We start from the raw sequence: 57142 nt of genomic DNA on the forward strand, positions 1-57142 counted from the left end.
CGACGAGTCCAAGGGCCCCCAGGGTCAATCCGCCTATCGGCGCCTACTTGGCGATATCAAATCGGGTCAGCTTGTGCCGGGCGCACGCTTGCGGGAGGCCGAACTGGCATCGCGATTTGGGATCTCGCGCACCCCCGTGCGCGAGGCGATCCGGCAGCTGGAGGCAGATGGACTGGTGACCCACCAGGCCCGGCAAGGCGCAACGATCCGCAACCTGGACTATGCTGAAGTCATTGAGCTTTACGAAATGCGATCCGTGCTGGAGGGTACGGCAGCAAGATTGGCAGCACGCATGGCGCAGCGCGTCGAGGTAAAAGAGTTGACCGAACTCAACGACGCGTTAGCCGCCAGCGCGCCCGGTGGCGCAGCGCAGGAACTTAACCGCCAGTTTCACCGCACCCTGCTGGACGCTGCACGCAACCGCTTCCTCGTCAAAACCATGAGCGCTTTACAGAAAACCTTGCTGATCCTGGGCCCTACCACGCTGGCGGACCCGACCCGGCCAGAAGCTGCTGCCACTGAGCATGCCGCCGTAATTCGTGCAATTGCGGACCATGATGCCGATTCAGCCGAGACGGCGATGCGCACCCATGTCGAAGCCGCCCTGAACGCCCGAATCCGAGCCATGCGCGGCCGCGAAATTCCAATGGAAGACGAATGACCAAGGTAGCAAAGCATCCGAACTGAGGATTGCCGCTAGCGCCTGTCTTTGTTGCAGCAGCAGCTTCGTCACGTTTAGGCGCCGCCCTTGTTCGTTGCATCTGCATGTCTCAGCCACCGTGCCACAAGGGTACAATATTTCGGTGGCGTGATGCTGTTCGGAAAACGACCGGCTTGTATGACTATCTGTACGGCGGGAAGATGACTGCCCCGCAACTGGTTCGAGATTCCTTCGCTCGTCTACGAAACTTGATCATTACCGGAGACATGGAAGGAGGAAGCGGAACCTAAACGGCAGACATGGCGACGGCTACATATTCGAGAATGGCCATCGCGTGACCCTGAAACGCCGCATTGCCGGAGTTTTTAAGTGTGCCAAGCGGCACCGCGATGGCCAAAGGCACGATCGAGCTGGCGGTACTGAGGTTGCGAGCCGCCCCGACCTGGGGGCGCTGGCTCGGGGTCGGAGAGATGGCGTTCATCCTGCTGCTGAGCGCGCTCGCGAAGACAGGTCCAGCGCTGCTAGCCGCAAGCACCGGCACCGTTACTGTCAGGCCACGGCTGGTGAGTCATTTGGCGGCAATGATATCGCTGTTCTTGCTGAGGCCGTCTTCCAGGATGATCCACAGCTTCTTCCGCTTCAGAGTGCTGGTGGCCGAGATGGGAAGGCTGGAAAGGACCCGCTGATCCGAACCCTGCACGCAAAAGGCCCCAGCAACGAGGCCGGGGCCTTTCCCATTTCGGTGGCCCTATCCCCCGGTCAGTGCGGCGGCGGGGACGAAGACCTCTCCGGTGACCAGCTTGCGCGCAGTGCGGATCGCACCCGCGCTGACGACCTGCAGGTCGTGGGCTTGGCCTTTGGTGCGCAGTGCCACGTCGATCATGCCGCTTGGATGTTCGATCAGGATCTCCCGGTCCTCGCCCGCCGGGCGTTGTGCTAAACCATCTGAAACCGATCCCTCCAGTACCGACACCGTCGCCACGCACAGCGCGCCCGTCACCGCGAATGCAGCATGCGCTTTATGCGGCACAAAATAGCGCGCGGCGATATGGCCGCCATTTTGCGGCGCGGCTAGGATGGCAACCTTAGGGATCACCTTGCCCGTCACGTCGCCCAAGCCCATGCGGCGCCCGGCCTCTAGCCGCATCATCTCTAGCCTGGCAAAGAAATCACGGTCCGCGTCCAGTTCGGCCGCCGTTTCATAGCCTGACTTGTTCAGATCGGCGGCGCGCAGGATCATCATCGGCACGGCCACGTCGATCAGCGTCACCGCAATGCCGTCAATTTGTTCTTGCAGATGGCCCGAGGGCAGCAGCCCGCTAGTCTTGGAGCCGACGATGTCCATGAAGTTCAGCCTCACCGCAGCTGCCGTTCCCGGCACCCCCGCAATGGCTTGATCTCCGTCGTAGTCGACCGCGCCGCCATCGGTGCTGACGACTGCCTCAATTCGGCTGGCGGTGTTCTCGTTATAGATCACCACCCGCGTCTGGTTTTCAGTCGCGGCGACCATGCCGCGTTCGATGGCAAAGGGGCCAACACCGGCCAAGATGTTGCCGCAGGATGGGCCTGTGTCGACCACGGCCTCGGTCACCGACACCTGCGCAAACAGGTAGTCTACGTCCACGCCCTCGCGCACGGATGGCCGCACCATCGCGACCTTGGAGGTCAGCGTATCCGCACCCCCGATGCCGTCGATTTGGCGCACATCTGGCGAACCCATTGCGGCCAACAGGACGCGGTCGCGGGTGGCCTCATCGGCGGGAAGGTCATCAGTGTGGAAATACGGCCCCTTCGAAGTACCGCCGCGCATAATGATGACGGGAATGCAGTGCTGTTTCGCCATAATGTTTCTCCGTTCGTTCAACAGGAATGGACCGCGCCTTTCGGTGCGGTCCATGCTTTTGTCAGGACACTAACGGCCAGGGCAGCCGGTCATAGAAATGGTTCTGCAGCAGGCCTTCGGGCAGGATCAGGTTTAGTGCCGATGTCAGGATCAGCAGGATGATCGCCCCCATCAGCGTCAGCAGCAGGGTCTGCACCCAGCCTGACTTGGCAACGATGCGCAGAAAGGCCAGGAAAAACAAGATGACGGCCAGGAAATAGCCAACCAGCGCGATGGTGGCGACAAAGCCCACTAACCAGCCGATATATTTCAGCGGTGTCATTGGACCCAACTGGTCCGAGACCTCCTTTGACTCCGCGTCGAACACTGCGCCGCTGGTCCGGTTGCCGCGGATCTGCGGCCACAGCACCATGGCAGCGGCACCCATGCCCACGACTGCGATGCTGACCGGGAAGATGCGGCCCAACTGCGATAGATTAATCGTCTCGACGAATGTGAAGACGAACAGCGCCATGATGCCTATCGTGAACGCGACCTGCGGCCACATGGACTGGGTCAGGGTCACGGCCGACTTGCCCTCGACCTCAATCTTGCTGCCGCTTTTTTTCTGCGAATACATGCTGAAGCCAACAGATAGCACGATAATCGCTCCAATGATCAGCACGATAGGACGCTGGAAGGCGTTCCACCCTGAGAACTGCAGCGCCTGGTACAGATAGCGTTCGGCCTGCGTGGCCAGCACGAACCCGATCAGGAAGGCCGGGCGCGGCCAGCCGAACCGGCGCAGCATCATGCCCACAATCCCCAGGACCACCAGCGCCACCAGATCGTACAACGAGCGGTTGGGCTGGAAGGCCGCAAAGGTGATCACCAAAATCATGAACGGCGCGACCAAAGGATAGCGGACGACCGTGACTTTGGCGATGGCAGGCGCGAGCAGGATGCATAGTGCTGTGCCCAAGACGTTGGCGATCGCCAGCGACCAGACGATCGTATAGGTCACGTCCAGGTTGGTGGTGACCATCGACGGCCCCGGCTGCAGGCCGATCAGGATCATGCCGGCCAAAAAGATCGCCATCGATCCCGAACCGGGAATGCCGAACAGCAGAGTCGGCACCAGACCGCCGCCGTCCTTGGACGCGGTGGTCGCCTCCACCGCGATGACGCCGCGGATGTCGCCCTTGCCAAACTGGCTTTTGTCACGCGACGTCTGCACGACATGGCCATAGGCAATCCAGTCGACGACCGATCCGCCCAGACCCGGGATCATTCCCAGCAACGCGCCAAGTGCCGCGAGGCGCAGCGTCAGCCAGCGGTACATCCAAGTGTCCTTCAACCCTTGGGACCACCCGGCGCCAAGGGCTGAACCTTCCTGGGCGATGGAGCTGTTGCGGCGCAGCAGGTCGCCGATTTCCGGGATGGCAAACAGCGCCAGGCCCACAATGACCAGCGGCACGCCATTCATCAGGTAAAGCGACCCGAACTCCATCCGGTATTCGCCCGTGGCGGGTGCCGCACCGACAGCGCCAAGTGCAAGCCCCGCGGCGCAGGCGGCGACGCCCTTGGCCAGGCTGGAGCCAGACAGCGCGCCGACCATCGACAGGCCGAACATGGTCAGCATGAACAGTTCTGCCGCGCCAAAGGACAGGATCAGCGGACGTGCAATTAGCACGCAGACCGTCAGGACCAGGGCCCCGAACAGGCCGCCGATGAACGAAGCCGAGAACGCCGCGCTGAGCGCGCGAGCGGCTTGGCCCTTCTTGGCCAGCGGAAATCCGTCCAAGATCGTCGCTTGAGAGGCCGACGACCCCGGGATCCCCATTAGGATCGAGGCAAAGGTGTCCGAGGTGGACAGGACCGGCAGGATGCCGATCAGCATCGCCAGCGCCAGCGTCGGTTCCATGCCATAAACAAAGGGTAGCAGCAGCGACATCCCGACGATGCCGCCCAGGCCGGGCAGCACCCCCACAACCAGGCCGGTCAGGACGCCGATCATCAAGTACTGGATGTGTTGGAACGTCAGCACAGTACCGAGTGCAGAGAGAATTGCGTCAGTAACCATGGTAAGACCTTGGACCTTCTGAAGGGGTGATGGCGCCGTGCAGCACGCGCGTTACGAAACTGGGGGTATGCCGCCGGGGGCAATCACCTGGATTGCGGGGGTCCGGCCGCGTCCGGGCCTCAACTGCGCATTGCAGAGACATCGTGGCGCGGTCGGAACAGGGCCGGGCGGCGCGCCTGTCGCGTGCCGCCCGCGGGTTAGGTCAGTCCAACATCACGCTGTGGTTCTCGCTCAGATAGGTGCGAACCCATTCGCGGGCTTCGGGGTCGATGGTGGTTGCGACCTTGTATAGGTCGACGACTTGGTCACCCACCGCTTGGTCGTAATCGCCGAGGACTTCCCCTGAACTGGCAATCAATTCGGGATCTTCGGCTGCGGCGCTGAACGCATCGCGATAGGCCTGCACGATGTTTTCGGGTGTGTTGCCAGGCAGCATCGCAGGCTTTTGTGCGGCGAAACCCGATCCGAAGAACGCCTTGTACGCCTCGAAGGCCACGCCCGAGGGAGGCTCACCATGCATCATCTCGTAGGCTTCGACGAAATGCGGGATCTCGGGGAAGGACGGGTCGCGCTGCACGTTGCCTTCCGCATCCAGCACTCCGTACGAGAACAGCGGCACGGCAGAGCCTTCCTCGACCAACGGGGCGACGTTTGTCAGGTAGGCGGACGAAGTCTGATAGTCGATCGTCGCCTCTCCACGTTCGAAGGCCAGGCGGCCGTCACCGCGGCCGGTCATGCCGAAGACGTGGCGCACGTTCAGGCCCATCACTTCGAAGGCCAGCATTGGCACCAGGTCCAACGAGGTCGCGCCTTGGCTGGCATAGACTAGTTCGGTGTCAACCAGCTCGCCCAGTTCGGACGCGTCGGCAACGCCGGCGCTGGCGGGAACATAGACCACGCCGCCCGTGGGCGAGACCAGCACCGGTTCGAAATCGGCATAGTCATAACGCACGCGCGTGTCGCCGAGCAGGAAAGGGAACTGCGTCGATCCCGACGTACCCAGCAGCTGCAGCCCGTTCGGGCGAGCGCGAGCGGCGAATTCGTTGGTCCCAGTGATCGAGCCGCCGCCGGGGACGTTGCGGATGATCACGTTTGGATTGCCCGGTAGGTGCCGTGACAGATAGGGGGCGAAGAACCGTGCCCAGACATCCGAACCGCCGCCTTCCGAGAAGGGCACCCACCATTCAACGGTCTGCCCCGAGAAATCGACCTCTTGTGCGGCGACGGGGGCTGCGGCGGTGATGCTGGCGACCACGAATGCGACGGCGACGGCGCCTTTCAGGCGACCCAGTGTTGCTTGCATGTTTGTATTCCTCCCATTGGTCCGGCACCTGGGGCACCGGGCGAACGAGACAGTCATCGCACATGAAGCTGTCCAAAGGCTGTCAGGATGCAGCTGCGTTAATTTTTTTTGCCTGTTTCTGCATCAACCTCTGCCAAAGGAAGCGCCAGCAGGACGACGCAGCCCTGATCCGACGGCTCAACCCGCGCATCGCCGCCCGCACGCCGGGCGATGACACGCACGATGGGCAGGCCGAGCCCCGACCCACCGTCATCGGCCGTGCTGACGCGAAAGAACCGCTCGAACACCGCGTCGTGCAATTGGCCGGGGATGCCGTCGCCCTGATCGCGCACGCGGAGTTCAGCCATTTTGCCGTCGCGCGACAGTTCCAGCCTCAGGTCGCTGCCCCGGGGCGTGCCGTATTTCAGCGCGTTGTCGATCAGGTTGTCGACCGCCTCCTCTAGCAGGACGGGGTTCGCGGCGACGGGCAGCGGGCCCTCGACCCCGTCCAGGGACAGGTCCACCTCGCGGCGCAGGGCCGTGGGCACGTGGCGGCGCGCGACCTCGGCCACGATCTGCGCCAGGTCGGCAGGGGCGCCTCCCTGGGCGTCCAGCGCGTCGCTGGCCGCGTCCAGCCGCAGCATCTGCTGGGTCAGGCGCGACAGGCGGCGGGACAGTTCGTGCAGGTCAGTCAACCGCTGCTGGCGGTCGGCATCCGATTGTGCGTTCAGCGCCGATTCTGCCTGCGCCTGAATCGCGGCCACCGGGTTGCGCAGCTGGTGCGCGGCATTCGAGATGAAGGCCCGTCGTCGGTCCAGTTCCGCCGCAAGTCGCTGGAACAGTCCGTTGATAGTGGCGACCAATGGCACCACCTCGCGCGGGACGCGGCGGCGGATCGGGTGCAGCTCCTGTGAGTTGCGCAGGGCGACCGCGTCGCGTAGGTCGGTCAGCGGCGACAGGCCGCGGTTGATGCCGAACCAGACCAGCGCCGCCCCCGATGCCACCATCAGTGCCACCACCGCCGCCGCCTGTCCCAGCATCTGCAGGGTCAGCGCCTCGCGCCGGGTCACGGTCTGCCAGACGCGCACGGTCGTCCAACCGTCCAAATCGGGGTCAGTAATATACTCGCGCAGCACCACCGCACGGACCGGCTGATCGTTGAAGACGGCGTTGTAGAAGACGGGCACGGCCTCGGGGTATTCACGGCCCGCGGGCATGGGCGGCGCGTCAGTGCGGCCAACGATGAAACGTCCCCCCGCTGCGTGGACCTGATAGAACAGCGGATCGCCGATCGCATTTTCCAATGAGGTCAGCAAAGATTCCGCGATCAGGTCGCCCTTGGTCATCATCACCTCGCGCGCGACGGCATGGGCCACCACCTTCAACGTGTCGTCGTACAGGTTGCGCGACATGTCCCGCGCCATCCAGTGCAGCACCACGCTGGCCAGCACCGCCAAGACGAACTGTGGCACCACGATCAGCACGAACAGCCGCGTTCTAAGACTGACCGCGCGACCGTCCGGCGCGCTCATATGGAACTGTCTTGTTGCAGGATGTAGCCGAGACCACGGATAGACCGGATCTGCACCCCGCCGCCATCGATCTTCCGACGCAGACGCGAGACCAATAGCTCGACCGCGTTCACGTCAACATCGGCGCCGGTACCATATATGCTGTCGCACAGGGCCGATTTGCCCACCACGCGTTCAGCATTGTCGAACAGTGCCTCCCACAGGGCCAGCTCGCGACGCGATAGTTCGATCACTCCGTCCGGACCGCTGACGCGGCGCCCTGCGCGGTCGAAGAATAGCCCACCTACCGTCTCTACCAAATGGCCGCGTTTGCCCCGCCGCCGACCAAGCGCACGCACCCGCGCGCACAATTCGGCCATCTCGAACGGTTTCGTCATGTAGTCATCGGCCCCGGCATCCAGCCCCGCTACGCGGTCTTCCAGTCCGTCGCGCGCGGTCAGAACCAGCACCGGGATGTCCATCTCCATTGCGATGGTCCGGCGGATCACGTCCAGTCCGCTAAGCCGGGGCAGGTTCATGTCGACGATGGCTAGATCTGCACCGTCATGGGTTAGGAAATCCAGCCCGTCCTGCCCGTCGGCTAGCCAGTCGACGGAATGGCCCTGCTCGCGCAGTGCTTGCTCGACCGCGCGGGCCAACATCTGGTTGTCTTCGATCAGGACGATCCGCATGGCCTTCGCCTCGGGTCGGGGGACTTTTTCCTCTTAGGGGGTGGATCGGCGAAGATACAGCCCCTAAACATGAGCCTGCAGGGACAGGAGACCGCAAGGTCGCCACGCCAGGGAGGCACGCCATGCAATATCCCTCGACCGCCCCCGGTATCGCCGCGGCGCTAATTACATTCTGCATTGTAGCGACGGCGATCCTGACGCCGCGCGCGGCCCATGCACAGGACGTGGATTTCAGCGGGCGGTCTGTTGATTTGATCATCCCCTTCTCCCAGGGTGGAGGATCGGATGTCTGGGCGCGGTTTCACGCACCACTGCTCGCTCGTCACATGCCGGGCCAGCCATTGATTGTCGTACGGAACGAACCGGGCGGTGGCGGCACACGCGGATCGAACGCTTTCGCCGACAAGGCGCCGCGCGACGGCCTGAGCCTGCTAGGCATTTCAGGATCGTCGTTGTTCGCCTATCTGCTAGGCGATTTTCGCGTTCGCTACGATTTCAATGACTGGACGGTACTAATGGCTTCTCCCACCGGCGGGGTGGTCTATGTCGCAGGTGACCTAGGGCTTAATTCCTGGCAGGATATTGCGACGCTGCGCGATCGGCAACTGGTCTTCGCCAGCCAAGGGATTACCTCTCTGGACTTGGTACCAATGCTGGCCTTCCGCGTTCTGGGTTTGGATGCGCACTACGTCTTCGGATATACCGGCCGGCATGACGGGTGGGAAGCAATGCGCCTTCATGAAGTCAACATCGACTATCAGACCACCTCGGCCTATCTGCAGAACGTTGTGCCCATGGTCGCCGCGGGCGATGCGGTGCCGCTGTTCAGCTGGGGGATCGTCGCTGCCGACGGAAGCGTGCAGCGCGATCCGACCTTCCCGGACCTACCCACGCTGGAGGAGCTGTACGAACACCTGCACGGCGCGCACCCCTCGGGACAGGAATACGACGCCTACCGTGTCTTCGCCTCTGCCGGGTTCGCGGCGCAGAAGATGCTGGTTCTACCCCGAGATACTCCGCCCGCGATCCGGGACACTTGGCTGCAGGCGATCCGCGCGGCGCGCAGCGATCCGGACTATGTCGACCGCGCTCCCGCGATCCTGGGCGCCTATCAGTCGCTGGTCGGCGAGGATGCGCAGAACCTAGCCGCCAGCGTGACCCGGATCGACCCCGATACCCGCCGCTTCGTGCTGGAATGGCTGGCCGACGAATATTCGATCAGGTTGACGGAGTAGCCTGCCGCCCCCCGCCGATGACCCGGATCGGCCGACCGGCCTTCCACGCCTCGATGGCCTCAACGGTCTGGCGGTGGAACATGCGGAACGTCTGTTCGCTGACATAGCCCAGATGCGGCGTGACCAGCAGCCGCCCGCTGTCGATCAGGTCGCGGTCCAGGATCGGGTCGCCGTCCGGCAGTGGTTCGATATCGTGCACGTCCAGCGCCGCCCCGCCCAAGCGCTCGTCGCGCAGGGCATTCAGCAGCGGTCCCACCTGCACGATCGGTCCGCGAGAGGTGTTCAGCAGCAACGCGTCGGAACGCATCAGCCCGATTTCTCGCGCGCCAAATAGGCCGCGCGTCGCCTCGGACAGGACCAGGTTGATCGACACGATGTCAGATCCGCGCAGCAACACATCCAAATCGGCCGCGTGGCGCACCCCTTCGGCCGAGGCCTGTTCGGGCGTCAGGCTACGCGACCAAGCCAGGACCTCTACTCCGAAGGGTCGGGCAAGCGCCGCGACTTTGCGACCGATGCGGCCATAACCCGCGATGCCAAGTGTCAGCCCAGCCAAATCGCGGCCCATGCCCATTTGCCAGCACCCGGCGGCGGCGGAATTTGCCTCGGGGACGATGCGCCGGGTCAGGGCCAACATCAGGGCCATCACGAATTCGGCCGTGGTGGTCCCGCGAGATTCCGTTCCGCAGACGACGATTCCGCGCTCCTGCGCTGCGGCCACGTCGATGGATAGGTTGCGCGCCCCGGTGGTCACGATCAGCTTCAGGTGGGGCAGCGCTTTGATCAACTCGGCGCCAAGCGGTGTCCGTTCGCGCATCACGCACAGCACGTCAAATGGAGCCAAGGTGGCGGCCAACTCCCCCTGATCGGTCATCGTCCGGTGGAAAACGGTGACATCGTCATCCTGCGGCCATTCGGCATACAAGCGCGCCACGTCGGCGTAATCGTCGAGAATAGCAATTTTCAGTGCCATGAGTTGCCTTTGCTAGTATACGCCGCTTTCACCCGTCTATAGCCCTTGGCGAGACGGTATGCAGATCCGAACATTCGACAACCAGGCCAGTACCGTCAAGTCATGCATCCCCAAGCCTCCCGTTTCCATCGCTGACGTCCAGAATGAGTATTGGCCATCCGGTAACCTCCCCCTTCCGAGGATGGCGGTCGCTGCCAAAAACGCGGCACGCGTGATTGCCCCCGTCCATCAAACGCGGAAACCGTCTGGACCGACTTTCTTCGCAGCCTCGCGACCCCGGGTTGAGCATCGTAAAGCGGGCCATCGCGGACAGTCACAAGAGTCTGTGCGCGGCCGCCTGCTGGGTCTTCAACGCGTCTTAGCAAACATGTCGCGTGCACTGGATGCGGAACGCGCTGGCCCAGGGCACGATGCGCACTTCCGAATGCGTCAGCCTCCTTTGTAAACACCATCAAGCGTCGTGTGCTGATCTTGGTCGGGGTGCACCAACAGCATCCTCGAAGTTTCTGGCGCCTTTGCGGTGCACGTCACACACCGGGCAGAGACGAGTGCGTGGTCGCGGATCGATTTGCCGCGGCGATGCACATAGACGTCTCGGGATGAAGACCACCATCGCCTACTCCGCGCTTCTGGGATCTGTCACGGCACAGGCACAGCAAGCCTTTCTCGCCCGGCTCGCTGCATGCCGAACTGCCGGGCGCGTCATTCGTGCCCGCACCCGACGGCGCCGCGCCGCATTATAACCTGTCGGGTCGCTTCACCGGCCCGGATTGCCACGCAACGGACCTCTATTCGGAGGTGCAGGCGGCCAACGGTCTGGCCTTGCCCTTCCCGGGTCAGCGGCCTGAACGCAGAGTAACAAGCCCCGGGAACTTCGAAGGACCGAGGCGGTGACAGTCGCCCTGGTCTAGCAGGCTGCTGAAATAGTCGCCGAGGTGGAACTGTTTTCTCAGGACGGGCGTGTCTGCCTGAAGTTTCCGGCCCGTCGGGATGGACCGTATGCATGGCTGATGCCGCTTGTTTGCCTCAGGCCGCGAGCAACCAGGGCAGCCGCGCGAGATTGTTGGCCGCCATTGTCAGAACGAAGCGGGAGCGCACTCGTTCGATGCCACGATAAACGGTCTGGGCCATTCTGCCGACGGTCTTCGCCCACCCGAACGCCTCCTCAATCCGCTTCCGGTGCTTCAGGGACAGACCATAGCCGTCGTGCCAGGTGGTCCGCCCGTCGATCGCTGAATAACGCGATCTTTGCGCGACATGCGGTGTCATGCAGGCCTGACGCAGGTCAGCAACGAACCCGGCGGCGTCATATCCTCTGTCTGCCCCAAGGGTCAGCCTGCGGGTCGATCCGGGGGAGTGACGGTGAATCATGCCAAGCGCGGCGCGCCGTTCGGCACGGCCGTCGGCTTCAGTCAGATCTCCTTGAACGATCAGGCCGCTGCGGTTCTCCATCAGCGCATGGCCAATGAAGCACAGCATTGCGCCGGTGCCGGGCGACTTTTTGTAGAGCCGAGCGTCCGGGTCGGTGGTCGAGGCATGAGTGGCGTTCGAACGCCGCTCGCCGCGGAAATCGACTTCGACATTGCGGTGTTGGCGGGTGGGGCGGAGCATCGGGTCTGTCTCTGTTTGGGTCGGTTCGGGCTGGTCCGCGGTGGTCATGTCTGGTGAAGGCGGGTCGCCCGGGCCCTCGTCATCAGGGGGTGTGATGTCAGGCTTCGGCTGAAAGCTCTTCATGGAGGCCCAAGCCTTGACCAGCGTTCCGTCGCCCGAGAAATGCTCGTCAGACAAAAGCGGGGCGACTTCGCGATGCGCCAGGATTGCCCCCATCACCTTGCGCGACATGTCCGTGGTCAGCAGTCTGTCGCGGTTCTTAGTAAACACCGTCGGGACCCAGACCTGGTCATCGATGCCCAGCCCCACGAACCAACGGAACATCAGGTTATATTGCATCTGCTCCATCAGTTGCCGCTCTGAGCGGACCGAGAACAGGATCTGCAGCAGGCTGGCCCGGATCAGCCGTTCCGGCGCAATCGAGGGGCGACCGAAATCGGTGTAGAGCGCTTCGAACTCGGCATCCAAGCTAGCAAGCGCGTCGTTCACCACCTGCCGGATCTTGCGCAGCGGATGCCGCGCAGGGACACGAGCTTCCAGATCAACATAACTGAACAGCGACCCGCTCGCTTTGTCCGTGCCGCGCATCATCACTCCCGCCGCTGTCCTGCAGAGAATGAATCATGTTCTACAAATCGCGTCGAGGACCGACTATTTCAGCGGCCTGCTAGGCTCCAGACCTTCTGCGTTCTTGCCAAAACAGCATGGTCGCGAGGACTTTACCCGCGACCATGACCACCTCTCACTGCCCTTTAGTCATAGCAGCTTTCCAAAGACGCCTAACTGCCTTTTCTAGAGTTTTAGCTTGTATCCGATATGGCTCGGCTCAAAGCCGAGACGGTCATAAAAGCGATGAGCATCAGATCGGACCTTGTCGGTGGTAAGTTGAACCAGCGAGCACCCCCGCGATCGGCATTCACTGATTGCCCAAGCAAACATCGCTTCACCCAGACTTTCGCCCCGGCGGTCGCTCACAATCCGTACTGCCTCGATCTGTCCGCGCTTGGTGCCATTGCGAGAAAGCCCCGGAATAAAGGTTAATTGAAGGGTTCCGACAATCCGCTGTTCGTCCTCGGCCACACAAAGGAACTGATTTGTATCGCCCTCAATCTCATTGAAAGCATCCAGATAGCATTTCGCTACAACTGGCGAAACGCCTTCCCGCAACGAACCTAACTCGTCATCGGCAAGCATTGTGACAATCGCTTCAACGTCTGCCCTTGTTGCTCGACGTAACCGAATTTTAATCATAAGATAACTTTTCCTTTCTCATTTATAGGTTATTACGCTTCCGGTTGAAGTTGTAGGGCTTTGGCGACCCATGCGGCCATTTCCTGTCGGCGATGGTGAGGGACACTCGCCAGCGATCGCTACGAGGCAGGATGTAGACATGTTCCCACTCTGCAACGAGTTCGTCGCCTTCGCCAAACATTCGATATGCCATGCAGGCTTGCGCGACGTTCGGAAAGAGTTCTGTTGCAGAAATCAGCTTTCCCTCGGGCCGGACGATATTCTCGCGGCGGTAAAAATCCATGGGTGTCACACAGTGATCGCGAACCGCCTGACGCTCTATGGAAAAGTTGCCGATCGGCGTCTGGAGCAGGCTAACTTGATCGCAAAGTCTGCTAAAAACTTCGGCGTCGTCGCAAGTCGACGCCTCATCGTACTCATCGAAAAGCCCTGAAATATCCTCACGAAAAGCCATACTTATCCTGATTAGTTCGGCCTGAACAACTCTGAACCATCTGAATTTTATTGATGAAAGTGCCAAAGCGGTAGCGGGGAATTGCAAGGTTTCGTATGCTGATACTCGAAACCTTGCGAATTTTCGGAGCTGTGATGAAGCCTCGTCCGCGCACTGAAGAGCAGGATGATCTCCTGCGTCCCCGTCTGACCGAGATGATCGATCTGCGCCATGAACTGGCGAAACTCGCCGCGCTGATTGACTGGGAGTTCTTCGAGACCGAATGGGCGGGTTTCTTTCCCTCCCCGACAGGGCGGCCGGCAACCTCGCCGCGGCTGGTGGCGGGCCTGCTGTATCTTCAGCATGCCTATCGGCTGTCTGACGAAGCTGTTGTCGCCCGTTGGGTCGAAAACCCCTACTATCAGCACTTCACCGGCGAGGTGTTCTTCCAGCACCGCCCACCGATCGATCCGTCCTCTCTGACCCGCTGGCGCAAGCGGATCGGAGAGGAAGGGGCCGAGTGGCTGCTGACCAAGACGATAGAGGCAGGGCGCAGGTCAGGGGCGGTGAAGGATCGCAGCCTGTCGCGCGTCGCCGTGGATACGACGGTGATGGAAAAGAACATCGCCCACCCGACCGATGCGCGCTTGTATGAGACCGCACGCGGCAAGCTTGTCGCCCTTGCCGACGAAGGCGGGATCACGCTGCGGCAGAACTACAATCGTCTCGCACCGCGCCTGGCCGTGCAGATCGGGCGTTACGCCCATGCCCGGCAGTTCAAACGCATGGGCAAGGCTCTGAAACAGCTGAAGGGATACGCCGGTCGTGTCCTGAGGGATATCCGCCGGCAGTTGGATGGTGTCGCGGAGGGGTCCTTCCGCGAACGGGTTCTGGACACTCTCGTGCTCGTCGGTCGTCTGCTCCATCAGACCCCAAAAAGCCGCGGCAAGATCTACGCCCTGCATGAGCCCGAGGTCGATTGCATCTCCAAGGGCAAGGCCCGCAAACGCTACGAGTTCGGCACCAAGGTCAGCCTGGCCACCACCATCGACGAGGGCTTCGTCTTGGGCATGCGCGCCTTGCCGGGAAATCCCTACGATGGCCACACACTGCCCGAAGCCCTGGAGCAGGTCGCGACCCTGACCGGTCAGATCCCGGATCTGGCGGTCGTGGACCGCGGGTATCGCGGCCATGGGGTGTTGGAAACGAAGGTGCTGATCAGCGGCACCCGCCGCGGCCTGACGCAAAAGCTGAAAGCGCTGCTGAGGCGACGCAGCGCCATCGAGCCCGAGATCGGACACATGAAGACAGACGGACGCTTATCCCGCTGCCCGCTGAAGGGCACGTCCGGGGACGCCATCTTCGCCGTGCTCTGCGGCTGCGGCCATAACATCCGCAAGATCCTGGCCCACCTCAGGGCTTTGCTGGCCTTCATTCTCGCCGCGATCTTGCAAGTGATCAGGACAGAAAACGGCTATCTCGCTCATGGGCAGCGTTGTTCAGCCTGAACTGATTAATAACTGACTCATTTTCGCTGCTTATATCCCGCCTTGGATAGGCTGTAGCCCGAGAATATAATACAATCATATTTCGGTGGTCCACAGCCTGAACCTGCGATTTCCGGTCACTTCGCGGGTCAGACCGAGATCGTTCAGGCGCTTCAGCATGCGCTCGGCCGTAGGGCGGCTGATGCCAGCGCGCGTCTCCATCTCCATGGCCGAGATAAAGGGGCGTGCTGCCAGCACGGCGATGACCCAGGCGGCGTTGTCGCCCTTGATGCCGGCAGTGGCGGGTCGGGCCTGCTCGGACCAGGCACCGATGCGCAGGATCAGGGCCCGCGCCTCCTGCACACCAGCGCGCAGAGCGGCGAGATGCGTGGCGCGTCGATCCTTGGGCGGACCATAGCCGGTCCAGACTCGTTGCCCATGCCGGCCAAAGGGGACGAAGCGCAGCCCCTCGGCCCCTGCCGCCAGGTGGCTCGCTGACCAGACAGCCGGCTCGGCCACCTGCCCTGGTGGAGACAACTCGGCCATGCGCCACAGGGCCAGAACCTCAGGGCCGCGCGCCAGCGGGTGCAACGCTGTTAAGGCATCGACTGCCACCAGAAAACTCAACCGCCGCGCCATCGAACTCCCTGCCCTGCAGGCGCAGGTCCATGCTGGTGGAAGATGGCTCATCGGATGCGGCGCGGCGATGCAGTCCCAGAAAGGCCGGCAGGTCCGCCAGGGCCCCCTGCCCTTCCAGCCGGCGGACAGCCCACCGCGCCAGACGCAACGGCTCCGGGTCGGATGCCGCGCGTGCCTCCATTAGTTCGCGGCCGATCTCGTCTCGACCCAGCATCAGCCCCTGCGCCCGCAGCATCGCCTCGACCTCAATATGGACCAAGCGTTCGCGGGCCCCTGCGGCATCCGCCGCGGGCAGCGTCAGCAACGTGGCCTCCAGCCGCCCGAGATCGCGGGCCGCATCTGCCAGTGCAGAGGCTTGAGCCGCCTGTGCGACAAGCCAGGGCTGGGGATCAGATAAAGACGGCATCTGATCGATGGGCAAAGCCCTTTTTTTCAGTTTAATCGCAGTGTCTAGATACTCTTTGACGTCAACTTAGCACCTTTATGAAGTGCACTGATGTACTTTCTGAGGGTCGGTTGCAGGATCTTCCTGCTTTGCTACGCGCCCCTCGACCCCCGCAAGCGGCGCTTCATTCGCTAGAGAAACACGGCATAAGAACAACGCGGATCTACTTGCGCACGTTTACAAATGGTCGTTGACGCAACATCCTCAAATGTGTTGCACAAACCGTGCCAGAGCCGACATCTGCAATATGTTGCAAGACGAGATGGGTTTTGCAATGCTCGGCACCACGCAGCAACTGTCAACCACGCCCGAACAACGAGGCGCTCGGATCGCTTGCATATTCTGCCTTTCATATTTGGGTTTCGGACTTCGGTAGTCTGCCCTGCGGCCTAGCCAAAAGAACAAGCTGCCCTTCGGGTCAACCCAAGGTAGAGAGCACTTGCAACCATGGGCAAAGTGATTGTTTTACGAGTTCCGCCCTCGGTTGCCATTTTCCTGCGAGAGATTGAGCCAGCGACGGTGGACCCGCTCCGTATGCCGATATTCGGCAAAAGCCACATCCAGCAGGAACATCGCCATGGACCTCAGCCGCGACGAGCGGGCTGCGTGAATGCGGGCGCACAGCGGAGTATGGGCTGATCCACACAGCAGGCGGTTCAGCCCCACACTCGTGCGCCAAGGCATACCTAGCGGGACCTGTTCTTTCATGATGCCCTCAATGCTCGTCGTCGTGCGGGTCTGGAAAAACTCAAGTTCATGCAGAACAAGCTAGACGAGTCGCAAAATAAACCCTAGGTTGAATTATAAGCCAGAAAGACTTTGCGGTCATCGAGTGTAAAACTCGCAAATCCGACAAAGCGAGGCGAGCAGTGACGACAGGTTCGATACGACGTTCCGGGCATTCGCCCTGCACACCGCGTGTGTTCCCCCTCCCGCGGATCGACCTCTGGTGGCCCCCGACATTCCCTCCGGGGGCCACCAGAAACTGACCAGACCCCAACCTATCGATATTTGCCTTTCTTCCCGGAGGGGAAAGCCCCGTACGAAGGCGGAGTCGCGTATCAAACTGCAAGGTTGTTGAGTAAATCAGCGCCCCGAGGTCGCGCATCTGCATCTGGACATCTGCCAAGTCGTCCCGCAGTAACCCCCTGCACCGGCATCATGCTTTTGCGGCCCGGCGCAGGGGCCAGGATTTTTGCTTGTTCCTCCTGGCCCCGTTACCTCTCCGCCATGGCGCTTCTTGCTGGGCGAAATGCAGCGACGGGTGACTAGCGGCTAATCGCGCCATGGAGCCCTGGTACGAACGCGCCGGAATACCGCCTCCAGAACCCCCGAACGGCGACGCCCTGGTCGCTTCCGTCTGAATTTGCGGGAGCCTTTCCGCAAGTTCAGATGATGTTGGTGGCTTGTGAAACGGAGGGTCGGGTGTGGACCTTCAGGGGCACTTCAGATGCCGTAGCGCTGCTGCTTTCCTTTATCCCCCTGCCCCGGTCACGGTCCGTGTTTGAATGCGAGGCAAAAAAGGTGCAGCGTGGGTCAAGTGAACCAGGTGCGAGAGCACCCTCCTAGCCAGGAGATTTAGATTTGACGCCCGCGGCATTGTCCCGCACGGCTTTTTTGTTGGCAACCGCCCGATTTGAGAAGCTCCACGCCCCCTCAGGACTCATCCCGAGGTCGAGGCATGCCTGAACAATGGACTTGCGGCGGACGTCATCCGTCATGCTTTCTGACATCTGCCGGTCACGACTCGCCAGGAGAGCGACCCTCCCGTCGGGTTTCCCCTTGTTCACATTCTTGGCCATGATGTGGGTCCTCGATCACCGTAAAGACTGACGGATCTGGCACCCTACGCGTTGGCTGCTGAATAGATAGACAAATCGCTGGCAGTGATGACGCATGGGAAGGAGGTCGGTGTTGCTCAGATTGGATCGTCGCTGAGTTTCAATGCCCCATCCGGGAGGGGGCGCTGCAACTCACCGGCAGATATCCCACCAAGCCAGGCGTCCCATTCCTCCGGCTTCGTCAGGATGACCGGCATGGCTTTGGGATGGATGGCGCCCACCTCCGCGTTTGGTGGACTGGTCAGGAAAGCGAAGAGATCGTCCGTGGTCTCTCCGTCGTTCACCTTTCGCACCGACGTCCAACCGCGGGTCTCGATCCCCGCAAAGAAGATTGGCCCGTCCTCTACAGGCACAAACCACTGGAAGCCTTTGCCCTTGCCCCTCGGCTCCGAAAAGCTGGTCAGCGGCACCAGGCAGCGATGCCCTTGGCCAAGCCACCTGCGCCAATGCGGCGATGCCAAGTTGCGGATATTGGTGACACCCGGATCGCGTTCGGTCTTCAGAACACTTCGCGGCGACGGCATGCCCCATCGCGCTTTCACCAGTTCGGGGCCACCCTCGCCATTGCGGATGATTGGCGCCCACTGGTCAGGATAGACCCTGCCTGGTTCGAGATTGCCTGCATTGTCCGTCAGGCCCTTGAACAGGCGGCGCATGGCCTCTTGAGGCATGGTGGCACTGTAAAGATTACACACGGCCTGATCTCCTTCTCCGTCAGCCTAGCATAGCCGAACTCGCCTCGACCACACTCCCCGGATGACGATGAACTCCCCCCCGGTTGACACATTGCCGCAATAAGAACAAAACAGGAACTATGATTCCGCAACTTTGAGATGAAAGGCCCCCTGCCCTACCATGCCCGATGCCGTTCCCCGCCCCACCGTCGCCGCCCTGCGCGCGCGCATCGCCCATCTCGAGGGCGCGGAGATGCATGCGCGCGAGGTGCTGCCCTTCGGCGTCGACAGGCTCGACCGGCGGATGCCGCAGGGCGGGCTGGCGAGGGGGTGTCTGCACGAGGTGGCGGGCGGTGGCGGCGGGGCGGTAGATGGGGCCGCAGCGGCATGCTTCGCCGCCGGTATTGCCGCCCGGCTGCCCGGGCCGGTGCTGTGGTGCGTGACCCAAGCCGATCTCTTCGCCCCGGGGCTGGAGCAGGCGGGCCTTTCGCCCGACCGAGTGATCTATGTCGAGGCGGGTAACGACACCGCGGTGCTGGCCTGCATGGAGGAAGGGCTGCGGCATGGCGGCCTGGGCGCGGTGGTGGCGGATGTAGCACGGCTGTCGATGACCGCCTCGCGCCGGCTGCATCTGGCGGCCAAGGCCTCGGGCACCACCGGCATCGCGCTCCGGCGCTGGCGGCGGCAGGCGGATGCCAGCGATTTCGGGCAGCCCACGGCGGCGATGACCCGCTGGCGGGTCTCGGTGCTGCCCTCGGCCCCCCTGCCCGTCCCGGGCGTCGGCCGGCCGCGCTGGCTGATCGAGCTGATCCGGGCGCGGGCCGGCGAGTCCTTCGATCTCGAACTGGAGGGTTGTGATGGCACGGGTCATCTCGGTCTGCCTGCCGATGTGGCCGATCGACCGGCGGCAGCGGCAGGCAGACAGCACGCCCTCGGCTGAGGCCCCGCTGATCCTGGTGGGCCGGCTCAGTAACCGCCGGGTGGTCACCGCCGCTTGCGAGGCGGCCATGGGTCTCGGCCTGCGCATCGGCATGCCGGTGAGCAAGGCGCAGGCGCTGGCGCTGGCGCTGGAGCGGCTTGGCCTGTGGCTTTTGCAGCGCATCGCGCCCATCGTGGCGGTCGATCCACCCGACAATGGCTATGCCGCATCCATTGCAGAGCTTCTTATACCGGAGCAAAGCCTGCTGTTGCTTGCTGGTTTCGCGGGCATTGCTCTTGGCGGCCTGCTGCTTTCGGCAGGCTATTTATATATGATTCTAGTGCTGAACGAGTGCACAAGGTTGCTTGGCGCTCTGGTTGAAGTAGGACAGAACTCACTGGTGGTCTATGTTTTGCAGGGCTTTGTTGCAAGCTTTGTATTCGGAGGCCGTAGGTGAGGGCTGTTTAAACGGTTCGGGTTTGTCAAGCTTTTGGCAATCGGTCTTCTGATAGCCGGGCTGCCTGTTTGTGCGATTGAAGTTGTGGCGGTACGCGCCGGCCGCGGTCCGGTGGAGGAGTTGCTGCGGTCGATGACCTTTGGTCGGTGCTGCAAAATGGTCGGTGCTGCAAAAGGAGCAGTTAGATTTGAGTTATTCCGCCTTCGACCATAGCCTGCTATTCCAATCGGTCAGTAGCACTTGATCGACCTTAACAGGTGTTAATTCGGCAGCCACTCTCCGGGCATCCGTATCCTCGCTTAACACCTGTTAAGCCACATTTCGCTTTCCAATCAGCGCCATCACCATCGGCCCGCAAGAAAACTCGCCTGACGCGGCCTTCGCTGTGAGTGCACGCAGATACCCACCCGGCGACCTGATCTCTGCAAAACGCTCTAGCATTGCCACCATGACAATCGATGCCTGTTCCGGTCCCATGCAACGCTGAGCCTCTTCCCAAGCTGACAGGCTGATGCCCATCGCAGGTCGCATATGACAGGCAGCATTGAAAAGCTGATGCCAGTGCCTGACCTCGCCTTGGTAAAACACACCAAGCGAGGGGCAGGCGGCAGTGACCAGATGAAGCGGGATATTCGGCATCTGCTGCATCTCTCGCTGGTCAATTCTGTCATCAAGCACGATAACCTGCTCATTTCGTGCATCGTTGCATTGCGCGGGATCTTCTAAGCTATGTTCAGAATCAATAGATTCTTTATTTGAACTATGATGGTGCTGCTCAATTTGGGCAGCATTGCTGTTCAGATCCTCTGTTCCAGGGCCGTCAATGATGCTCCTTGCGTGGTCGAGCAATGCCTCAAGCTTAGTGCGGAACTCGCCCAAAACCTCAGCTGAGAGTTTGCGGCGGAGGGCTTTGGCCACCACCACGGCCGTGTCATGCAGTTGCCGCCACAGATCAAGATCAGGCCTCACCTCTTGGCCGAACTCTGCCAGGGCCGCCAGATCGCGGCGCATGAGGCTTACAATCACCCGCAAGCGTTTGACGCCGCTTTCAGCATTGCGTACCGCGTCAGCCGCGCGCGCAATTTCTTCAGCGCGACGAAAGAGCGGGGAGAGGTCGAAGCCGAAGGCACAGCGCTCGTCACCATGCTTACGGGCGTAACGTTTCCCGTTCGGGCTGTCGCGCCTTGCCACCATGCCAGATTCGATCAGCCGGGAAAGATGGCGGCGCATCGTCGAGCAGGGCATGCCGTTCAGCCGTTCACAGATGGTCTTATTGGCCGGAAAAACGATCATCTCCGCGTTTCCGCCAAGCGCATCATGCGGAAAGAAGCTGAGAAGCCCCTGCAGAACTGTCAAATCGCGTTCCGTGAGGCCAAAGGCGGTCTGAGCTTTGGACAGCTCGCGCAGAAGCTCCCATTTGTTTATCGGCCTGTCCGGGACGGTGGCTTCCGTCCTTTCGACCACGCGCAGGTTGGCATGCGAAATTGGCCGCATAAACGGTGAAAGTGGCGTGTAATCCATAAGTTCATTCACGAAGGCAAAGATTCCACGTACCGCGAATCGCTTTGCGCTTGCGGGGTAGGGGCCAAATCGCTACATTCAGAGGTGCGAAAACTGAGTTTGTAGCGGGCTTCGCCCGGTGCAGAATCCAAAAAGGGTCTCGTGGGGCTTGCTTCACGGGGCCTTTTTCTCTTTTGCCTGTATCGTGCCTCCTTTTTTGTTGGTTGCTCGTCCTCAGTCTTCTGAACGTTTCCAACGCTCATGAAGCTCGGCGATCAACTGCGGGGCATTGCCCTCCAACCAGCTGACGAAATTTGAATCCTCGGCCCTAAGGTCGAGTGTGAACTGCTTGCCACGGCGCCCGGTGGCGACCATTGCTGCGCCAATACCGGGGATCAGTACGGCGGGCGGGCGATTGTGGAGCGGTGGGCCAGATCGTTGTGCTGACGACAGAACGGCAAGGAACGCTTTGTCGGATTTCTCATCAGCATCACCTGAATGCGTTGTCTTGATATTATTGGCCAATGATACCAGCGGGTCGCGGTCTGCATCGGCAGCCGCCAGCAATTTCTTGAGCTCTTCCCATCGAGGCCTGCCGATACCGGGCGCCGCACCGATGGCGAGGACAAGATCCTCTCCGACTGCTCTGACGACACTCAACAACTGAGAAACACCGGCCTCGGTTAGGTTCAGCACCTCTGCGACGCCTTTGTTCGTCCGTTCGGCCTCATTCAGATGATCGCCATCCAGCAGGGCGGCGGCGACAAGCGCCCGCTCGATAAAGCTGAGGTCGCGGCGTTCCTGATTTTCCAGAAGCTGATCGCGAAGCGCCTGATCGCCTTCAATCTCTGTGACGATGGCGCGAACCTTTATGCCAAGTTCGCGGCAGGCCTCAAGACGCCTCCGGCCATAGATCAGGCTGTAGCGATCACCGTCCAGGGGCCGCACGAGGATGGGGACGCGCTGGCCGTTTCTGGCAATCGACGCCTTCAAGCCCTCGACCCCGATTTGCAGTCGATCATCAAGCCGGCCCGTGGTCTCGATTTGGTCTGAGTCGATCTCGAACACGCCGCCGCGAAGACGGCGGCCCTCCATGGCGTCGGGGGCGTTGCGGAGGGTCTGCAGCGGCAGACCGAGTTTAGGCTTTCTTGCCATTGCGTCCCCATGTGCTTTGGACAAGTGCTGCGATCTCGTCATTGACGGCATTCATGGAATCGATGGCGCGATCAAAGGTTTGTCTTGTGAAATCTCTTCGGTCCGCTTCGTACAGCGTCTGCTTTGTAAGCCCGGCGTCAGAGATGGCGGTGGATTCCACCATATGGTTTGTGAGGACGGAACGACCGAAAAGACCGCGGATAAAAGCGATGACCTCGGTCTGGGGGGCGTCGCCGACCTTGTAGCGTGTCGGCAGGAAGCGCAGCCAATCAAAGCGCAGATTTGCGCCTGCGTCCCGGATAACCCCAAGCAGATCGGCCGTCATCCGCAGAAACTGCGACATGGACATGAGGTCAAGCATCTGGGGGTGAACGGTTACAAGAACACCCGAAGAGGCAGACAGCGCCGACATTGTCAGAAAGCCAAGCTGGGGCGGGCAGTCGATCACGACCACGTCGTAATCCGCCTCAACGCTGCCAAGCGCGTCCCGGACACGGGCAAAGAATGCCCGCGCCCCGCCCCGCTGAATCGCAGCGGGCGTTTCATGCTCGAACTCCATCAGCTCAAGATTGCCGGGGATCAGGTCGAGACCACGGATATAGGTTTTGCGGATCACATCCGAGATAGGGACCGGATCGTCATAGCGGACCGCGTCATAAAGCGTTCCGCCCTCCATTAGATCAATCTCGGGCTGGATACCGTGAAGAGCAGACAGAGACGCCTGCGGGTCCAGATCAATCGCCAGAACCCGGTACCCCTTGAGGGCAAACCGCTGTGCCAGATGAGCCGAGGTCGTGGTCTTGCCGCTGCCACCCTTGAAGTTCACAACGGATATGACCTGAAGTTCATCACCCTGCCAACGCCCCGGCACATAGGTTCCGGGCTTTTTCGCGTTTGTTTCCAATGCATGACGGATCTGCCAGATATCATCCAGCGTATAGCGGCGGTGGCTGCCCGCCGTTGTCTCGACGTTTGCGATTTTTCCTTCCCGATGCAGCTTGCGGAGATAGGTGTGGTCGACGCCTAGCAGTTCGGCAGCCTCGCCACTGGTCAGGCTTCGCATGACCTTTTTCGCGTCCGGCGGAAAATGGGCTGCGCGCTGAGCATGAAGATTTGACGCGAGAAGTTCCGCGTAATGTCCAATGGCGATATCCAGATCCTGCTCAGCTTCGCTCATATCCGTCCCGATCCGTGGGCGCGCTTTTTATCTGATCGCGCGTTATTTTTCGAGACTATTGCCCGCGCAACCAGATTCGTGCAAGCACTTTCTAGACTCGGTGGCTTTCCGGTCGCTCAGCACAAACACGTTGTGTCTTGCACCGGGCTCACCAGCGGGTGCACAGATGCTCAACCGCGCGGGCCAGCGGCACCGCTCGCAGACCGTTGCTTGCCGGAACCTCATGTTCACCCGCATAGACCAGCAGCTTTTGGTCAGCCCCGATATCCTCGACCGCGAGATGAAAACCTCGCGATACCTTTGGGGTGGTGGTGCGCTTGATTTCAATCGCCCAAGTTTCGTTTCCGGGAAGCCTCAGAACAAGGTCCAGCTCCGCACCTGCGGCCGTCCGGTAGAAATAAGGCTCGGTCCCCGCGGGTGCGCAGGCGATCAGGGTCTCGATGCAGAACCCTTCCCAGCTGCCGCCGACCACCGGATGGCCGAGCAGGCTCTCCATGGAACCAAGGCCAAGCAGGGCGTGGACAAGGCCGCTGTCCCTCACAAAGACCTTTGGCGATTTGACGAGGCGCTTGCCGACATTCTCGTGCCAAGGCTGCAGGCGTCGCACCAGCATGAGATCAACGAGCAGATCAAGATAGCGCCCAACCGTCTGACCCGACACACCCAACCCCTCGGCCAGCGCAGCAGCATTCAGCAGCCCGCCCTGTGCATGTGCCAGCATTGTCCAGAAGCGGCGCAAGGTGGTCGCCGGTATTCGCGGCCCAAGGGCAGGGATGTCGCGCTCCAGATAGGTCCGCAGAAAATCCCCGCGCCAGCCAATGCTGGCGCTGTCATTCTCTGCCTGAAAACTGTCAGGAAAGCCCCCGCGCAGCCACAGGTCGTTCTGCCGTTCGCGGCCTACCTCATCAAGCAGAAGGGGTGGCATTTCGATATAGCGGACGCGACCGGCAAGGGATTCTGCAGATTGATGAAGCAGCACATTCGATGCAGAGCCCAGCAAAAGGAATTGTCCCGTGCGGAACCCCTTGCGCCTGCGCATGTCAATCTGCCCGCGGAGGCTTTTGAACAGGCCGGGCATCTGCTGAACCTCGTCAAGGATCACGAGCCGACCCGCCTGTTCGTCCAGATAGAGATCGGGCTCGGTCAGGACCTGCCGGTCTGCGTCGCGCTCCATGTCCAGGTATACAGAGGGGCGTTGCTCGGCTATCTCCATTGCAAGAGTGGTTTTTCCGACCTGCCGGGGCCCCAAGAGCACAACGGCCGCTTGGCTTTGAAGAGCGGATAACACGATCTGGTTGGTGCGGCGTTGATACATACCTTGTAACTATTCCATGAAATGGAGGTTTTGCAAGGTTGTTCTGTTTTACAGCCGCTCCAATGTCTTGACCTTTTCTAACAGCATCTTCACGGATGAGAGCTGCCAGCTTGTCCGCCCGCGCGGGGCGCGTTCGCGCATGGCCTCCAGCCGGGTGCAGATCGCCTGCAGAGTGATGTCGGGATCGGCGCCTATGACGGCGGCGACAAGGGCGGGCAGGCGGTCATCTGCGCCGCGGCGGCGGGCGCAGTCCAGCACAAACCGGGGCAGGAAGCCGTCGCGGATATTGGCGTTCACCACGTGCAGCAGCCGCGCCTGCGTCCAGCGCCGGGCCTCGGGCAGGGGTGCGTTGATGATGCGCAGCACGTCCTCCCACGGCATGTCCGGGCGCAGGCGGCGCACATGGGGGACCCAGCCCGTCGCGCTCTGCCTCAGTCGCTCCATGTAGCCGTCGTGTCGGGTGAGGCGGACCTTGCGCAATGCGGCCGGATCGCGGGCGCGCAGGCCGGAATTGCCGCCGATCCGGCCCTGACTGCGGGCGCCTTCCCGCCCTGCCTTGGTGCGCTCTCGGATCAGGGCGCGTTCAAATTCAACGGCGGCGCTCAGAACCTGCAGCGTAAATTTGCCCTGCGGCGAGGCGGTGTCCATCGGGTCCTGGATCGAGCAGAAGAACGCGCCTTTGGCTTCCCGCCGCTCAATCACCTCCAGCAGGAGCGACAGCGACCGCGCCCGACGGTCGATCCGCACCATGACCAACGTGTTGCCCCGTCCGATGCGGTCCAGCACGCGGGCGAGCACGGGCCGAGCGCGAGTGCCACCTAAGCCCTGTTCTTCGTGGATATCAGAGCAGCCCGTAGATTTCAGGGTCTGCACCTAGGGCAGGGGGGTCTGATCTTCGGTCGAAACGCGGGCGTAGCCGAGCAGGGGCATCAGAAGAACCGTTTTGCATAAAAGCTAAGCTTTAATAAACGACCGTTTGTAAACAGAAGCAAGTAATCTGCCCTCGATCATATGCTCTGTTTCTTCAGTGGATGAAGACCAATCGCAGGGCTCTCGTGCCCTTGGTAGCCAAGCAGTGAAACTGCTGCAGTCGGCCTCCAGAAAATACATCAGTACTCTTCATAAAAGTACTAAGTTGATGCCTGAAGTTATCTAGGCACTGCATTAAAATGAAAAAGAGGCTTCGCTCCTCGATCAGATGCCGTGGTAAGCGGGGCAAATTTCCGGGCAGCTCAGTTCAGACAGGCTGCCCCGCGACAAGGTCAGGGAGGAACGGGACGCGTCCAGCCGACTGGTTGAGGCCGAGCCGATCGCCCAGATAAACGAAGAAGGAGATGCCGAGCTTTCGACAGGTCTTCATCAACCCAAGCATGACATCGCGGGCCTGGCGGCCATCAATGCTCATTGTGCCGCCTGAGATCCGCCGTTTGGTCACGCAGGCACGCAGGTCGTTTTCCGAGGCATTGGTGTGGAGTGGAGTTTCCGGCCGCTCCAGCACTTTCAGCAGTTCGTGCTTTCGTCTGTGCAAGCGGGCTAGCAGCTGGTCCAAGTCGTTGTAGCCGGTCAGTTGCGTGAAGATGTTGTCGAAGCGCTTGGCAAGCATGGGGCAGTCTGCCTCAGCAGGGGTCAGCTTCCAGAGCTTCAGATCTCGATACAGTGTCCAGATCTCGTCCCGGATCTTCTCGATCTTGCGTGCCTGTTGGGGCGTCTTTGGCATTAGCTTCTGCAGCAGGCGCTCGGCATGTACCCAACACAAGGCATGATTGGGGACACGGAACTGCCCGGCATCATCGGACACGACCACCGTGTTTTCCATCAGCCCGTAATGGCGCACCGCGCCCCAGAGGGCGCCCTCGCTGACCTCACGCAGCAAGGTTCGGTCGAAGACATCTATGCGAAGTGCTACCAGGTGCTCGTACCAGGCCATCTGCGAGGTCAATAAGGTCTTTGGATGGGCGGCAAGATAAGCGACGACGTCCGGCGCGACTTTGCGACGGCGCATGTAATCGAGCGCTGCATCGTTGATCACGTAATCCTCGCGACCGGCCCGCAAGAGTGACAGGAAATTCAGCCGCGACTTCGAGCGGCCTGTCCGAAACACGGTAAAGTCGGCACCGCCGATCTGTGTCGTGATCCCGTCGCGGCGGGCGTGGCGGGCGCCAGTGTCATCCACGCTGATGAAGGGTGCTGTTGCCAGGCCGGCCCGAAGGACTGCTTGATCCTCTTCGATAAAGCCGTCAAGACGACTGGTCAGGATGCGCACGACCTGCCGCTTGGAGATTTCCATGCCGATCCCGTTCAGGATCAAGGTCAGCCGTTCCGTCGTGACCTGCCCCTGGGCATGAAGGACAAGACAGAACCGGCGCAGGTTGGCGCCAAAACCGCCGAGCAGTCCCGCTGGCAACGGTGCGATGATCGTCTTGCCCTCTGGAGTCAGCCAGCGCTCGCGGCGATAACGGACAACTTCGGACGAGATCGCCAGCTCACGGACCAGAACTGTCTCGTAGCCTTTGAAGCGCGACCCGGTGGGAGCCTTGGTCGTCAGTACCTCTTCGCGGGTGACACGATCCCGGTCGCGCTTGGCACCGCGGCGCCGTGATGGACCGCCAGATTTGCGAACTTCGCGTTCCGTAGCCTTCTCCATGCCGGATGGCTTGAAGGGAGGCCGAGGGGGCAGGTTCTTCAGCCGCGCAATCTCATCGCGCAGTTCCTGGTTCTCCACCTGGAGCGCCGCTTGCGACGTCTCGGCCGTCTCGAGTTGATCGGCGAGTTGGGACACCTGGTCTTCGAGGGAATGAAGCCGCTGCGACAGATCAATGACGAGCCGACGCAAACTGTCGGCGCTCAGCATCTCAAAGGCATCATCTGACGGCAGGCTCATACGATCTTGGTCTGATTCAAGATCGTATGAACCCGCTTTTGGATGATGGATCTGAGCCACTGTCCCCCGACGCCCTGCGTCGGCTCGCTGTGGATCTGTCGCAACGGTTTGGGGCGCTCGAGGCACAAGTCGCCGACTTGAGAGGCGAGCTCGAGAAATCCGAACTTGCCCGGGCTGCTCTCCAAGCTGAAAACCAAGTCTTGCGCGACGAGATTGCGCGGCTGAAGAACTTGCCACCGCGCCCCCCTTTCAAGCCGTCCGGCATGGAAAAGGCGACGAACCGTGACCTTGGCAAGGCAGCAGGGACGGCTCGGCGAAGGGGACCCAAGCGCGACACGGACCGTGTCACGCGTGAAGAGGTGCTGAGAGCCGAGGCTCCGGCAGGATCACGCTTCAAGGGCTATGAAACTCTTCTGGTTCGCGAGCTGGTCATGTCTGCCGAACTTGTCCGCTATCGGCGGGAGCGGTGGCTAACGCCGGAGGGCAACACAATCATTGCGCCATTGCCGGCGGGATTGATCGGCGGCTTTGGTGCTAACCTGCGCCGGTTCTGCCTTGTCCTTCATGCCCAAGGGCAAGTCAGTAACTGGGGCAGATTTCCGGGCATGATCGTTGCGCTCTTGATCTCGGTCTGATTCAAGATCGTATGAACCCGCTTTTGGATGATGGATCTGAGCCACTGTCCCCCGACGCCCTGCGTCGGCTCGCTGTGGATCTGTCGCAACGGTTTGGGGCGCTCGAGGCACAAGTCGCCGACTTGAGAGGCGAGCTCGAGAAATCCGAACTTGCCCGGGCTGCTCTCCAAGCTGAAAACCAAGTCTTGCGCGACGAGATTGCGCGGCTGAAGAACTTGCCACCGCGCCCCCCTTTCAAGCCGTCCGGCATGGAAAAGGCGACGAACCGTGACCTTGGCAAGGCAGCAGGGACGGCTCGGCGAAGGGGACCCAAGCGCGACACGGACCGTGTCACGCGTGAAGAGGTGCTGAGAGCCGAGGCTCCGGCAGGATCACGCTTCAAGGGCTATGAAACTCTTCTGGTTCGCGAGCTGGTCATGTCTGCCGAACTTGTCCGCTATCGGCGGGAGCGGTGGCTAACGCCGGAGGGCAACACAATCATTGCGCCATTGCCGGCGGGATTGATCGGCGGCTTTGGTGCTAACCTGCGCCGGTTCTGTCTTGTCCTTCATGCCCAAGGGCAAGTCACGACGGAGCGGTTGACCTCGATCCTGAACGGGATCGGCATGGAGATCTCCAAGCGGCAGGTCGTGCGGATCCTGACCAGCCGTCTCGAGGATTTCGTGGCGGAAGATCGGTCGGTTTTGAGGACCGGTTTGGCGACAGCACCTTTCATCAGCGTGGATGACACTGGCGCCCGCCATGCCCGCCGCGACGGGATCACGACGCAGATTGGCGGGGCCCGCTTTACCGTGTTTCGGACAGGCCGCTCGAAGTCACGATTGAACTTTCTATCTTTGCTCCAGGCCGGTGGCGAGGATTACGTCATCAACGACGCAGCGATTGAATACATGCGCCGTCGCAAAGTGGCGCCGGAGGTGGTGGCCAGGCTCGCCGGCCACCCCCAGACCTTATTTAAATCACAGATGGCCTGGTATGATCATCTGGTGAGGCTTCCCCTGGATGTCTTCGACCGCACTCTGGTGCGCGAGGTCAGTGAGGCGGCCCTTTGGGGCGCGGTGCGCCATCACGGGTTGATGGAGAACACAGTGGTCGTGTCCGACGATGCCGGACAGTTCCGTATCGCCAATCATGCCCTGTGCTGGGTCCATTCCGAGCGGTTGCTGCAAAAGCTGATGCCCAAGGTGCCGCAACAGGCCAAAAAGCTGGAACGAATACGGGATCAGGTTTGGGCGCTCTACCAGGATCTGAAGCACTGGAAGCTCACTCCCACAGAGGCGGACCGCCCCATCCTTGCCAAGCGCTTCGACGACATCTTCGGGCAGCGCAGTGGCTACAAGGATCTGGATCAGCTGCTGGTCCGGCTGCACAGGCGGAAGAATGAGCTGCTGATGGTGCTGGAGCGCCCCGAGATCCCGCTCCACACCAATGCGTCCGAAAACGATCTACGCGCCTGCGTAACCAAGCGTCGCATCTCGGGCGGCACCATGAGTGCTGATGGCCGCGAGGCCCGTGACGTCATGCTCGGGTTGATGAAGACCTGCCGAAAGCTCGGCATCTCCTTCTTCGCCTATCTGGGTGACCGGCTCGGCCTCAATGGGCCAGAGAAGCGCGTCCCGTTCCTTCCGGAACTCGTCGTCGTTCGGCCCGCCTGAACCACACTGCCCGGAAATCTGCCCAAGTTACAATGCCGTGTAACTGGGGCAGATTTCCGGGCATGATCGTTGCGCTCTTGATCTCGGTCTGATTCAAGATCGTATGAACCCGCTTTTGGATGATGGATCTGAGCCACTGTCCTCCGACGCCCTGCACCATGAGTGCTGATGGCCGGGAGGCCCGTGACGTCATGCTGGGTTGATGAAGACCTGCCGAAAGCTCGGCATCTCCTTCCTCGCCTATCTCGGTGACCGGCTCGGCCTCAGTGGGCCAGCCGCGCGCATCCCGCCCCTTCCAGAACTCGTCGTCGTTCGGCCCGCCTGAACCACACTGCCCGGAAATCTGCCCCAGTTACGATGCCGTCCCTGACCGATCCCCGGCCCTGGCTTGCCGCACAGGCGGCTCAAGCCTCTGCACTGGCAGATGCGGCCCGCGATCTCGGGCGGCTGGAGGCCACGTTGCTGGCGCTGCCCGCGGCGGAGGCCGCAGGGGCCTGCGAACGCCTTGCCCATCTCGAGGTCGAGGCGATGCTGCGGGCGCAGGGGCTGATGCTGGGTCGAGACGAGATCGGCCGCGAACTGATGGAGGCCCGCGCGGCATCCGACCCGGAGGCGTTGCGTCTGGAGCTATGCGGGATTTTGGGTGACGCGGCCTGATCAAGCGGCGCGGCTTTCGTTGGCGTCCTGCTCGGCGACACCGTCAGTGAACTTGACGCCTTCGACGACGAGAGGCAACTGGTTTGCGCCCTTCAGTCGTCGCCATTTCTTCGCTGCGGCCTGAACCAGCTTGAACACCATCAGCTTCGCTGTCTTCTGAGACAACGCGCCTTTGGTTCGGACGGTGCGATGGCGGACGGTCGCGAAGACGCTCTCGATCGGGTTGGACGTGCGCAGGTGGTCCCAGTGAGCGGCCGGGAAGTCGTAGAAGGCCAGCAGTGCCTCTCGATCCTTGGTCAGGCAGGCGACGGCTTTCTCGTATTTCACGCCATACTTCTCGACGAAGGTATTGACGGCGGTCTCTGCCGCCGCGCGGGTCGCGGCTTGCCAGATCTCCCGCAGGTCAGTCTTCACCGCCGGGTGCATCGACTTCGGAAGCTTGTTCAGGACGTTGGACACCTTGTGGGTCCAACAGCGTTGGTGGCGCGTGTCGGGGAAGATCTCATCCAGCGCCTTCCAGAAGCCAAGGGCACCATCTCCGACCGCGAGGTCCGGTGGCGCCGAGAGGCCGCGGGCCCTGAGGTCGACCAGCAGTTCATGCCAGCTCTGCGCGCTCTCGCGGACCCCAACCTGGAACCCCAGCAGCTCCTTCTTCCCTTCCGGCGTCGCCCCGATGATCACCAGCATGCACTCGGCCTGCGGCTCCATCCGGGCCTGCAGATACACGCCGTCGGCCCAGACATAGACGTAGCGCCGGGCCGAGAGGTTTCGGCGTTGCCAGCGGTCATGTTCTGCTTGCCACTCGCCCGTGAGCCGCGAGATCGCTCCTGGCGACAGGTTGGGCGCATCCGGACCGACCAGCGCGCTCAGAGCCTCCTGGAAGTCTCCAGTCGAGACGCCGCGCAAGTAGAGGACCGGAAGCAGAGCATCAAGGCTAGGCGAACGGCGCGCCCACTTCGGAAGAATGCGCGAATTGAACCGGATCTTGTCCTCCGGCGGCGCATCAGCTGCCCGGTCGCGCACCTTCTGTCTCTGCACCGGGATAGGGCCGATCCCGGTCTGGATGTTCCGCTCAGGGCCGGTGCCGTGGTGGACAACGCGCTGCCTGCCATCGGGCAGGCGCTCCTCAGCAAACTGCGCGACAAAACTCGCGGCCTCAGCCCTGAGTGCCGCTGCCAGCATCTGCCGGGCGCCGTCGCGTGCAATCTCGGTGAGTGGATCAACGACAGATCCGGGCTGGTGAAGCGGGGTGATCGTGATATCATCTTCCAAGGCGTATCGCTCCTTCGGGAGGTTCTGGCAGGCTTTGACACCCACCACGATACGCCGCCTTCTCAGACCCCATCACCCAAAATCGGCCATAGCTCTTGCGTCTGGCGCGGTGGGCTGTCCGCCGGCTGGAAGGGCAGGGGGCTTTGATGGACCTGCCGGCCTTTCTGGGGCTACACCGCCGCGCCGCATCCGATGAGCCATCGGCGACCAGCATGGACCTGCGCCTCCAGGGCAGGGAGTTCGATGGCGCAGCCGATGAGTTCCTGGCGGCCGTCGATGCCTTCGCGGCGTTGCATCCGCTGGCGCGTGGCCCTGCGGCTCTCGCCCTGTGGCGCATGGCCGAGCTGTCTCCACCGGGGCAGGTGGTTGAGCCGGCTGTCTGGTCGGCGCGCCACATGGCGGCAGGGGCCGAGGGGCTGCGCTTCGTCCCCTTCGGCCGGCATGGGCGGCGGGTCTGGACCGGCTATGGTCCGCCCGCGGATCGGCTCGCCACGCATCTTGCCGCGCTGCGCTCCGGTGCACAGGAGGCGCGGTCCCTGATCCTGCGCATCGGGGCCTGGTCCGAGCAGGCCCGGGCCGCCACCGCCGGCATCAAGGGCGACAACGCCGCCCGGGTCATCGCCGTGCTGGCAGCACGCCCCTTTTGTCTCGGCCATGGAGATGGAGACGCGCGCCGGCATCAGCCGCCCTACGGCCGAGCGCATGCTGAAGCGCCTGAACGAGCTCGGCCTCACCCGCGAAGTGACCGGCAATCGCAGGTTCAGGCTGTGGACCGCCCATCTGTGATCGTCACCTCCCCCCGGAAGCCGACGCGCCCCAGGAATGACGACGCGCCGGCGAGCCTGGCGCCGGGCCGGGGGCCTCAGCCCGTCCCGCACGCCTTGCCCGGCCGCAGGGGATAGATGACCTGGCCGTCCTCCTGCCCGCGGGGCCATTGGCCGTCGCGGCGCAGGCGGACCTGGTCCTGCCAGCCGCGCGGGCTGATGCCGATATGGCGCTTGAAGAGGCGCGAGAAGTAATAGGCATCGGCGAAGCCCAAGCGATGCGCGGTCTCGGCCACCGAACAGCCGGTCTCGAGGAACTGCATGCCCGTCTCCATCCGCTTGAACTCCTGGTACTTGGCCGGGGTGCTGCCCAGGCTGCGACGGAACTCCCGGCGGAAGTAGTCGGGATTGTAGGGGGCGGCGGCCACCACGCGCTCGGACAGTCCGGGCTGCAGGCAGTCGGCGGCGATCTGCGCGGCGGCGACGGTGATGGCCATGGACAGGCCCACGCTGTCGTCCAGCCCCGTGTCGCCGGGCGTGGTCCAGGCGATGAAGGCGTCGTCGATGAACTCGGTCAGCATCACCATGAAGGCATGGTGCATGGCCAGGGTGGTCGATCCGGCGGGCGCGCTGGCGCGGTAGTGGCGGACCAGCGGCTCCAGCATCGGCCAGCGTGACAGGCGGACCACGCGGCGAAAGCGCATGCGGCCCAGAAGGTCGTGATGACCGAACAGCTCCAGCCGGAAATGCTGCGCGAGGCCTGTATAGATCCGGGCGGGGTCGGGATTGCTGCCCTGGAACCGGGTGTTGCCGGGGATCAGCATGGCCATGCCGGGGGTCAGGCGGATGCGTTCGCCCTGCAGGATGTAGTCGCCCGTTCCCTCGAGGCAGATGACCAGGTCGTGGACCGCGTTCACCTTGTCGATGGACCAGCTGTGCGAATGCTGCATGCGGATCGCCGAACGGGTCAGCGTCAGGTCCAGCGCACGGGGCGGGATGCCGGCCAGCACGGCGGCGGGCATCAGGGGCTGTTCGGTTTCGTCCATCTTTTTCTGCGTTAACGTCAATTCATCTTTGTCATCCAACTGAGATACTAGCAGACCAGACCGTGCCTGTCGCGGTCCCTGCCGATCGAATCGAGGGAGGAGCGATTTGATGATGCGATCCGAACATGGCGTCCGCATGCCCAGTTGCGGGGGCTTCTGATGGAAAGCCCGCGCATCGGACTGGCCTATCTGGCCCCCTATCTGATCGGACTGCTGGTCTTTACCGCGATCCCCTTCCTGGGCTCGCTGTATCTCAGCTTTACCGACTACAACCTGATCCAGTCGCCGGTCTGGTCCGGGATGGACAATTTCCGAGAGCTGATGAACGACCGCACCTTCATGCGGTCGCTGCGGGTGACGCTGCTCTACGTGTTCATCACGGTGCCCCTGAAGCTGGCCTTCGCGCTGTTCATCGCGGTGATCCTGAACTATCGCCTGCGCGCCATCGGGTTCTTCCGCACCGCCTATTACGTGCCCTCGATCCTGGGCGGGTCCATCGCGATCGCGGTGCTGTGGCGCTACATCTTCGCGGATGCGGGGCTGGTGAACATGGTGCTGACCGGCATCGGGCTGGAGCCCGTGAACTGGTTCGGCGATCCGGTCAACGCGCTGTTCACCATCAGCCTGCTGCGCACATGGCAGTTCGGGTCTGCGATGGTGATCTTCCTGGCCGCCCTGCAGGCAGTGGACAAGTCGCTCTACGAGGCGGCGGCCATCGACGGCGCGAACAAGTGGCACAGCTTCGTCCACATCACCCTGCCGCTGATCACGCCGGTCATCTTCTTCAACCTGATCATGCAGATGGTCCAGGCGTTCCAGGAGTTCAACGGACCCTACATCATCACCGGGGGCGGGCCGCTGAAATCGACCTATCTGCTGCCGCTCTACATCTATGACGAGGCCTTCAAGAACTTCAACATGGGCTATGCCTCGGCCATAGCCTGGGTGCTGTTCCTGATCATCATGGTGCTGACCGTGGTCGCGTTCTGGTCCTCGAAGAAGTGGGTCTATTACGCCGGCGACAAGAGGAGCTGACATGACCGATATCGCAACCGCCATCCCCGCCACTGCCGCGCCCGCCCACGAGGTCCGCGCCGCCCGCCTGTCCGCCTTCATCCGCTACACGCTGCTGACGGTGGTGGGGCTGATCATGCTCTATCCGCTGATCTGGCTGATCGGGGCGTCCTTCAAGACCAATTCCGAGATCTTCGGATCCATCGGCTTCATCCCCCGCGAGCCCACGCTGGAGGGTTACGTGAAGGGGTGGGAGACCTCGACCCCCTACACCTTCGGGCGGTTCTTCTGGAACACCTTCCTGATCATCCTGCCCAAGACCATCTTTACCGCGATCTCCTGCGCGCTGGTGGCCTACGGGTTCGCGCGCTTCGAGTTTCCGTTCAAGCGGTTCTTCTTCGCGACCCTGATCGCCACGCTGCTGCTGCCGAACGTCGTCACCCGCATCCCGCAATACATCCTGTTCCGGGACCTGGGCTGGCTGGATACCTATTTGCCGCTCTGGGTGCCCTCGGCCTTCGCGGGGGATGCGTTCTTCGTCTTCATGCTGGTCCAGTTCCTGCGCGCCATCCCGCGCGACATGGAGGAGGCCGCCCGCGTCGACGGCGCGAACAGCTTCCAGACGCTGATCCATATCGTCGTGCCCATGCTGCTGCCGGCGCTGATCTCGGTCATGCTGTTCCAGTTCATGTGGACGATGAACGACTTCCTCGGGCCGCTGATCTACCTGTCCTCGGTCGAGAAGTTCCCCGTCAGCCTGGCGCTGAAACTGTCGATCGACACGACCGAGGCGTTCGACTGGAACCGCATCCTGGCGATGTCGGTCCTGGCGCTGCTGCCCGCGCTGATCGTGTTCTTCATGGCTCAGAAATACTTCATCGAAGGCATCTCTGCCGGTGGGGTGAAAGGATAATCCGATGGCCCGTCTGCAAATCCGCAATCTTGAAAAGACCTATGCCAATGCCTTCAAGGCCGTCCACGGGATCAACCTGGATGTCGAGGATGGCGAGTTCATGGTGCTTGTCGGCCCCTCGGGCTGCGCGAAATCGACCACGCTGCGCATGATCGCGGGGCTGGAAAGCATCTCGGGCGGCGACGTGGTGATCGGCGACACGGTCGTCAATCGCCTGCAACCGGGCAAGCGCGGCATCGCGATGGTGTTCCAGAACTATGCGCTTTATCCGCATATGAAGGTCAGGAAGAACCTGTCCTTCGGCCTGCGCCTGCAGCGCGCCTCCAAGGCCGAGATCGAACGGCGCACCGCCGATGTCGCCCGCATCCTGGAGATCGAGCCGCTGCTGGACCGCCTGCCCAAGGAGCTGTCCGGCGGCCAGGCGCAGCGCGTGGCCCTGGGCCGCGCGCTGATCAAGGAGCCCAAGGTCTTCCTGTTCGACGAACCCTTGTCGAACCTGGACGCCAAGCTGCGCGCCTCGATGCGGGTGCGCATCACCGATCTGCACCGGCGGCTGAAGGAAGAGGGCATGTCCTCGACCGTCATCTATGTCACCCATGACCAGACCGAGGCGATGACCATGGGCGACCGCATCTGCGTGATGAAGGACGGCCGCATCATGCAAGTGGCCGATCCCAAGACGCTGTACGACCGCCCCGCCAACGCCTTCGTCGCGGGCTTCATCGGCAGCCCCGAGATGAACCTGATCGAGGGACGGCTGGACGGCGCAACCTTTCGCGTGGGCGACCAGGTGCTGGCGCTGCCGGACGAGTTGATGGCCCGCCTGCGCGGCTGGACGGGCTCTGCCACGCTTGGCATCCGCCCGCAGCATCTGCGGCTGAACACGGGGTCGGGCCTGACGGGCCGCGTGACGGGGGCCGAGTTCATGGGCCACGAGGTCGTGCTGCATCTGGACGTGGCGGGCGCGCGCATGGTCGCGGTGCTGCCCTCGGCCGATTACGCCGCACTGGATCGCGGCGCGGAAGTGCGGCTCGCCCCCGAACCGGGCACCGCGCATGTCTTTGACGGGGCAGGCGAGAATGTCTCGCTGCCCGTGCTGAACTGAGGGAGGGGACCCATATGAAACTGCTGACAACGACGATCCTGACGACCGGCCTGCTGGCGGGCGCCGTGCAGGCGGACGAGCTGCGCATGTCCTGGTGGGGGGGCGATGCCCGCCACGCGCAGACGCAGGAAGCGCTGCAAGTGTGCGGCACCAAGCACGGCCACCAGGTCGCCGCCGAGTTCACCGGATGGGCGGGCCATCAGGAGCGCATCACCACCCAGATCGCCGGCCGGACCGAGGCCGACATCATGCAGATCAACTGGCCCTGGCTGCCGCTGTTTTCCCGCGACGGCACGGGGTTCGCGGACCTGCGCGACTTCTCGGACATCATCGACCTCTCGCAATGGACCGAGGAGCAGCTGGCCGGGGGCGAGATGAACGGCGTCCTGAACGGCTTGCCCGTGGCCGAGACGGGGCGGGTCTATTTCTTCAACAAGACCGTCTTCGACGCCGCGGGCCTGCCCCTTCCCACCAATTGGGACGAGGTCCGCACGGCCACCGGCCAGCTGGGCGAGGGCGTGCTGCCCTTCGAGGCGCAGGGGCTGAACGCGATCTTCCTGGTGTCGACCACCGTCACCCAGATGACCGGCAAGGACCTGATCGACGCCCAGACCACGACCGTCGCCTGGACCCCCGAGGAGCTGGCCGAAGGTATCCGCTTCTACCTGTCGCTGGTCGATGATGGTGCGATCCGCAGCTGGCAGCAGGTCGCCGGCGAGGGCAATATCGAGCTGTTCGAGATGCGCCCCTGGGCCGATGGCCGCATCGCGGGCACCTATGAGTGGGATTCGGCCTATGCCAAATATGCCGATCCGTTGGGCGATCAGGACCTGGTGCCGGTGCCGATCCTGCAGGTGGATGGCGCGGTGAACGACGGCACCTATCGCAAGCCCTCGATGCTGCTGGCGATCTCCGCCCGGTCCGAGAACCCGCAGGCGGCGGCGCAGATCATCGACTGCCTGATGAACGACCCCGAGGCGGTCGACATCCTGGGGGATTCGCGCGGCCTGCCCGCCAGCCGCGCGGCATCCGAGCGTCTGGCCGCCGAGGGGGGGATCGATCCGAACGTCGCCGCCGCCCATGATCTGGTGCTGGCGGGCAACGGCCCCGTGCCCTCGCCCCTGAACGAGCATCCCAAGGTGCGCGAGATCTTCGGCGATTACCTGGAGGCCGCCGCTTACGGCCAGATCGAGCCCGAGGATGCGGCGCTGGAGATGATCGACGAGATGAACCGCGCGATCCGCAGCTTTCGCTGACACCCCCCGGCGGCCGTGATCCCCAGGCCGCCGGTCCCTTTCGAGGAGCGTTCCATGGACATGGACATCGTGGCCGCGACGCCGCGCGCGGTCGCCCTGCGACTGGCGGTGCCGGGTGGTCTGTATCATCTGCCCGCGCCGCTGGACTGGCGCGTGACCGGGCCGGGTCTGGACCGGCGCGGCACCACTAACCGCGTGGTCACGCCCTTTCACGACCTGCCCCCCGGAACCGCCCTGCGGATCGAGGTGGCGGGCTTTGCGGCCCTGACCCTGACCACGCCGCCCTGCGCGGGCACGGTCACGCTGGATGATCCGGGGCGTGCGCAGGCCCTGCTGGACGCGCTGCCCGATGGCGGCACGCTGATCGTGCCGCCGGGCCGCTGGCAGGTGGCGCCGCTGCTGATCGGGTCCCACCGTCACCTCTATCTGGCGGTGGGCGCCGAGCTGGCCGCCCCCGACACGCGTGACGGCTGGCCGATCCTGACCGCGGCGCAGGGGGGCAGCTGGGAAGGCCTGCCCGAGGCCTGCCACCGCGCGCTTCTGACCGCGCTGGACGCTTGCGACATCTCCATCGCCGGTCCGGGCCGGGTAGATGGGGGTGGCGCGCGCGGCGACTGGTGGTCCTGGCCCAAGGAGACGCGCCATGGCGCGCGCCGTGCGCGGCTGCTGCATCTGGTCGGTTGCCGGGACGTGACCGTGCTGGGCCCGACCTTCGTCAATGCGCCCAGCTGGACCCTGCATCCCTGCCACTCGCAGCGCCTGATCTTTGCCGCGCTCAGGGTCGAGAACCCGCCCGACAGCCCGAACACGGACGGTCTGAACCCCGAAAGCTGCACCGATGTCACCATCGAGGGCGTGCATTTCACGACCGGCGACGACTGCATCGCCATCAAGGCGGGCAAGCGGACGGATGACGGGAACGGCGACCACTTGGCCCCCACCCGCGACATCCGCATCCGCCATTGCCGGATGGAGCGCGGCCATGGCGGCGTCGTCATCGGGTCCGAGATGTCGGGCGGCGTCACCGATGTCCAGGTCAGCCGGTGCGAGATGCAGGACACCGACCGTGGCCTGCGCATCAAGACCCGGCGCGGGCGCGGCGGAGAGGTCGCGCGCATCTCCATGACCGACTGCCATCTGGACGGGGTCGAGACGGTGCTGGCCATCAACGCCCATTACGCTTGCGACCATGACGGCCACAGCGCCGCCGTGCAGTCGCGCGACCCGCAGCTGGTGGGGCCGCTGACGCCCCGCATCCGGGACATCACCCTGACGCGCATCCGCGCCGACCGCGTGCGGCTGGCCTTCGTCGCCTGCCTGGGCCTGCCGGAACAGCCGGTGACGGGCGTGGCGATCCGCGATGTCGCGGTCAACTTCGCCCCCGCCGCCCCGGCGGTGCCGCTGATGGCCGACGGGCTGCGCGCGGTCAGCGCCGCGGGAATTCTGTCCGAACATTGCGTTCTGACCACCGATGCCGACCTGCCCTCGGGCCCTCTGACAGCCAAGGATTTCGCCCCATGCTAGACTATTTCGACGCCTTCGCGACGCGCTACCGGCCCTACAAGGGGGGCGCATGGTGCTATGAGGACGGCTGCATCTATCGCGGGCTGCAGCTTCTGTCCGAGGCGACGGGCGAGGCGCGCTGGCGGGACCATCTGCTGCGGCTGGCCCAGGCTCAGGTGGCGCCCGACGGCACCCTGTCGGGCTATGATCCACTGGAGTACAACATCGACAACATCCTGGCCGGGCGGGTGCTGTTCGCGCTGGACCGCTGGACCGGCGATCCGCGCTGGATGCGCGCGGCGCGGCAGCTGGGCACGCAGCTGGCGGATCACCCGCGCACGGCGGGCGGCAGCTACTGGCACAAGAAGATCTATCCCTGCCAGATCTGGCTGGACGGACTGTACATGGGCCTGCCCTTCCAGATCGAGCTGGGCCGGCACCTGGGCGACCAGCGGCTGGTGCAGGATGCCTTGGCGCAGCTGCGCGAGGCGATGGCGCTGACGGCGCGGCCCGACGGGCTCTATGCACATGGCTGCGACACGTCGCGGGCGCAGGACTGGGCCGACAAGGCGACGGGGCAGTCGGCCTCGGCCTGGGCGCGGGCCTTGGGCTGGCAGGCGATGGCGCTGGTGGATAGCGCCGCGCTGACCGGCCTGCAGACCTTCGCCGCAGCCGGGCTGGAGGCGCCGACCCGCGACCTGCTGGCCCGCATCGCGGTCCTGCAGCGCGACGACGGCGGCTGGCTGCAGGTGATCGACCAGCCGGATCTGGCAGGGAACTATACCGAGAGCTCGGCCTCGGCGATGTTCGCCTATGCGCTGAACGGCGCCGTCGGGCTTGCCCCCGCGGGGGCTCCGGAAGCTGCGGCACGGGCGCTGCGGTTCCTGGAGGGACGGCTGCGCCATGACGGGCAGGGCGCGGGCTTTGGCGGTATCTGCCTGGTCGCGGGCCTGGGCGGATTTTCCGGCGTCTATCGCGACGGAACCCCGGCCTACTACCTGACCGAGCCGGTCGTGGCCGACGACGCCAAGGGCACCGGCCCGCTGATGATGGCCGCCGCGCAGGCGATGATGGCGGCGACGGAGCGATCCACCCGGGTCGCCTCGGTGGGGTAGGGGGGCGTCGGCCGACGGACGCCCTCTGAGGACCGAGATGCTTGGATCGGTCGCAAGGGGACGTCGTTGCCAGGCTCGGCGTTGGCGGGTGACGTCTTCTTGGCCTGCCGAAATGAAGCAGTGCGGGTGCACCTGGCCGTGCAGGGCGTGTCGAAGCGGTTCACGAGGGCGACGCGGATCGGGGCGTCGGGGCGTGAGATGACCTTCACTGCCCGGATGTCATTGGTGACCTCATATCCATGGGCAAGTGTCCGCGTGATCCTCGCATCTTGCGGCCGCGGCGTCTACGCGGCCTTACAATCAGGCATGATGTGACACTCAGCCGACCCATCATCGATGCCCTCCTGACGAAACCGCGCTATTGACAGGCTGTATGGTAACGTTATCATAAATCCTGGGAGAGAGCTTGGTTGGGCTCGATGAGGGAGAGATTCGATGCGGGCTGCCATCGAGGCGCTATGGCGCGCGATAGACATCATCATGGCCGTGCTGCTGGCGGGGATGATCGCGCTGGTGTTTCTGAACGTCGTGATGCGCTATGGCTTTTCCAGCGGGCTGCGCGTCACGATCGAGCTGTCGCGGCTGTGGTTCGTGTGGGTCGTCATGCTGGGCGCCGCCGTCGTGCTGCGCCGGGGCGAGCATCTGCAGCTGTCCGAATTTTCCGAGGCGCTGATGCCGCGCTTCGTTCCGATCCTGCGGCGGATCTGCTGGGCCATCGTGCTCGTTGCCGTCATGATGCTGTTCGTGGGCGCGTGGCGGCAGACGCTGGCCAACTGGAACAACATCTCTCAGCTGACCGGACTGCCCTCGGGCCTGCTGTATCTGTCGGGCGTCGTCTCGGCGGCGCTGATGGCGGCTATCGCGCTCGCGCGGATCTTCGGGCCCGACCACGGCCCCGCCGGCACAAACCCCGAGGTGCATTGACATGACGCTCTTCATCTTTCTGGGCGTGCTGTTCATCGGCATCCTGGCAGGCCTGCCCGTGGCCTTCGCGCTGCTGCTGTCGTCGATGGCGCTGATGGTGCACATGAACCTGTTCAGCGCCGATATCCTGGCGCAATCGCTGATCAACGGCGTGGACAGCTTCCCCCTGCTGGCGGTACCGTTCTTCCTGGTCGCCGGAGAGGTGATGTCGCGCGGCGGGCTGTCCACCCGCATCGTGGCGCTGGCCATGGCGCTGGTCGGGCACCGGCGGGGCGGCTTGGGCTATGTCGCGATCCTGACCGCCATCGTGCTGGCGGGGCTGTCGGGATCAGCGGTGGCCGACGCGGCGGCCCTGGTGTCCATCCTGTACCCGATGATGCGCAAGGCCGGATACCCCGAGGGGCGAAGCCTTGGCTTGCTGGCCTCGGGCGGGATCATCGCGCCGATCATTCCGCCGTCGCTGCCGCTGATCCTGGTGGGCGTGGCGGGCAACATCTCGATCGCCAAGCTGTTTCTGGCGGGCATCGCGCCGGGGCTCATGATGGCGGCCGTGCTGGTCACCATCTGGACCATCATCATGCGCGGCGAGGAAATCGAGACCCTACCCAAGGCCAGTGGCGCCGAACGCTGGACTGCGCTGCGCGAAGGCATCTGGGCCCTGTTGCTGCCGGTCATCATCATCGGCGGCATCCGGTCCGGGGCGTTCACGCCCACCGAGGCTGCGGTGGTCGCCGCCGTCTATGCCATCGTCATCTCGACGTTTGTCTATCGCGAGCTGACCTTCCAGACCTTTGTCGAGGTGCTCATGCAGGCAGGCCGGTCCACTGCGATGGTCATGTTCCTTGTTGGTGCCGCGATGGTCGCCGCCTGGCTGATCACGGTGGCGCAATTGCCCCAGCAGCTGGCCACTCTCCTGCAGCCGCTGATCGACAGCCCGCGCCTTCTGATGCTGGTCATCATGCTTCTGGTGCTGGCGGTGGGCATGGTGATGGATCTGTCGCCGACGGTTCTGATCCTGGTGCCGCTGCTGATGCCGGTCGTGCGCATGGCGGGCATCGACGAGGTCTATTTCGGCCTCATGTTCATCCTGAACTGCTCCATCGGACTGATCACGCCTCCGGTGGGCACCGTCCTGAATGTGGTCTGCGGCGTGGGGCGTGTCCCCATGAGCCAGGCCGTGCGCGGGGTCGGGCCCTTCATCCTGGGGTATATCGTGCTGTTGGGGCTGTTCATCCTGTTTCCGCAACTGATCACCGTGCCCGCCGCCTTCATGGCGGGCTGACCTGACATTCTTGAGGGAGGATCCTATGACCACACTGTTCCGCACCACCTGCCTGGCCGCTGCCCTGTCGCTGGCCGCGATGGCCGCCCAGGCACAGACCACCCTGCGTCTGGCCCATGCCGCCCCCGACACCGACCTGCAGCAGACGCTGGCGCTGTTCATGAAAGAACAGCTGGAGGAGCGCAGCGGGGGCGAGATCACCGTCACGATCTTTCCGCAGGGCCAGCTGGGCAACGACACCGCGATGGTGGACGGCACGCGCTCGGGCATCATCGACGTGGTGATGACCGGTCTGAACAACCTGACCGGCCTTGTCCCCGATGCAGGCGCGTTCGAACTGCCGTTCATCTTCCCGACCCGCGCGGACGCCTATGCCATCCTGGACGGCGAGGTGGGTCAGCAGATCAGCACTCAGTTCGAGGGGCACGGCTTGAAGATGCTGGGTTATCCCGAGAACGGCTATCGCAACATGACCAACAACAACGGACCGATCGTGGAGCCAGGCGACGTGGCCGGGCTGCAGATGCGGGTCAACAACTCGAAGGCACTGTCGGACATGTTCCAACTGCTGGGCGCGACGCCCCAGCAGATCCCGGTGGCCGAGCTGTACACCGCGCTGGAAACCGGCGTGGTCGACGCGCAGGATCACCCGGTGGGCATCGTGCAGTCCTTCAAGTTCGAGGAGGTGCAAGACTACCTGTCCCTCACCCAGCACGCCTACTCGCCCCTCGCTCTCGCCATCAACCTGAACAAATTCAACGGTCTGCCGGAGGATCAGCAGGCGATGATCACCGAGGTCGCCGCCGAGGCCGTCCAGATGCAGCGCGGCCTGGCGGAGGAGCGTGAGGAGGAGATGCTGGCTGATCTGGAATCCAAGGGCATGCAGACCAACCGGGACGTGAACGCCGCCGCCTTCCAGGAGGCCGTGCGCCCGGTCTGGGACAGCTTCATCGCCGAGAACGGCGACGAGATCGTCAACGCGATCACCGGCGAATAAGCCGGAGGACCGGTTGCCCTACGCCCCCGAACTGCTGGCCCGCGTCAGCAATTCGGGGGCGATGCGTATTGTGGCGGGCTGGGACAGTGTGCCGTCCAGCGCCTGCAGGATCAGGGATGCGGCATCGGACCCGATGCGGCGGGGAAACGGATCGATCGTGGTCAGCGGCGGCACGCAGATGGCCGCGATCTCGTAATCGCCAAAGCCCGCGATGGCCACCCGGCCCGGCACATCGACCCCCTGTCGCTGACATTCCGTCAACGCGCCGAACGCCGACAGGTCGGACACGCAGACGACAGCATCCGTATCGGGCAGGCGGGCCAGCAGATCGGCCATCGCTGCCGCCCCCTCGGCCATGGAAATCGGCGGCGGTCCTGCATCAATCAGGCGCGTGGTGTCCAGCCCGTGCCGTTGCATTGCCGCCACGAAGCCTCGCCGCCGGTCCGTGCCGCGTGTGTCGCGGGCGGCATCGCCCCCGATGAAGGCGATCCGCCTGCGCCCCTGGGAGACCAGATGATCGACCAGCGTTCCCATGGCGGCGGCATTGGAGAAACCCACCACATGGCCGATGGGCCGGTCGGGCAGGTCCCAGATCTCGATCACCGGAATGGCGGCCTTGTCCAGCAACGCGCGGCTGCGGTCGGTATGGGTACCGCCGGTGACGACCATCGCCTCAGGGCGACGCCGCAGCAGTTGCGCGATCAGCGTTTCCTCGGCCTGCACGTCGTAATCGGTATAGCCTAGCAGGATTTGCAGCCCTCGCGCGCGCAGACCATCCGACAGCCCGCGCACCGTATCGGCAAAGTTGGCGTTGTTGATCGAGGGAATGGTCACCGCCACGAAGTCCGACCGCTGCGAGCGCAGGGCGGATGCGGTGCTGTCGAAGACATAACCCAGATCCTCGGCCGCCTTCATCACCGCCGCCTGAGTTGCCTCGCTCACCGTGCCGTCGGCCTTGAAGGCGCGGCTCACGGTCATCGGCGACACCCCGGCCAGCCGGGCGATGTCGATCATGGTGGGGGCGCGGCGGGGCACGGGCGGGGCTTTCCAAGGATGGTATCGATCCCGTCCACTAGGACAGGATCGATACGGTCAATTCAAGCGGTCAGATCGTGATCATGCGCGGCCGTGACGTGATGGTGTATGCGCCCCTCGAAATACTGCGCCAGGACCGCCTCGGTAGCGGCTTTGGCACGCGCACGCACGGGGCTGGCCAAGGCGGCCTCGACCGTCTCCAGATCGGGATAGCTGATCGCCAGGATCATCGGGATCTCGGGCGCGCCCTCGTCGCGGGATTGAGCAAAGTTGACGCGCACGGCCAGCGCGCCGGGGAAAGCGTTCCATTCCGGCAGGACCTGAGACAGGATCGCCTGGCGGAAGGCGTCCTCCTGACCGTCGTGGATGCGGCCCTCGAACAGGGCGAAACGTGTGATCATCGGCTGGCCTCCTTGGCAAGCGGGTTGGGAAAGAACTCCATCAGCGCGGCCTGATCCTGATCGCCCAACCCTTGGGCGGTCAGCAGGCGATGCACCTCGGCGCACAGTGCGGTCAGGGGCATCGGGGTATGGGTCAGCCGTGCCAGATCCTGCGCGCCGTTCAGGTCCTTGACCATGTTGTCGATCCGGCCCGTGGGGCGGTAGTCGCGCGCGGCAAAGCGGGGCATGTATTCCTGCAGGATGGCACTGTCGGCGCGACCGCCCGCCAGGGCTGCGGGAATGCGGGCGGCATCGACACCGGCCGCTTTGGCCAAGGCGGTCGCCTCGGCCACGGCCAGGAAGTTCAGTCCGCACAGGACCTGATTGATCAGCTTGGTCGTCTGGCCCGCCCCGGCATCGCCCATCCGCGTCTGGTTCGAGGCGACCTGCGCCAGCACCTGCTGCGCCTCGGCCACATCGGCCTCGGCGCCGCCCTGCATCAGGGTCAGATGGCCGGTCGCGGCCTTGGGCGCCCCGCCCGACAAGGGGCTGTCCACCCATCGCAACCCCAGTTCCGCCGCGTCATGGGCGAGCGCTTGCGTCGCCGTGGGGTCGATCGAGGACATGTCGATGATCAGCGTGCCCGACGCCGCTCCCTCGGCCACGCCGCCGGAGCCGAAGACTGCCGCGCGTACGATGCGGGGCGCGTTCAGCGACAGGATGACGGCCCGAGCCCCCTGCGCGGCCTCGGCGGCGCTGCGGGTCGCGATGGCGCCAAGTGCGGTCAAAGGCTCCATTGCCGCAGGGTTCATGTCGAAGACGCGCAAGGCGGTGCCGGTCGACGCCAGCCGTGCGCCAATGGCGCCGCCCATGGCGCCAGCGCCGATCAGGGCAATGGTCAGAGTCATGTGGATTTTCCTTGCAGGGCTGCGGCGGCGGCCTCGACCAGCGTCTCCAGCGGTTGCGTGATGTCGAGGGGTATGGCCTCGTCGGCGGAGGGGACCTCCAGCGTCGCCAGCTGGCTGTCCAGGAGGGCAGGCGGCATGTAATGCCCCGCGCGCCCGGCCATGCGGGCGGCGATGACCGCGCGCGGGCCGGTCAGGTGCAGAAAGCGCAGCGGCCCCCCGGCGCCCGCGCGCAGGCGGTCCCGATAGGCGCGGCGCAGGGCGGAACAGCCGATGATGACCGGCGCGCGGCCGTCCAGCATCGCGGCCACCCGGTCCAGCCAGGGCCAGCGGTCCGCGTCGGTCAGGGGAATACCCGCCGCCATCCTGTCCACGTTCGCCGCCGGATGCAGGTCGTCGCCGTCCAGATAGGGGATGCCCAACCGCTCCGACAGCGCCTGCCCGACGCTGGTCTTGCCGGTCCCGCTGACCCCCATGATCACGACGCGCAGGGTCACAGCGACGCCGTGATGCCGCCGTCGACATAGAGCACGTGCCCGTTTACGAAGCTGGACGCGTCCGAGGCCAGGAACACGCAGGCGCCGACCAGCTCCTCGACCCGGCCCCACCGTCCGGCGGGGGTGCGCTTCTCCAGCCAGGTGGTGAATTCGGGATCGGCCACCAGCGCGGCGTTCAGCGGCGTGTCGAAATAGCCCGGCGCGATGGCGTTGCAGGTCAATCCGTGGCGCGCCCAATCGGTGGCCATGCCCTTGGTCAGGTTGCCCACCGCGCCCTTCGTCGCCGTGTAGGGCGCGATCGAGGGCCGCGCGAGGGCCGTCTGCACGCTGGCGATGTTGACGATCCGCCCCGCGCCGCGTCCGATCATGTGCCGCGCCACCGCCTGACCGACATTGAAGACCGAGGCCACGTTGGTCTGCAGCAGCTGCTGGAAGGCGTCCGCGGGAAACTCCTCCAGCGGCGCGCGGAACTGCATGCCGGCGTTGTTCACCAGGATGTCGATGGCGCCGTGCTCCGCCTCGAAGCCGTCCACGGCCGCGCGCACGCCCGCATGGTCGGTCACGTCGAAGGCCAGCACCTGCGCGCCCGGGATCCGGTCCGCGGCCTGCGCCAGCTTCGCGGCATCGCGCCCGTTCAGCACCACCTGCGCACCCGCCTCGGCCAGACCGTTCGCCAGGGCCAGGCCGATGCCCTGGGATGACCCGGTGATCAGCGCCCGGCGTCCGGTCAGGTCGAAAAGTGGGTGGCTCATGATGTCCTCCGTTGTCCCTACGCCTGACAATTGTCTCTCGACAGCAAGGGCGTCAAACGGTTATGGTATCGATACCAAACACTGTCAAGCCATTCCGCCCGGAGGAACCATGTCCCGTCCCGAAATCCTGCAGACCGGCCCCTATCCCGCATGGGATCAGGATCCGCTGGACGCCCAGTTCACCGTGCATCGCCTGTTCGAGGCTGATGATAGGGCGGCCTTCCTGGCCGAGCATGGCCCTCATGTCCGGGCGATTGCCACCCGCGGCGAGTTGGGTGCAGATGCGGCGATGATCGCCGCCTGTCCGCAACTCGAGGTGATCAGCGTCTACGGCGTGGGCTTCGATGCCGTCGATCTGGAGGCGTGTCGGGCGCGCGGCATCCGGGTGACGAACACGCCTGACGTGCTGACCGCGGATGTTGCCGACCTGGGGGTGGCGATGATGCTCGTGCAATCACGCGGCATGATCGGGGCCGAGCGGTGGGTCCGCGACGGGTCCTGGGCGGAAAAGGGTCTGTACCCGCTGCAGCGCAGGGTCTGGGGCAAGCGAGCGGGCATTCTGGGCCTCGGCCGGATCGGGTTCGAGGTCGCTAAGCGCTTGCAGGGCTTCGACATGCAGATCAGCTATGGCGAGGTCTCGCCCCGCAATCACGCTCATCCCGACTGGCAGTTTGTGGCCGACCCGGTGGCCTTGGCCGCGCAATCCGACGTGCTCTTCGTGACGCTGGCCGCATCCGCCGCCACGCGCCATATCGTGGGCCGCGAGGTGATCGAGGCGCTTGGCCCCGAAGGTATGTTGGTCAACATCTCGCGCGCATCGAACATTGACGAAACTGCCTTGCTGGATGCGCTGGAGGCGGGCCGCCTTGGCTCTGCTGCGCTGGATGTGTTCGAGGGCGAACCGGCGCTGAACCCCCGCTTTCTGGCGTTGAAGAACGTGCTGCTGCAGCCGCACCACGCCTCGGGCACGTATGAAACACGGCAGGCCATGGGCCAACTGCTGCGCGACAATCTGACGGCGCATTTCGCGGGCCAACCGCTGCCCACGGCGGTGCTGTGATGCGCGCACTTGTCATTCACGCCGCCCACGATCTGCGCATTGAGGATCGACCCGACCCGACCCCCGGCCCGGACCAGCTGTTGCTGCGCCTGGCCGTGGGGGGGATCTGCGGGTCCGACCTGCATTACGTCAACCATGGCGGCTTTGGCGCTATCCGACTGAAGGAACCGATGATCCTCGGCCACGAGGTCTCCGCCCATGTCGAGGCTTTGGGTGAAGGCGTGACTGGGTTCGCGCCCGGCCAGCTGGTCGCCGTATCGCCCTCGCGGCCCTGCGGGGATTGCCGGTTCTGCCATAAAGGACTGCCGAACCATTGCCTGAACATGCGGTTCTATGGCTCGGCCATGCCGTTCCCGCATGTGCAGGGCGCATTTCGGGAATTGCTGGTGGCAGATGCCGCGCAATGCGTGGACGCGACCGGGCTGACGCCGGGACAGGCGGCCATGGCCGAACCCCTGGCGGTCACCCTGCATGCTACCAAGCGCGCGGGTGACATGCTGGGCGCGCGGGTGCTGGTGACAGGCTGCGGACCGATCGGCCTGCTGTCGATCCTGTCGGCGCGGCGCGCGGGGGCGGCTGAGGTCGTGGCCGCAGATCTGTCGGACTACACGCTGGATCTCGCCCGCCGGGTCGGTGCGGATCAGATTGTGAACCTCAAGACCGATCCCGACGGTCTGGCGGGCTTTGCCGCCAACAAGGGCCATTTCGACGTACTTTACGAATGCACCGGGGCGCAGCCCGCGCTGGTGGCGGGGATCGCTGCGATGCGCCCCCGCGGCATCGTGCTGCAACTGGGTCTGGGCGGCGACATGAGTCTGCCGATGATGATGCTTACTGCGAAGGAACTGGATCTGCGAGGCAGCTTCCGCTTCCACGAAGAGTTCGCCACCGGCGTCGCCCTGATGCGGCAAGGCCTGGTCGACGTGTCCCCGCTGATCAGCCACACCCTACCACTGGACCGCGCGGCCGAGGGGTTCGCTTTGGCCTCGGATCGGAGCCGTGCCATGAAGGTGCAGATTGCCTTCTAAACGAGAATTGGGCGCAGGAGGTCGGACCTGTCGCTAAACTCTGGCGATTGACGAGGTACTGATCTCAATGACGAAACGGAAGCCCGGTGCATCCGGGGAGAGCTTCGTTGACCGTCAGTCAGCCTCGGGCGCCCCGGGGATGTCGTCGCGCACCCGTTCCCACGCCAGGCTCAGATGCCGCCCCAGAATCTCGGCCAGCCGGTCGGGATCGCGCGATTCAAGCGCGGCGATCATCTCTTCGTGCTCGGCCACGGCGCTGGCCCATTTCTCGGCCCCCTCATGGCCGATGAAGCGGACGCGCTTGAGCCGGGTCTGCAACCGGGCATGCACCTCGGACAGGGCGACATTGTCGGCCAGCGCGACGATCCCGGTATGGATTGCCTGGTTGACCTTGTAATAGGCCAGCCGGTCGCGGCGCGCGTAGTGGGCCAGCATCTCGTCATGCAGGGCGCGGATGCGGGCGATGCCTCGGTCGTCGGCCAGCCGGCAGGCCAGCGCCCCCGCCTGCTGTTCCAGCATGCGGATCACCTCCAGCATGTCATGGACCTCCTTGGCGCCGAAGCTCTTGACGACCGCGCCCCGGCTTGGAACCAGCTCGACCAGCCCCTCGCTGGCCAGGTACTTGATCGCCTCGCGCAGGGGCGTGCGGGACACGCCCAGCTGCAACCCGATCTGGCCCTCGTTCAGGCGCGCGCCGGGGGGTAGATGCCCCTCGATGATCATGTCGCGCAGGCGGATCAGGATGGCCTCGTGCAGCGGCAGCCGCTCGATGCGCTGCTCGGCCGGATCCGACAAATCGATCTGCGCCATGTCCGATCCCTTCATCGACCCCCTGTCCCGTCTGGCTATTGCCCCGGGATCGGCAAGTCAATGCTGCCCTCTGTGTGCTGTATACAGAATTATTGATACGGTGTTTTCGTCGTGCTAGCAAGATCGCACAAGGGACAGAACCTGATTCGGGGAGGGATCGATGACCGGCACATTGCACTGGACGCCCCAGGCTTGGCCGATCGCCGCGGCGATGATCCCGTTCCCGGGACGGCAGCGCGACGGCACGGTGGTGCAGGACGCCGATGCCCGGGTCTGGGCGGGTGATCTGCATCAGGTCGCGCTGGCGGGCTTCGACGCGGTCGATCCGACCGATTCCTGGCTGCGGGTGGCGGACCTGACCCCGGCGCGGCGGGCCGAATTCACCGCGATCTGCGCCGATCTGGGCCTGACGGTCCCCGCCATCTCGACCTCGCGGCGCAGCGTGATCGACTCGGTGCAGGGCGACGATCACTTGGCCTATTCCCACCGCGTCATCGACTGCGCCGCCGACCTGGGCATTGGCCATGTCAGCTTTGGCCTGTTCGGTCCGCTGACCGAGGCGCAGCAGAAAGCACTGTGGTTCTGGACCGAGGCCGGGGCGCCCGTCCCCGACGATGCCGACACCCGCAGCCGCGCGGTGACCCGCATCCGCGACCTAGCCCGCCATGCCGAGACTTGCGGCGTCTCGATCGCGCTCGAGATGTACGAGGACAGCTATCTGGGCACCGCGCGCGAGGCGGTGCGCTTTCTGACCGACGTCGACCACCCCTCGGTCCGGCTGAACGTCGATATCGGCAACCTCATCCGCCTGCACCGCCCCGTCGAGCCCTGGGCCGAGATGATCGAGCTGTGCGCGCCCCATGCCGGCTACTGGCATGTCAAGAACTACTACCGGATCGAGGACCCCTCGGGCGTCACCATGACTCATCCGGCACCTCTGCTGGGCGGCACGATCAACTGGCGCGCGACGATCGAGCGGGCGCTGGACCTAGGTTTCGCCAGCCCGTTCCTGGTCGAACATTACGGCGGCGACGGGCTGGCGGTCTGCGCCCTGAACCGGGACTATATCCGCAGCATCCTGTCGCAGAGAAAGGCCCGCGATGACCTCCGTCCTTGACCGCCCAGAAGATTTCGCCGCCACCGCACTTGCGGGCTTCTGCGCGGCCCATGCCGATCGCGTCCTGCCCGTCCCCCATGGCGCGATCCGCGCCACGGCCAGCGCGCCGGGCAAGGTCGCACTGGTCGTGGGCGGCGGGTCGGGCCACTACCCGGCCTTCCTGGGCTATGTCGGCGCGGGCCTGGCCGATGCGGCGGTGGCGGGCGATGTCTTCGCCTCGCCCTCGACCAGCGCCATCGCCGGGGTGGCGCGCGCCGCCGAGGCCGGGGGCGGCGTGATCCTGGGCTTTGGCAACTATGCGGGCGACGTGCTGAATTTCGGCGCCGCCGCCGAACGGCTGCGGGCCGAAGGCATCCCCGCCCGCATCCTGGCCGTCACCGACGACGTGGCCAGCGCCGCCGCCGATGACCGCGCGCGCCGGCGCGGCGTGGCGGGCGACCTGCTGGTCTTCAAGATCGCCGGCGCCGCCGCCGAGGCGGGCCTGGATCTGGACGCGGTGATGGAGGCGGCCCTGCGCGCCAACCGTGCCACTGTGTCCTTCGGGCTGGCCTTCGACGGCTGCACCCTGCCGGGTCACGTCGCGCCGCTGTTCACCGTTGATCCGGGCCAAGTCGCCCAGGGCCTGGGCATCCACGGGGAGCCGGGCATCCGGACCCAGTCCCTGGTTCCCGCCGCCGACCTGGCGCGGATGCTGCTGGACCCGCTGCTGGCCGAACGACCCGCAGGCCATGACGGGCGCGTGGCCGTGGTGCTGAACGGCCTGGGCCGCACCGCCGCCGAGGAGCTGTTCGTGCTGTGGCACCATCTGACCGGCCTTTTCGCCGAACACGGCCTGACCCCGGTCGCGCCGGAACTGGGCGAATTCGTCACCAGCCTGGACATGGAGGGCTGCTCCCTGTCGATCCTGTGGCTGGACGACCAGCTTGAAACCCTGTGGCGCGCGCCTGCCGACAGCCCGGCCTTCCGCCGCGGTTCGGTGACCGAGGGCGCCCGCCGCGCGGCGACGACCGAGACCGTCCAGGCGGCGGCCGTCGCCCAGGGCTCGGAGGCCGCGCGCGCCGCCGCCCCTTGCATGGCCGAGGCGATCGCCGAACTGGCCCGCGCCCTGGCCGAGGCCGAGGACGAGCTGGGCCGGATCGACGCCATCGCGGGCGACGGGGATCACGGTCAGGGCATGGCGCGCGGTTCCGCCGCCGCGGCCGAGGCCGCACGTCTGGCGCTGTCCGACGGCGCGGGCGCGGGCACGGTGCTGGCGCTGGCCGGCGATGCCTGGGCAGATCGCGCCGGCGGCACCTCCGGCGCGCTCTGGGGCGTGGCGCTGCGGGCCTGGGGCCAAGTGCTGGGCGACCGGCAGGCCCCCGACGCCGCCCGCATCGCCCAAGGCGCGCGCGCAGGCCTGACGGCCGTCACCCAGCTGGGCGGCGCCGCCCCGGGCGACAAGACCCTGGTCGATGCCTTCGCCCCCTTCGTCGAGACGCTGGAACGCACCGCCGCGCACGCTCCCCTGCCCCAGGCCTGGGCCGACGCCGCCCGCGTAGCGACCGAGGCCGCCGAGGCGACCGCCTCGCTGTCCCCCCGGCTTGGCCGCGCGCGGCCCCTAGCCGAACGAAGCTTTGGCCATCCCGATGCGGGCGCCGTGTCGCTGGCGCTCTGCGCGCGGGTGGTGGGGCAGATGCTGGCCCGCCGCGGCCCGCCCGACTGACATCCCTGCGGCGCGGCCTTCAGGTCCGCGCCGCTCCATGACCACAGACCGACAGGAGGACTGCCCATGCGCATCGCGCTTGCCATCGGGGATGCCGGGGGCGTTGGCCCCGAACTGGCCGCCAAACTGCTCTGCCACCCCGAGATGGCGGACCATGACATCATCGTCGTGGGCTGCGCCTCGACCCTGGCGATGGGGGCGCGCCATGCGGGCGTCCAGCTGGACCTGCCGGTGATCGGCGCGGATCAGGTCGGGCCCGACATGCCTGCGGGCCATGTCCTCCTGGATCTGGCCAACGGCCCCGCCGATCAGGTGGTGCTGGGCCGGTCCGACCCCGCCACGGGTGTCGCCTGCCTGCAGAACTTTGCCTGCGTGCTGCAGCTGGCGGCCTCGGGCATCGCCGACACGGCCATGTTCACGCCCTTCAACAAGCATTCGATGCGGCTGGCCCGCCCCTCCTATGTCGACGAGATCGGCTTCATCAACGCCATCCTGAACGCCCCCCGCAGCGGGCGGGAGTTCAACGTGCTGGACGAGGTCTGGAACGCCCGCGTCACCAGCCACATTCCGCTGCGCGAGGTGGCCGATGCGCTGACCACCGACTGCATCCTGTCCAGCCTGCGCCTGACGGCCGAAGTGATGGCCGGGGCCGGCAAGCCCGGCGCGCGGATCGGCGTGGCGGCGCTGAACCCCCATGCCGGCGACGGCGGCAATTTCGGGCATGAGGATGACGAGATCCTGGCCCCCGCCGTGGCGCAGGCCGTGGCCGAGGGCATCGACGCCACCGGCCCGATCCCCTCGGACACGGTCTTCGTGCGCGCCATCCGGGGCGAATTCGATGCGGTCCTGACCATGTATCACGACCAGGGCCAGATCGCGATGAAGCTGATGGGCTTCGACCGGGGCGTCACGCTGATCGCGGGCTACGGCTTTCCGATCGTCACCCCGGCGCATGGCTCGGCCTTCGACATCGCGGGGCAGGGGCGCGCTGATCCGGGCGCCACGCTGATGGCCGCGCGCCTTGGAGTCGATCTCGCCCGCCTGAACCCCGATCGCGGTCCGGCGCGTGCGCTGCCCGCAGGCTGGGCCGACACCCATGCCGCCATGGCCGGCCAGTAAGGGGCCGCCATATCACACACCCGCGCCATGCGGCGCGGGTCAACCTTGAGGGAGGAGACCCAAGATGACCCTGAAATCCGCACTGATCGCCGCCACCGCCATCGGCGCTGCCAGCCCCGCCCTGGCAGAATGGGCGCCCGCCCGCCCGATCGAATTCGTCGTGGCCTCGGGCGCCGGAGGCGGCACCGACAACTTCGCCCGCACCATCCAGTCCGCGATGACTCGGAACGAGATCGTGGACCGCAACATGGTCGTGCTGAACAAGGGCGGCGGCTCGGGCGCCGAGGCGTTCCTCTATGCCCGCCAGAACGCCGCCGACCCGCACAAGCTGATCTTCGGCACTAACAACGTCTACCTGCTGCCGCATGTGGCCCAGCTGGCCTATTCGGTCGAGGACCTGCAGCCCGTCGCCGCCCTGGCGCTGGACGAGTTCCTGATCTGGGTCAAGGCCGACGCGCCCTGGCAGACGCCGATGGAGCTGATCGAGGCCGCCAAGGCGGAACCCGGCAGCATCGTCTTTGGCGGCAGCCAGTCCAAGGACACCGACGAGACGCTGGTTGCCTTGATCGAACAGACCACCGGGGCGGACTTCAAGTACATCCCCTTCAACGGCGGCGGCGAGGTCGGCGTGCAGCTGGCGGGCGGCCATATCGCCGCCAACGTCAACAACCCCAACGAGAACATTGGCCAGTGGCAGGCGGGCGCGATCCGGCCGCTCTGCGTCTTCTCTCCGCAGCGGATGGCGGAAAGCGCGCCCGTCAGCGGCGACATGGGCTGGCACGACATCCCCACCTGCGCCGAACAGGGGCTGGACATCGAGCGCTACCAGATGCCGCGCACCGTCTGGCTGCCCGCGGGCACCGACCCCGAGGTGGTAGCCTATTACCAGGACGCCCTGACCCGCGTGGCCGAGACGCCCGAATGGCAGGACTATCTGGCCAAGACCTCGCAGACCGCCGCCGTGCTGACCGGCGACGAGCTGGACGCCTTCATCGCCGAGAACGAGGCCGCCACGGTTACCGTCTTCGAGGCCGAGGGCTGGGTCGCGGCCGCGGCCCAGTAAGGACCGGACCGGCAGCCGCGCCCCGCGCCCGGCTGCCGGCACCACGGGCGGGCCGCAGGCGCCGGCCCTTGCGGGAGGGGAGGGACCATGACCGTCAAACGATATCATGCCGAAATCGGCACGGCACTTGTCACCGGGGGGCTGGGCGTGGCCGCCATCCTCGGCGCCGCCCAGCTGGGCGTGGGATGGAGCGATCACGGCCCGCAGGCGGGGTATTTCCCCTTCTGGGTGGCGATCGTGCTGATCGCGGGCAGCCTGTGGAACCTGGCCCGCGCGGTCCTGGCCCATCGCCAGGCCGCCCGCACCCCCGCCGATCCGCTGGACGACCCCGAGGATCCCTTCCTGCCCGCGGCCAACCTGCGCCGCATCGCGGTCTTCTTCGGCGCGATGACGGCCTTCGTCCTCGGCACGCTGGTCATGGGCATCTATGTCGCCGCCACCGCCTATATCGGCTGGAGCGCGTGGAAGCAGGGCGGATTCCGGCTGTGGGTGGGCCTGGGCCTGGGCGCGGCCTTCGCCGTCACCCTCTATGCGATCTTCGAGATGATCTTCCAGATTCCGCTGCTGAAGGGGCCGATCGAGCCGCTTCTGGGCATCTATTAGGGGGCCGCGACCAATGGGCAATTTCGACATGCTGATGCACGGGTTTTCCATCGCGATCACCCCGACGCATCTGATGCTGATGGTGGCGGGCGTCCTGATGGGGCTGGTCGTGGGCGTGCTGCCGGGACTGGGGGCGCCCAACGGGGTGTCGCTGCTGATTCCGCTGACCTTCGCGCTGGATCCGACCTCGGCCATCATCCTGCTGTCCTCGATGTACTGGGGGGCGCTTTTCGGCGGCTCGACCACCTCGATCCTCTTCAACATCCCCGGAGAGCCATCCTCCGTCGCCACGACCTTCGACGGCTATCCGATGGCGCGGAACGGCGAATCCACCCGCGCGCTGACGCTGGCCTTCGTGTCGTCCGGGGTGGGGGCGCTGATGGGCATCATGGTCATCACCCTGCTGGCCGGATGGGCCTCGCAATTCGCGCTGAAATTCGGCGCGCCGGAATATTTTGCGGTCTATTTCCTGGCCTTCGCCGCCTTCATCGGCATGGGCAGCGCCTCGCCCGGCAAGACGCTGGTCTCGCTGACCACCGGCCTGATCCTGGCCTCGGTCGGCATGGACACGGTCACCGGCTCGATCCGCCTGACCTACGGCTTCTCGGACCTGCTGGGCGGGGTTAGCTTCCTCGTCGTCGTCATCGGCCTCTTCGGGATCGGAGAGCTGCTGTCCACCGTGCAGGAGGGGCTGCGCTTCCGTGGCGTCTCGTCCAAGATCGACCTGCGCGACGTGCTCAAGACCCTGGCCGAGCTGCCGAAATACTGGGCCACGACCCTGCGCTCGGGCCTGATCGGCATCTGGATGGGCATCACGCCGGGCGGGCCCACGGCGGCCAGCTTCATGTCCTATGGCGTCGCGCGGCAGGCCAGCCGCAAGGGCGCGCCC

General features: G+C 64.5%; 54 protein-coding genes (2 of these 54 running past the window's edge). 27 read left to right on the forward strand and 27 right to left on the reverse strand.

Annotated features, from left to right (window positions below; all coding sequences use genetic code 11):
- Together E4191_RS23185 and E4191_RS23190 are read left to right on the forward strand one after the other, a co-directional pair.
- Positions 1–661, forward strand: partial view of a GntR family transcriptional regulator gene (locus tag E4191_RS23185; protein ID WP_139616704.1) — the 3' portion only. It extends 5 nt beyond the left edge of the window; 661 of the gene's 666 nt are visible here — the last part of the coding sequence; the start codon falls outside the window, past its left edge; it ends in the stop codon at positions 659–661.
- A gap of 389 nt (positions 662–1050) precedes the next feature.
- A complete protein-coding gene (locus E4191_RS23190; protein WP_139616628.1) occupies positions 1051–1347 on the forward strand; it encodes a hypothetical protein in 297 nt (98 codons plus the stop codon).
- Between the two features lie 62 nt (positions 1348–1409).
- Here E4191_RS23190 and E4191_RS23195 read toward each other — a convergent pair whose 3' ends face one another.
- From E4191_RS23195 to E4191_RS23215, 5 genes are all read right to left on the reverse strand, one after another.
- Entirely contained in the window at positions 1410–2504 is a 1095-nt protein-coding gene (locus E4191_RS23195) for a 4-oxalomesaconate tautomerase (protein ID WP_139616629.1), read from the reverse strand.
- A gap of 61 nt (positions 2505–2565) precedes the next feature.
- Positions 2566–4566, reverse strand: a complete 2001-nt coding sequence (locus E4191_RS23200) for a tripartite tricarboxylate transporter permease (protein ID WP_139616630.1) — start codon at positions 4564–4566, stop codon at positions 2566–2568.
- Between the two features lie 202 nt (positions 4567–4768).
- A complete protein-coding gene (locus tag E4191_RS23205) occupies positions 4769–5869 on the reverse strand; it encodes a Bug family tripartite tricarboxylate transporter substrate binding protein (protein WP_139616631.1) in 1101 nt (366 codons plus the stop codon).
- 98 nt (positions 5870–5967) lie between these two features.
- A complete protein-coding gene (locus E4191_RS23210) occupies positions 5968–7380 on the reverse strand; it encodes a sensor histidine kinase (protein WP_139616632.1) in 1413 nt (470 codons plus the stop codon).
- Positions 7377–8051, reverse strand: a complete 675-nt coding sequence (locus tag E4191_RS23215; protein WP_139616633.1) for a response regulator transcription factor — start codon at positions 8049–8051, stop codon at positions 7377–7379. Before E4191_RS23215 ends, E4191_RS23210 begins: the two co-directional genes overlap by 4 nt.
- Positions 8052–8173: 122 nt before the next feature.
- Here E4191_RS23215 and E4191_RS23220 point away from each other — a divergent pair, with 122 nt between their 5' ends.
- The gene (locus tag E4191_RS23220) at positions 8174–9286 is read left to right on the forward strand and encodes a Bug family tripartite tricarboxylate transporter substrate binding protein (protein ID WP_139616634.1); all 1113 of its coding nucleotides are present in this window, start codon (positions 8174–8176) and stop codon (positions 9284–9286) included.
- Here E4191_RS23220 and E4191_RS23225 read toward each other — a convergent pair.
- From E4191_RS23225 to E4191_RS23240, 4 genes are all read right to left on the reverse strand, one after another.
- Positions 9270–10259 carry a D-2-hydroxyacid dehydrogenase family protein gene (locus E4191_RS23225; protein WP_331459689.1) on the reverse strand — a complete coding sequence of 330 codons (990 nt, stop codon included), beginning with the start codon at positions 10257–10259 and terminating at the stop codon, positions 9270–9272. The genes E4191_RS23220 and E4191_RS23225 overlap by 17 nt on opposite strands.
- A 1026-nt stretch (positions 10260–11285) precedes the next feature.
- Entirely contained in the window at positions 11286–12458 is a 1173-nt protein-coding gene (locus E4191_RS23230) for an IS5 family transposase (RefSeq protein WP_139616706.1), read from the reverse strand.
- Between the two features lie 204 nt (positions 12459–12662).
- Positions 12663–13121, reverse strand: coding sequence for a GNAT family N-acetyltransferase (locus tag E4191_RS23235; RefSeq protein ID WP_139616635.1), 459 nt, complete (start codon positions 13119–13121; stop codon positions 12663–12665).
- A gap of 22 nt (positions 13122–13143) precedes the next feature.
- On the reverse strand, positions 13144–13575 hold the full coding sequence (locus E4191_RS23240) for a hypothetical protein (protein ID WP_228461924.1): 432 nt from the start codon (positions 13573–13575) through the stop codon (positions 13144–13146).
- Between the two features lie 134 nt (positions 13576–13709).
- Between E4191_RS23240 and E4191_RS23245 the strand changes: the two genes are divergently transcribed.
- Complete coding sequence (locus E4191_RS23245; RefSeq protein ID WP_139616707.1) at positions 13710–15062, forward strand: IS5 family transposase; 1353 nt, start codon at positions 13710–13712, stop codon at positions 15060–15062.
- Positions 15063–15137: 75 nt separating this feature from the next.
- On the opposite strand, the gene E4191_RS23250 is transcribed toward E4191_RS23245, so the two are convergent.
- The 4 genes from E4191_RS23250 to E4191_RS23260 form a co-directional block, all read right to left on the reverse strand.
- A complete protein-coding gene (locus tag E4191_RS23250; RefSeq protein ID WP_176562873.1) occupies positions 15138–15680 on the reverse strand; it encodes a Fic family protein in 543 nt (180 codons plus the stop codon).
- The gene (locus E4191_RS24010) at positions 15607–16086 is read right to left on the reverse strand and encodes a hypothetical protein (protein WP_176562874.1); all 480 of its coding nucleotides are present in this window, start codon (positions 16084–16086) and stop codon (positions 15607–15609) included. Before E4191_RS24010 ends, E4191_RS23250 begins: the two co-directional genes overlap by 74 nt.
- Before the next feature lie 1604 nt (positions 16087–17690).
- The gene (locus tag E4191_RS23255) at positions 17691–17927 is read right to left on the reverse strand and encodes a hypothetical protein (protein ID WP_139616637.1); all 237 of its coding nucleotides are present in this window, start codon (positions 17925–17927) and stop codon (positions 17691–17693) included.
- A 116-nt stretch (positions 17928–18043) separates the two neighbouring features.
- Positions 18044–18661 (reverse strand): SOS response-associated peptidase, encoded by a 618-nt coding sequence (locus tag E4191_RS23260; RefSeq protein ID WP_176562875.1) that lies wholly within the window; start codon positions 18659–18661, stop codon positions 18044–18046.
- Positions 18662–18821: 160 nt separating this feature from the next.
- Here E4191_RS23260 and E4191_RS23265 point away from each other — a divergent pair, with 160 nt between their 5' ends.
- On the forward strand, positions 18822–19580 hold the full coding sequence (locus E4191_RS23265; RefSeq protein ID WP_139616638.1) for an ImuA family protein: 759 nt from the start codon (positions 18822–18824) through the stop codon (positions 19578–19580).
- 67 nt (positions 19581–19647) lie between these two features.
- Positions 19648–20016 (forward strand): hypothetical protein, encoded by a 369-nt coding sequence (locus E4191_RS24790; RefSeq protein WP_139616639.1) that lies wholly within the window; start codon positions 19648–19650, stop codon positions 20014–20016.
- Positions 20017–20325: 309 nt separating this feature from the next.
- Here E4191_RS24790 and repC read toward each other — a convergent pair whose 3' ends face one another.
- From repC to E4191_RS23300, 6 genes are all read right to left on the reverse strand, one after another.
- Positions 20326–21537: a plasmid replication protein RepC gene (repC, locus tag E4191_RS23275; protein WP_139616640.1), complete on the reverse strand. Its 1212-nt coding sequence runs from the start codon at positions 21535–21537 to the stop codon at positions 20326–20328.
- A gap of 213 nt (positions 21538–21750) precedes the next feature.
- Positions 21751–22671, reverse strand: a complete 921-nt coding sequence (locus E4191_RS23280) for a ParB/RepB/Spo0J family partition protein (protein WP_139616641.1) — start codon at positions 22669–22671, stop codon at positions 21751–21753.
- Positions 22655–23848: a plasmid partitioning protein RepA gene (gene repA / locus E4191_RS23285; RefSeq protein ID WP_139616642.1), complete on the reverse strand. Its 1194-nt coding sequence runs from the start codon at positions 23846–23848 to the stop codon at positions 22655–22657. The genes E4191_RS23280 and repA overlap by 17 nt, the downstream gene beginning before the upstream one ends.
- 148 nt (positions 23849–23996) lie before the next feature.
- A complete protein-coding gene (locus tag E4191_RS23290; protein ID WP_139616643.1) occupies positions 23997–25163 on the reverse strand; it encodes an ATP-binding protein in 1167 nt (388 codons plus the stop codon).
- Between the two features lie 48 nt (positions 25164–25211).
- Positions 25212–26036, reverse strand: coding sequence for a recombinase family protein (locus E4191_RS23295; RefSeq protein ID WP_228461925.1), 825 nt, complete (start codon positions 26034–26036; stop codon positions 25212–25214).
- Positions 26037–26400: 364 nt separating this feature from the next.
- On the reverse strand, positions 26401–28044 hold the full coding sequence (locus tag E4191_RS23300; protein WP_139616095.1) for an IS66 family transposase: 1644 nt from the start codon (positions 28042–28044) through the stop codon (positions 26401–26403).
- 26 nt (positions 28045–28070) lie between these two features.
- Between E4191_RS23300 and E4191_RS23305 the strand changes: the two genes are divergently transcribed.
- The 3 genes from E4191_RS23305 to E4191_RS23320 all read left to right on the forward strand — a co-directional run bounded on the left by E4191_RS23305 (position 28071) and on the right by E4191_RS23320 (position 30991).
- Positions 28071–28679, forward strand: coding sequence for a hypothetical protein (locus E4191_RS23305; RefSeq protein ID WP_139616644.1), 609 nt, complete (start codon positions 28071–28073; stop codon positions 28677–28679).
- Between the two features lie 11 nt (positions 28680–28690).
- The gene (locus tag E4191_RS24015) at positions 28691–30334 is read left to right on the forward strand and encodes an IS66 family transposase (RefSeq protein ID WP_176562876.1); all 1644 of its coding nucleotides are present in this window, start codon (positions 28691–28693) and stop codon (positions 30332–30334) included.
- 357 nt (positions 30335–30691) lie between these two features.
- Complete coding sequence (locus tag E4191_RS23320; protein WP_139616645.1) at positions 30692–30991, forward strand: hypothetical protein; 300 nt, start codon at positions 30692–30694, stop codon at positions 30989–30991.
- Here E4191_RS23320 and E4191_RS23325 read toward each other — a convergent pair whose 3' ends face one another.
- The gene (locus E4191_RS23325; protein WP_135312179.1) at positions 30992–32263 is read right to left on the reverse strand and encodes an IS256 family transposase; all 1272 of its coding nucleotides are present in this window, start codon (positions 32261–32263) and stop codon (positions 30992–30994) included.
- 146 nt (positions 32264–32409) lie between these two features.
- Between E4191_RS23325 and E4191_RS24020 the strand changes: the two genes are divergently transcribed.
- On the forward strand, positions 32410–33165 hold the full coding sequence (locus tag E4191_RS24020; RefSeq protein ID WP_176562877.1) for a hypothetical protein: 756 nt from the start codon (positions 32410–32412) through the stop codon (positions 33163–33165).
- Here E4191_RS24020 and E4191_RS23335 read toward each other — a convergent pair.
- Positions 33126–34073 carry a helix-turn-helix transcriptional regulator gene (locus E4191_RS23335; RefSeq protein ID WP_139616647.1) on the reverse strand — a complete coding sequence of 316 codons (948 nt, stop codon included), beginning with the start codon at positions 34071–34073 and terminating at the stop codon, positions 33126–33128. The genes E4191_RS24020 and E4191_RS23335 overlap by 40 nt on opposite strands.
- 159 nt (positions 34074–34232) lie before the next feature.
- Between E4191_RS23335 and E4191_RS23340 the strand changes: the two genes are divergently transcribed.
- The 9 genes from E4191_RS23340 (at position 34233) to E4191_RS23380 (ending at position 44182) form a co-directional block, all read left to right on the forward strand.
- Positions 34233–35108 carry a carbohydrate ABC transporter permease gene (locus E4191_RS23340; protein WP_139616648.1) on the forward strand — a complete coding sequence of 292 codons (876 nt, stop codon included), beginning with the start codon at positions 34233–34235 and terminating at the stop codon, positions 35106–35108.
- Position 35109: 1 nt separating this feature from the next.
- A complete protein-coding gene (locus E4191_RS23345) occupies positions 35110–36000 on the forward strand; it encodes a carbohydrate ABC transporter permease (RefSeq protein ID WP_139616649.1) in 891 nt (296 codons plus the stop codon).
- Between the two features lie 4 nt (positions 36001–36004).
- Complete coding sequence (locus E4191_RS23350) at positions 36005–37105, forward strand: ABC transporter ATP-binding protein (protein ID WP_139616650.1); 1101 nt, start codon at positions 36005–36007, stop codon at positions 37103–37105.
- Between the two features lie 14 nt (positions 37106–37119).
- On the forward strand, positions 37120–38361 hold the full coding sequence (locus E4191_RS23355; RefSeq protein ID WP_139616651.1) for an ABC transporter substrate-binding protein: 1242 nt from the start codon (positions 37120–37122) through the stop codon (positions 38359–38361).
- 54 nt (positions 38362–38415) lie between these two features.
- The gene (pglA, locus tag E4191_RS23360) at positions 38416–39885 is read left to right on the forward strand and encodes a polygalacturonase PglA (RefSeq protein WP_139616652.1); all 1470 of its coding nucleotides are present in this window, start codon (positions 38416–38418) and stop codon (positions 39883–39885) included.
- Positions 39879–40979 (forward strand): glycoside hydrolase family 88/105 protein, encoded by a 1101-nt coding sequence (locus E4191_RS23365; RefSeq protein WP_139616653.1) that lies wholly within the window; start codon positions 39879–39881, stop codon positions 40977–40979. Before pglA ends, E4191_RS23365 begins: the two co-directional genes overlap by 7 nt.
- A 435-nt stretch (positions 40980–41414) precedes the next feature.
- Complete coding sequence (locus E4191_RS23370) at positions 41415–41903, forward strand: TRAP transporter small permease (RefSeq protein ID WP_139616654.1); 489 nt, start codon at positions 41415–41417, stop codon at positions 41901–41903.
- 1 nt (position 41904) lies between these two features.
- On the forward strand, positions 41905–43185 hold the full coding sequence (locus tag E4191_RS23375; protein ID WP_139616655.1) for a TRAP transporter large permease subunit: 1281 nt from the start codon (positions 41905–41907) through the stop codon (positions 43183–43185).
- Between the two features lie 25 nt (positions 43186–43210).
- The gene (locus E4191_RS23380) at positions 43211–44182 is read left to right on the forward strand and encodes a DctP family TRAP transporter solute-binding subunit (RefSeq protein WP_139616656.1); all 972 of its coding nucleotides are present in this window, start codon (positions 43211–43213) and stop codon (positions 44180–44182) included.
- An 18-nt stretch (positions 44183–44200) separates the two neighbouring features.
- Here E4191_RS23380 and E4191_RS23385 read toward each other — a convergent pair whose 3' ends face one another.
- The 5 genes from E4191_RS23385 to E4191_RS23405 form a co-directional block, all read right to left on the reverse strand.
- A complete protein-coding gene (locus tag E4191_RS23385) occupies positions 44201–45196 on the reverse strand; it encodes a LacI family DNA-binding transcriptional regulator (RefSeq protein WP_139616710.1) in 996 nt (331 codons plus the stop codon).
- An 83-nt stretch (positions 45197–45279) separates the two neighbouring features.
- On the reverse strand, positions 45280–45618 hold the full coding sequence (locus E4191_RS23390; protein ID WP_139616657.1) for a hypothetical protein: 339 nt from the start codon (positions 45616–45618) through the stop codon (positions 45280–45282).
- Positions 45615–46505 carry an NAD(P)-dependent oxidoreductase gene (locus E4191_RS23395; RefSeq protein WP_139616658.1) on the reverse strand — a complete coding sequence of 297 codons (891 nt, stop codon included), beginning with the start codon at positions 46503–46505 and terminating at the stop codon, positions 45615–45617. Before E4191_RS23395 ends, E4191_RS23390 begins: the two co-directional genes overlap by 4 nt.
- Complete coding sequence (locus tag E4191_RS23400; protein ID WP_331459690.1) at positions 46502–46999, reverse strand: gluconokinase; 498 nt, start codon at positions 46997–46999, stop codon at positions 46502–46504. The genes E4191_RS23395 and E4191_RS23400 overlap by 4 nt, the downstream gene beginning before the upstream one ends.
- Entirely contained in the window at positions 46996–47751 is a 756-nt protein-coding gene (locus E4191_RS23405) for an SDR family oxidoreductase (protein WP_139616659.1), read from the reverse strand. Before E4191_RS23405 ends, E4191_RS23400 begins: the two co-directional genes overlap by 4 nt.
- A gap of 109 nt (positions 47752–47860) precedes the next feature.
- On the opposite strand from E4191_RS23405, the gene E4191_RS23410 reads away from it, so the two are divergent.
- Both E4191_RS23410 and E4191_RS23415 read left to right on the forward strand, forming a co-directional pair.
- Positions 47861–48811: a 2-hydroxyacid dehydrogenase gene (locus tag E4191_RS23410; RefSeq protein WP_139616660.1), complete on the forward strand. Its 951-nt coding sequence runs from the start codon at positions 47861–47863 to the stop codon at positions 48809–48811.
- On the forward strand, positions 48811–49839 hold the full coding sequence (locus E4191_RS23415) for an L-idonate 5-dehydrogenase (RefSeq protein ID WP_139616661.1): 1029 nt from the start codon (positions 48811–48813) through the stop codon (positions 49837–49839). Before E4191_RS23410 ends, E4191_RS23415 begins: the two co-directional genes overlap by 1 nt.
- A gap of 114 nt (positions 49840–49953) precedes the next feature.
- Here the strand turns inward: E4191_RS23415 and E4191_RS23420 are convergent, their stop codons facing one another.
- Positions 49954–50649 carry a GntR family transcriptional regulator gene (locus E4191_RS23420; RefSeq protein WP_139616662.1) on the reverse strand — a complete coding sequence of 232 codons (696 nt, stop codon included), beginning with the start codon at positions 50647–50649 and terminating at the stop codon, positions 49954–49956.
- 160 nt (positions 50650–50809) lie between these two features.
- Here E4191_RS23420 and E4191_RS23425 point away from each other — a divergent pair, with 160 nt between their 5' ends.
- The 6 genes from E4191_RS23425 to E4191_RS23450 all read left to right on the forward strand — a co-directional run.
- Positions 50810–51766 (forward strand): sugar phosphate isomerase/epimerase family protein, encoded by a 957-nt coding sequence (locus E4191_RS23425; RefSeq protein ID WP_139616663.1) that lies wholly within the window; start codon positions 50810–50812, stop codon positions 51764–51766.
- The gene (locus tag E4191_RS23430) at positions 51750–53468 is read left to right on the forward strand and encodes a dihydroxyacetone kinase family protein (protein WP_139616664.1); all 1719 of its coding nucleotides are present in this window, start codon (positions 51750–51752) and stop codon (positions 53466–53468) included. The genes E4191_RS23425 and E4191_RS23430 overlap by 17 nt, the downstream gene beginning before the upstream one ends.
- A gap of 66 nt (positions 53469–53534) precedes the next feature.
- Positions 53535–54587 (forward strand): 4-hydroxythreonine-4-phosphate dehydrogenase PdxA, encoded by a 1053-nt coding sequence (locus E4191_RS23435; RefSeq protein ID WP_139616665.1) that lies wholly within the window; start codon positions 53535–53537, stop codon positions 54585–54587.
- 64 nt (positions 54588–54651) lie between these two features.
- Positions 54652–55650 carry a Bug family tripartite tricarboxylate transporter substrate binding protein gene (locus E4191_RS23440; protein ID WP_176562878.1) on the forward strand — a complete coding sequence of 333 codons (999 nt, stop codon included), beginning with the start codon at positions 54652–54654 and terminating at the stop codon, positions 55648–55650.
- Between the two features lie 87 nt (positions 55651–55737).
- The gene (locus tag E4191_RS23445) at positions 55738–56253 is read left to right on the forward strand and encodes a tripartite tricarboxylate transporter TctB family protein (RefSeq protein ID WP_139616666.1); all 516 of its coding nucleotides are present in this window, start codon (positions 55738–55740) and stop codon (positions 56251–56253) included.
- 13 nt (positions 56254–56266) lie between these two features.
- Positions 56267–57142 carry the 5' portion of a tripartite tricarboxylate transporter permease gene (locus E4191_RS23450; RefSeq protein WP_139616667.1) on the forward strand. Its footprint extends 633 nt past the window's final position, so the window shows 876 of its 1509 coding nt (coding positions 1–876); its start codon is at positions 56267–56269; the stop codon falls past the right edge of the window.

It is taken from the genome of Paracoccus liaowanqingii (genome assembly GCF_004683865.2).
In the GTDB taxonomy this organism is placed as follows: Bacteria; Pseudomonadota; Alphaproteobacteria; order Rhodobacterales; family Rhodobacteraceae; genus Paracoccus; species Paracoccus liaowanqingii.

Bases quoted from the DNA above. Each gene is read 5' to 3' on its own strand.
- E4191_RS23430 (WP_139616664.1), top strand. From the start codon at position 51,750: ATGACCTCCGTCCTTGACCGCCCAGAAGATTTCGCCGCCACCGCACTT.
- E4191_RS23195 (WP_139616629.1), bottom strand. From the start codon at position 2,504: ATGGCGAAACAGCACTGCATTCCCGTCATCATTATGCGCGGCGGTACT.
- E4191_RS23390 (WP_139616657.1), bottom strand. From the start codon at position 45,618: ATGATCACACGTTTCGCCCTGTTCGAGGGCCGCATCCACGACGGTCAG.
- pglA (WP_139616652.1), top strand. From the start codon at position 38,416: ATGGACATGGACATCGTGGCCGCGACGCCGCGCGCGGTCGCCCTGCGA.
- E4191_RS23405 (WP_139616659.1), bottom strand. From the start codon at position 47,751: ATGAGCCACCCACTTTTCGACCTGACCGGACGCCGGGCGCTGATCACC.
- E4191_RS23335 (WP_139616647.1), bottom strand. From the start codon at position 34,073: ATGGACGAAACCGAACAGCCCCTGATGCCCGCCGCCGTGCTGGCCGGC.
- E4191_RS23395 (WP_139616658.1), bottom strand. From the start codon at position 46,505: ATGACTCTGACCATTGCCCTGATCGGCGCTGGCGCCATGGGCGGCGCC.
- E4191_RS23420 (WP_139616662.1), bottom strand. From the start codon at position 50,649: ATGGCGCAGATCGATTTGTCGGATCCGGCCGAGCAGCGCATCGAGCGG.
- E4191_RS23435 (WP_139616665.1), top strand. From the start codon at position 53,535: ATGCGCATCGCGCTTGCCATCGGGGATGCCGGGGGCGTTGGCCCCGAA.
- E4191_RS23425 (WP_139616663.1), top strand. From the start codon at position 50,810: ATGACCGGCACATTGCACTGGACGCCCCAGGCTTGGCCGATCGCCGCG.
- E4191_RS23235 (WP_139616635.1), bottom strand. From the start codon at position 13,121: ATGATTAAAATTCGGTTACGTCGAGCAACAAGGGCAGACGTTGAAGCG.
- E4191_RS23220 (WP_139616634.1), top strand. From the start codon at position 8,174: ATGCAATATCCCTCGACCGCCCCCGGTATCGCCGCGGCGCTAATTACA.
- E4191_RS23255 (WP_139616637.1), bottom strand. From the start codon at position 17,927: ATGGCCAAGAATGTGAACAAGGGGAAACCCGACGGGAGGGTCGCTCTC.
- E4191_RS23230 (WP_139616706.1), bottom strand. From the start codon at position 12,458: ATGCGCGGCACGGACAAAGCGAGCGGGTCGCTGTTCAGTTATGTTGAT.
- E4191_RS23215 (WP_139616633.1), bottom strand. From the start codon at position 8,051: ATGCGGATCGTCCTGATCGAAGACAACCAGATGTTGGCCCGCGCGGTC.
- E4191_RS23340 (WP_139616648.1), top strand. From the start codon at position 34,233: ATGGAAAGCCCGCGCATCGGACTGGCCTATCTGGCCCCCTATCTGATC.
- E4191_RS24015 (WP_176562876.1), top strand. From the start codon at position 28,691: ATGAACCCGCTTTTGGATGATGGATCTGAGCCACTGTCCCCCGACGCC.
- repC (WP_139616640.1), bottom strand. From the start codon at position 21,537: ATGGATTACACGCCACTTTCACCGTTTATGCGGCCAATTTCGCATGCC.
- E4191_RS24020 (WP_176562877.1), top strand. From the start codon at position 32,410: ATGGACCTGCCGGCCTTTCTGGGGCTACACCGCCGCGCCGCATCCGAT.
- E4191_RS23210 (WP_139616632.1), bottom strand. From the start codon at position 7,380: ATGAGCGCGCCGGACGGTCGCGCGGTCAGTCTTAGAACGCGGCTGTTC.
- E4191_RS23440 (WP_176562878.1), top strand. From the start codon at position 54,652: ATGACCCTGAAATCCGCACTGATCGCCGCCACCGCCATCGGCGCTGCC.
- E4191_RS24010 (WP_176562874.1), bottom strand. From the start codon at position 16,086: ATGCCGTCTTTATCTGATCCCCAGCCCTGGCTTGTCGCACAGGCGGCT.
- E4191_RS23320 (WP_139616645.1), top strand. From the start codon at position 30,692: ATGCCGTCCCTGACCGATCCCCGGCCCTGGCTTGCCGCACAGGCGGCT.
- E4191_RS23200 (WP_139616630.1), bottom strand. From the start codon at position 4,566: ATGGTTACTGACGCAATTCTCTCTGCACTCGGTACTGTGCTGACGTTC.
- E4191_RS23415 (WP_139616661.1), top strand. From the start codon at position 48,811: ATGCGCGCACTTGTCATTCACGCCGCCCACGATCTGCGCATTGAGGAT.
- E4191_RS23350 (WP_139616650.1), top strand. From the start codon at position 36,005: ATGGCCCGTCTGCAAATCCGCAATCTTGAAAAGACCTATGCCAATGCC.
- E4191_RS23290 (WP_139616643.1), bottom strand. From the start codon at position 25,163: ATGTATCAACGCCGCACCAACCAGATCGTGTTATCCGCTCTTCAAAGC.
- E4191_RS23365 (WP_139616653.1), top strand. From the start codon at position 39,879: ATGCTAGACTATTTCGACGCCTTCGCGACGCGCTACCGGCCCTACAAG.
- E4191_RS23410 (WP_139616660.1), top strand. From the start codon at position 47,861: ATGTCCCGTCCCGAAATCCTGCAGACCGGCCCCTATCCCGCATGGGAT.
- E4191_RS23370 (WP_139616654.1), top strand. From the start codon at position 41,415: ATGCGGGCTGCCATCGAGGCGCTATGGCGCGCGATAGACATCATCATG.
- E4191_RS23250 (WP_176562873.1), bottom strand. From the start codon at position 15,680: ATGGCGCGGCGGTTGAGTTTTCTGGTGGCAGTCGATGCCTTAACAGCG.
- E4191_RS23190 (WP_139616628.1), top strand. From the start codon at position 1,051: ATGGCCAAAGGCACGATCGAGCTGGCGGTACTGAGGTTGCGAGCCGCC.
- E4191_RS23355 (WP_139616651.1), top strand. From the start codon at position 37,120: ATGAAACTGCTGACAACGACGATCCTGACGACCGGCCTGCTGGCGGGC.
- E4191_RS23300 (WP_139616095.1), bottom strand. From the start codon at position 28,044: ATGAGCCTGCCGTCAGATGATGCCTTTGAGATGCTGAGCGCCGACAGT.
- E4191_RS24790 (WP_139616639.1), top strand. From the start codon at position 19,648: ATGGGTCTCGGCCTGCGCATCGGCATGCCGGTGAGCAAGGCGCAGGCG.
- repA (WP_139616642.1), bottom strand. From the start codon at position 23,848: ATGAGCGAAGCTGAGCAGGATCTGGATATCGCCATTGGACATTACGCG.
- E4191_RS23225 (WP_331459689.1), bottom strand. From the start codon at position 10,259: ATGGCACTGAAAATTGCTATTCTCGACGATTACGCCGACGTGGCGCGC.
- E4191_RS23385 (WP_139616710.1), bottom strand. From the start codon at position 45,196: ATGATCGACATCGCCCGGCTGGCCGGGGTGTCGCCGATGACCGTGAGC.
- E4191_RS23375 (WP_139616655.1), top strand. From the start codon at position 41,905: ATGACGCTCTTCATCTTTCTGGGCGTGCTGTTCATCGGCATCCTGGCA.
- E4191_RS23345 (WP_139616649.1), top strand. From the start codon at position 35,110: ATGACCGATATCGCAACCGCCATCCCCGCCACTGCCGCGCCCGCCCAC.
- E4191_RS23245 (WP_139616707.1), top strand. From the start codon at position 13,710: ATGAAGCCTCGTCCGCGCACTGAAGAGCAGGATGATCTCCTGCGTCCC.
- E4191_RS23280 (WP_139616641.1), bottom strand. From the start codon at position 22,671: ATGGCAAGAAAGCCTAAACTCGGTCTGCCGCTGCAGACCCTCCGCAAC.
- E4191_RS23445 (WP_139616666.1), top strand. From the start codon at position 55,738: ATGACCGTCAAACGATATCATGCCGAAATCGGCACGGCACTTGTCACC.
- E4191_RS23205 (WP_139616631.1), bottom strand. From the start codon at position 5,869: ATGCAAGCAACACTGGGTCGCCTGAAAGGCGCCGTCGCCGTCGCATTC.
- E4191_RS23240 (WP_228461924.1), bottom strand. From the start codon at position 13,575: ATGGCTTTTCGTGAGGATATTTCAGGGCTTTTCGATGAGTACGATGAG.
- E4191_RS23380 (WP_139616656.1), top strand. From the start codon at position 43,211: ATGACCACACTGTTCCGCACCACCTGCCTGGCCGCTGCCCTGTCGCTG.
- E4191_RS23265 (WP_139616638.1), top strand. From the start codon at position 18,822: ATGCCCGATGCCGTTCCCCGCCCCACCGTCGCCGCCCTGCGCGCGCGC.
- E4191_RS23305 (WP_139616644.1), top strand. From the start codon at position 28,071: ATGAACCCGCTTTTGGATGATGGATCTGAGCCACTGTCCCCCGACGCC.